At 59.4% G+C, this 56,647-nt stretch carries 56 protein-coding genes and 4 tRNA genes (1 of these 60 only partly in view); 10 read left to right on the forward strand and 50 right to left on the reverse strand.

What is annotated here, in order from left to right; translation table 11 throughout:
- The 26 genes from ACM110_RS16400 to ACM110_RS16525 form a co-directional block, all read right to left on the reverse strand.
- Positions 1-622, reverse strand: partial view of a purine-cytosine permease family protein gene (locus ACM110_RS16400; RefSeq protein ID WP_416128602.1) — the beginning only. The gene continues 845 nt to the left of window position 1, outside the view; 622 of the gene's 1,467 nt are visible here — the first part of the coding sequence; the start codon lies at positions 620-622; the stop codon falls past the left edge of the window.
- A gap of 154 nt (positions 623-776) precedes the next feature.
- On the reverse strand, positions 777-1,775 hold the full coding sequence (locus ACM110_RS16405) for an ADP-ribosylglycohydrolase family protein (RefSeq protein WP_416128603.1): 999 nt from the start codon (positions 1,773-1,775) through the stop codon (positions 777-779).
- Positions 1,772-2,485: a GntR family transcriptional regulator gene (locus tag ACM110_RS16410; protein WP_416128604.1), complete on the reverse strand. Its 714-nt coding sequence runs from the start codon at positions 2,483-2,485 to the stop codon at positions 1,772-1,774. Before ACM110_RS16410 ends, ACM110_RS16405 begins: the two co-directional genes overlap by 4 nt.
- Before the next feature lie 213 nt (positions 2,486-2,698).
- A complete protein-coding gene (araH, locus tag ACM110_RS16415) occupies positions 2,699-3,667 on the reverse strand; it encodes an L-arabinose ABC transporter permease AraH (protein ID WP_175389741.1) in 969 nt (322 codons plus the stop codon).
- Positions 3,668-3,679: 12 nt separating this feature from the next.
- Positions 3,680-5,224 carry an L-arabinose ABC transporter ATP-binding protein AraG gene (gene araG, locus ACM110_RS16420; RefSeq protein ID WP_416128605.1) on the reverse strand — a complete coding sequence of 515 codons (1,545 nt, stop codon included), beginning with the start codon at positions 5,222-5,224 and terminating at the stop codon, positions 3,680-3,682.
- Positions 5,225-5,288: 64 nt separating this feature from the next.
- The gene (locus ACM110_RS16425) at positions 5,289-6,293 is read right to left on the reverse strand and encodes a substrate-binding domain-containing protein (protein WP_338585327.1); all 1,005 of its coding nucleotides are present in this window, start codon (positions 6,291-6,293) and stop codon (positions 5,289-5,291) included.
- Positions 6,294-6,422: 129 nt separating this feature from the next.
- Positions 6,423-7,241, reverse strand: a complete 819-nt coding sequence (locus ACM110_RS16430; protein ID WP_416128606.1) for an SDR family oxidoreductase — start codon at positions 7,239-7,241, stop codon at positions 6,423-6,425.
- 125 nt (positions 7,242-7,366) lie between these two features.
- Complete coding sequence (locus tag ACM110_RS16435) at positions 7,367-8,242, reverse strand: SMP-30/gluconolactonase/LRE family protein (RefSeq protein WP_416128607.1); 876 nt, start codon at positions 8,240-8,242, stop codon at positions 7,367-7,369.
- A gap of 45 nt (positions 8,243-8,287) precedes the next feature.
- Complete coding sequence (locus ACM110_RS16440; protein ID WP_416128608.1) at positions 8,288-9,004, reverse strand: FadR/GntR family transcriptional regulator; 717 nt, start codon at positions 9,002-9,004, stop codon at positions 8,288-8,290.
- A 140-nt stretch (positions 9,005-9,144) separates the two neighbouring features.
- Positions 9,145-9,705: a DUF1285 domain-containing protein gene (locus ACM110_RS16445; protein ID WP_338585323.1), complete on the reverse strand. Its 561-nt coding sequence runs from the start codon at positions 9,703-9,705 to the stop codon at positions 9,145-9,147.
- A 16-nt stretch (positions 9,706-9,721) separates the two neighbouring features.
- Entirely contained in the window at positions 9,722-10,330 is a 609-nt protein-coding gene (locus ACM110_RS16450) for a DUF4823 domain-containing protein (RefSeq protein ID WP_338585322.1), read from the reverse strand.
- A gap of 196 nt (positions 10,331-10,526) precedes the next feature.
- Positions 10,527-11,495: a GTP 3',8-cyclase MoaA gene (locus tag ACM110_RS16455; RefSeq protein WP_338585321.1), complete on the reverse strand. Its 969-nt coding sequence runs from the start codon at positions 11,493-11,495 to the stop codon at positions 10,527-10,529.
- 138 nt (positions 11,496-11,633) lie between these two features.
- Entirely contained in the window at positions 11,634-12,272 is a 639-nt protein-coding gene (locus tag ACM110_RS16460) for a TetR/AcrR family transcriptional regulator (protein WP_034149949.1), read from the reverse strand.
- A gap of 342 nt (positions 12,273-12,614) precedes the next feature.
- Positions 12,615-13,400, reverse strand: a complete 786-nt coding sequence (locus ACM110_RS16465) for a TatD family hydrolase (protein WP_416128609.1) — start codon at positions 13,398-13,400, stop codon at positions 12,615-12,617.
- A gap of 15 nt (positions 13,401-13,415) precedes the next feature.
- Positions 13,416-13,772, reverse strand: coding sequence for a PilZ domain-containing protein (locus tag ACM110_RS16470; protein ID WP_338585319.1), 357 nt, complete (start codon positions 13,770-13,772; stop codon positions 13,416-13,418).
- 42 nt (positions 13,773-13,814) lie between these two features.
- Positions 13,815-14,801 (reverse strand): DNA polymerase III subunit delta', encoded by a 987-nt coding sequence (locus ACM110_RS16475; RefSeq protein ID WP_416128610.1) that lies wholly within the window; start codon positions 14,799-14,801, stop codon positions 13,815-13,817.
- Entirely contained in the window at positions 14,794-15,426 is a 633-nt protein-coding gene (tmk, locus tag ACM110_RS16480; protein WP_416128611.1) for a dTMP kinase, read from the reverse strand. Before tmk ends, ACM110_RS16475 begins: the two co-directional genes overlap by 8 nt.
- A gap of 19 nt (positions 15,427-15,445) precedes the next feature.
- Positions 15,446-16,693, reverse strand: a complete 1,248-nt coding sequence (gene mltG, locus ACM110_RS16485) for an endolytic transglycosylase MltG (protein ID WP_416128612.1) — start codon at positions 16,691-16,693, stop codon at positions 15,446-15,448.
- Positions 16,690-17,511 (reverse strand): aminodeoxychorismate lyase, encoded by an 822-nt coding sequence (pabC, locus tag ACM110_RS16490; protein WP_416128613.1) that lies wholly within the window; start codon positions 17,509-17,511, stop codon positions 16,690-16,692. Before pabC ends, mltG begins: the two co-directional genes overlap by 4 nt.
- Entirely contained in the window at positions 17,511-18,755 is a 1,245-nt protein-coding gene (fabF, locus tag ACM110_RS16495; RefSeq protein ID WP_416128614.1) for a beta-ketoacyl-ACP synthase II, read from the reverse strand. The genes pabC and fabF overlap by 1 nt, the downstream gene beginning before the upstream one ends.
- A gap of 109 nt (positions 18,756-18,864) precedes the next feature.
- Positions 18,865-19,101 carry an acyl carrier protein gene (gene acpP / locus ACM110_RS16500; protein ID WP_003175607.1) on the reverse strand — a complete coding sequence of 79 codons (237 nt, stop codon included), beginning with the start codon at positions 19,099-19,101 and terminating at the stop codon, positions 18,865-18,867.
- A 191-nt stretch (positions 19,102-19,292) separates the two neighbouring features.
- Positions 19,293-20,036 (reverse strand): 3-oxoacyl-ACP reductase FabG, encoded by a 744-nt coding sequence (gene fabG, locus ACM110_RS16505; protein ID WP_007942004.1) that lies wholly within the window; start codon positions 20,034-20,036, stop codon positions 19,293-19,295.
- Positions 20,037-20,052: 16 nt separating this feature from the next.
- A complete protein-coding gene (gene fabD, locus ACM110_RS16510; RefSeq protein WP_416128615.1) occupies positions 20,053-20,991 on the reverse strand; it encodes an ACP S-malonyltransferase in 939 nt (312 codons plus the stop codon).
- 125 nt (positions 20,992-21,116) lie between these two features.
- The gene (gene plsX / locus ACM110_RS16515; protein ID WP_416128616.1) at positions 21,117-22,127 is read right to left on the reverse strand and encodes a phosphate acyltransferase PlsX; all 1,011 of its coding nucleotides are present in this window, start codon (positions 22,125-22,127) and stop codon (positions 21,117-21,119) included.
- A gap of 4 nt (positions 22,128-22,131) precedes the next feature.
- Positions 22,132-22,314 carry a 50S ribosomal protein L32 gene (rpmF, locus tag ACM110_RS16520; protein ID WP_003179396.1) on the reverse strand — a complete coding sequence of 61 codons (183 nt, stop codon included), beginning with the start codon at positions 22,312-22,314 and terminating at the stop codon, positions 22,132-22,134.
- Between the two features lie 13 nt (positions 22,315-22,327).
- Complete coding sequence (locus tag ACM110_RS16525; RefSeq protein WP_007942001.1) at positions 22,328-22,855, reverse strand: YceD family protein; 528 nt, start codon at positions 22,853-22,855, stop codon at positions 22,328-22,330.
- Positions 22,856-22,960: 105 nt separating this feature from the next.
- Here ACM110_RS16525 and ACM110_RS16530 point away from each other — a divergent pair, with 105 nt between their 5' ends.
- Entirely contained in the window at positions 22,961-23,539 is a 579-nt protein-coding gene (locus ACM110_RS16530; RefSeq protein WP_416128617.1) for a Maf family protein, read from the forward strand.
- Between the two features lie 89 nt (positions 23,540-23,628).
- Here the strand turns inward: ACM110_RS16530 and ACM110_RS16535 are convergent, their stop codons facing one another.
- From ACM110_RS16535 to rluC, 3 genes are read right to left on the reverse strand one after another with little or no spacing between them, the layout of a single operon-like run.
- Positions 23,629-24,618 (reverse strand): S49 family peptidase, encoded by a 990-nt coding sequence (locus ACM110_RS16535; protein WP_416128618.1) that lies wholly within the window; start codon positions 24,616-24,618, stop codon positions 23,629-23,631.
- Positions 24,619-24,642: 24 nt separating this feature from the next.
- The gene (locus tag ACM110_RS16540) at positions 24,643-25,305 is read right to left on the reverse strand and encodes an HAD-IA family hydrolase (RefSeq protein WP_416128619.1); all 663 of its coding nucleotides are present in this window, start codon (positions 25,303-25,305) and stop codon (positions 24,643-24,645) included.
- Positions 25,292-26,254 carry a 23S rRNA pseudouridine(955/2504/2580) synthase RluC gene (gene rluC / locus ACM110_RS16545; protein ID WP_416128620.1) on the reverse strand — a complete coding sequence of 321 codons (963 nt, stop codon included), beginning with the start codon at positions 26,252-26,254 and terminating at the stop codon, positions 25,292-25,294. Before rluC ends, ACM110_RS16540 begins: the two co-directional genes overlap by 14 nt.
- 702 nt (positions 26,255-26,956) lie before the next feature.
- On the opposite strand from rluC, the gene rne reads away from it, so the two are divergent.
- Positions 26,957-30,172, forward strand: a complete 3,216-nt coding sequence (rne, locus tag ACM110_RS16550) for a ribonuclease E (RefSeq protein ID WP_416128621.1) — start codon at positions 26,957-26,959, stop codon at positions 30,170-30,172.
- A 148-nt stretch (positions 30,173-30,320) separates the two neighbouring features.
- Here the strand turns inward: rne and ACM110_RS16555 are convergent, their stop codons facing one another.
- The 12 genes from ACM110_RS16555 to ACM110_RS16610 form a co-directional block, all read right to left on the reverse strand.
- Entirely contained in the window at positions 30,321-30,911 is a 591-nt protein-coding gene (locus ACM110_RS16555; protein ID WP_416128622.1) for a nucleotidyltransferase family protein, read from the reverse strand.
- Positions 30,908-31,891, reverse strand: a complete 984-nt coding sequence (locus ACM110_RS16560) for an XdhC family protein (protein ID WP_416128623.1) — start codon at positions 31,889-31,891, stop codon at positions 30,908-30,910. Before ACM110_RS16560 ends, ACM110_RS16555 begins: the two co-directional genes overlap by 4 nt.
- Complete coding sequence (locus ACM110_RS16565; protein ID WP_416128624.1) at positions 31,891-34,209, reverse strand: molybdopterin cofactor-binding domain-containing protein; 2,319 nt, start codon at positions 34,207-34,209, stop codon at positions 31,891-31,893. Before ACM110_RS16565 ends, ACM110_RS16560 begins: the two co-directional genes overlap by 1 nt.
- Positions 34,206-34,676: a (2Fe-2S)-binding protein gene (locus tag ACM110_RS16570; protein ID WP_338585304.1), complete on the reverse strand. Its 471-nt coding sequence runs from the start codon at positions 34,674-34,676 to the stop codon at positions 34,206-34,208. Before ACM110_RS16570 ends, ACM110_RS16565 begins: the two co-directional genes overlap by 4 nt.
- A 239-nt stretch (positions 34,677-34,915) precedes the next feature.
- Complete coding sequence (murB, locus tag ACM110_RS16575) at positions 34,916-35,935, reverse strand: UDP-N-acetylmuramate dehydrogenase (protein WP_416128625.1); 1,020 nt, start codon at positions 35,933-35,935, stop codon at positions 34,916-34,918.
- Positions 35,932-36,396 (reverse strand): low molecular weight protein-tyrosine-phosphatase, encoded by a 465-nt coding sequence (locus ACM110_RS16580; protein ID WP_416128626.1) that lies wholly within the window; start codon positions 36,394-36,396, stop codon positions 35,932-35,934. Before ACM110_RS16580 ends, murB begins: the two co-directional genes overlap by 4 nt.
- Positions 36,396-37,160: a 3-deoxy-manno-octulosonate cytidylyltransferase gene (kdsB, locus tag ACM110_RS16585; RefSeq protein WP_416128627.1), complete on the reverse strand. Its 765-nt coding sequence runs from the start codon at positions 37,158-37,160 to the stop codon at positions 36,396-36,398. Before kdsB ends, ACM110_RS16580 begins: the two co-directional genes overlap by 1 nt.
- Positions 37,157-37,342 (reverse strand): Trm112 family protein, encoded by a 186-nt coding sequence (locus ACM110_RS16590; protein ID WP_007945752.1) that lies wholly within the window; start codon positions 37,340-37,342, stop codon positions 37,157-37,159. The genes kdsB and ACM110_RS16590 overlap by 4 nt, the downstream gene beginning before the upstream one ends.
- Positions 37,343-37,366: 24 nt before the next feature.
- Positions 37,367-38,377, reverse strand: a complete 1,011-nt coding sequence (gene lpxK / locus ACM110_RS16595) for a tetraacyldisaccharide 4'-kinase (RefSeq protein WP_416128628.1) — start codon at positions 38,375-38,377, stop codon at positions 37,367-37,369.
- Positions 38,377-38,805: an ExbD/TolR family protein gene (locus tag ACM110_RS16600; RefSeq protein ID WP_416128629.1), complete on the reverse strand. Its 429-nt coding sequence runs from the start codon at positions 38,803-38,805 to the stop codon at positions 38,377-38,379. The genes lpxK and ACM110_RS16600 overlap by 1 nt, the downstream gene beginning before the upstream one ends.
- Positions 38,802-39,437: a MotA/TolQ/ExbB proton channel family protein gene (locus tag ACM110_RS16605; protein ID WP_338585297.1), complete on the reverse strand. Its 636-nt coding sequence runs from the start codon at positions 39,435-39,437 to the stop codon at positions 38,802-38,804. Before ACM110_RS16605 ends, ACM110_RS16600 begins: the two co-directional genes overlap by 4 nt.
- Positions 39,438-39,541: 104 nt before the next feature.
- Positions 39,542-41,770, reverse strand: a complete 2,229-nt coding sequence (locus ACM110_RS16610; RefSeq protein WP_416128630.1) for a DNA internalization-related competence protein ComEC/Rec2 — start codon at positions 41,768-41,770, stop codon at positions 39,542-39,544.
- A gap of 136 nt (positions 41,771-41,906) precedes the next feature.
- Between ACM110_RS16610 and ACM110_RS16615 the strand changes: the two genes are divergently transcribed.
- Entirely contained in the window at positions 41,907-42,422 is a 516-nt protein-coding gene (locus ACM110_RS16615) for a DUF2062 domain-containing protein (RefSeq protein WP_338585294.1), read from the forward strand.
- A gap of 887 nt (positions 42,423-43,309) precedes the next feature.
- Here the strand turns inward: ACM110_RS16615 and ACM110_RS16620 are convergent.
- The 4 genes from ACM110_RS16620 to ACM110_RS16635 all read right to left on the reverse strand — a co-directional run bounded on the left by ACM110_RS16620 (position 43,310) and on the right by ACM110_RS16635 (position 46,477).
- Positions 43,310-44,089 (reverse strand): ABC transporter permease, encoded by a 780-nt coding sequence (locus ACM110_RS16620; protein WP_416128631.1) that lies wholly within the window; start codon positions 44,087-44,089, stop codon positions 43,310-43,312.
- Positions 44,086-45,018 (reverse strand): ABC transporter ATP-binding protein, encoded by a 933-nt coding sequence (locus ACM110_RS16625; protein WP_416128632.1) that lies wholly within the window; start codon positions 45,016-45,018, stop codon positions 44,086-44,088. Before ACM110_RS16625 ends, ACM110_RS16620 begins: the two co-directional genes overlap by 4 nt.
- 132 nt (positions 45,019-45,150) lie before the next feature.
- Positions 45,151-45,774: a glutathione S-transferase family protein gene (locus tag ACM110_RS16630; RefSeq protein WP_416128633.1), complete on the reverse strand. Its 624-nt coding sequence runs from the start codon at positions 45,772-45,774 to the stop codon at positions 45,151-45,153.
- A gap of 43 nt (positions 45,775-45,817) precedes the next feature.
- Positions 45,818-46,477 (reverse strand): transglutaminase-like domain-containing protein, encoded by a 660-nt coding sequence (locus ACM110_RS16635; protein ID WP_416128634.1) that lies wholly within the window; start codon positions 46,475-46,477, stop codon positions 45,818-45,820.
- Between the two features lie 248 nt (positions 46,478-46,725).
- On the opposite strand from ACM110_RS16635, the gene ACM110_RS16640 reads away from it, so the two are divergent.
- The gene (locus ACM110_RS16640; RefSeq protein ID WP_416128635.1) at positions 46,726-49,173 is read left to right on the forward strand and encodes an acyl-CoA dehydrogenase; all 2,448 of its coding nucleotides are present in this window, start codon (positions 46,726-46,728) and stop codon (positions 49,171-49,173) included.
- A 74-nt stretch (positions 49,174-49,247) separates the two neighbouring features.
- A complete protein-coding gene (locus ACM110_RS16645) occupies positions 49,248-49,655 on the forward strand; it encodes a PA2817 family protein (RefSeq protein WP_416128636.1) in 408 nt (135 codons plus the stop codon).
- A 155-nt stretch (positions 49,656-49,810) separates the two neighbouring features.
- Here ACM110_RS16645 and ACM110_RS16650 read toward each other — a convergent pair whose 3' ends face one another.
- On the reverse strand, positions 49,811-50,809 hold the full coding sequence (locus ACM110_RS16650; RefSeq protein WP_416128637.1) for a LysR family transcriptional regulator: 999 nt from the start codon (positions 50,807-50,809) through the stop codon (positions 49,811-49,813).
- Positions 50,810-50,900: 91 nt separating this feature from the next.
- Here ACM110_RS16650 and ACM110_RS16655 point away from each other — a divergent pair, with 91 nt between their 5' ends.
- The 4 genes from ACM110_RS16655 (at position 50,901) to cqsA (ending at position 54,483) form a co-directional block, all read left to right on the forward strand.
- Positions 50,901-51,527, forward strand: a complete 627-nt coding sequence (locus tag ACM110_RS16655) for an alanyl-tRNA editing protein (RefSeq protein ID WP_416128638.1) — start codon at positions 50,901-50,903, stop codon at positions 51,525-51,527.
- 93 nt (positions 51,528-51,620) lie between these two features.
- A complete protein-coding gene (locus ACM110_RS16660; RefSeq protein WP_416128639.1) occupies positions 51,621-52,391 on the forward strand; it encodes a 2OG-Fe(II) oxygenase in 771 nt (256 codons plus the stop codon).
- A gap of 1 nt (position 52,392) precedes the next feature.
- A complete protein-coding gene (locus ACM110_RS16665) occupies positions 52,393-53,031 on the forward strand; it encodes a LysE family translocator (RefSeq protein WP_416128640.1) in 639 nt (212 codons plus the stop codon).
- Positions 53,032-53,235: 204 nt separating this feature from the next.
- Positions 53,236-54,483 carry an alpha-hydroxyketone-type quorum-sensing autoinducer synthase gene (gene cqsA / locus ACM110_RS16670; protein ID WP_416128641.1) on the forward strand — a complete coding sequence of 416 codons (1,248 nt, stop codon included), beginning with the start codon at positions 53,236-53,238 and terminating at the stop codon, positions 54,481-54,483.
- Between the two features lie 104 nt (positions 54,484-54,587).
- Here the strand turns inward: cqsA and ACM110_RS16675 are convergent.
- The 4 genes from ACM110_RS16675 to ACM110_RS16690 form a co-directional block, all read right to left on the reverse strand.
- Positions 54,588-54,663, reverse strand: a tRNA-Gly gene (locus ACM110_RS16675).
- A 3-nt stretch (positions 54,664-54,666) separates the two neighbouring features.
- Positions 54,667-54,742 (reverse strand) — tRNA-Glu (locus ACM110_RS16680).
- A gap of 104 nt (positions 54,743-54,846) precedes the next feature.
- A tRNA-Gly gene (locus tag ACM110_RS16685) sits at positions 54,847-54,922 on the reverse strand.
- A gap of 2 nt (positions 54,923-54,924) precedes the next feature.
- Positions 54,925-55,000, reverse strand: a tRNA-Glu gene (locus ACM110_RS16690).
- A gap of 386 nt (positions 55,001-55,386) precedes the next feature.
- Between ACM110_RS16690 and ACM110_RS16695 the strand changes: the two genes are divergently transcribed.
- Positions 55,387-56,145, forward strand: coding sequence for a hypothetical protein (locus ACM110_RS16695; protein ID WP_416128642.1), 759 nt, complete (start codon positions 55,387-55,389; stop codon positions 56,143-56,145).
- Positions 56,146-56,647: the final 502 nt, after the last annotated feature.

Consider the following 56,647-nt stretch of genomic DNA (forward strand, 5'->3'; position numbering starts at 1 on the left):
TGAACACCGCGCTCCAGTCGATGGTAGCGCAGAGGAAGCCGCCGACCAGAATGTTCAGCGCGCCGAACACGTAGGTCGCCCACTTCTGGATCACCAGCAATGTGGCGTGACCGAGGCCGGAGACCGACAAGGTCAACAGCACGAAAATCGCGATGAACACCAGGGTCAGCAGTGGCGCGCTTTTCGCTTCCACTGGCGAGCCGAACAGGATCGAGCACAACGACAGCAGCACGAACGCGGCGGTGGTAGTGTTGACGGTTTCCCAACCCAGGCGCGACATCAGCGACACCAGCGTCGGGCCGATATTTCCGCGTACGCCGAAGATGGCTCGTGACAACGTCAGGCTCGGTGCACGGCCCCGACGACCGGCGATGGAGATGATCCCGACCACCGCAAAGGAACCGGCGGCACCGAGGATAGCAACGATGATTGCCTGCCAGATCGCCAACCCGCGAAACGCCACGAGCGTCGCGCCCAGCGGCAGACCGAGGATGGAAATGTTGGCGGCGAACCAGACCCAGAACAGCTGCAACGGATGACCATTGCACTCGGATTCCGGCACCGGCTCGATGCCGCGGGTTTCCAGTTGCCCGGCGTTCTGCCCGGCGTTCGATGAACTCATGAAAAATGCTCCTGTTGCCATTTTTGTGGTTGTGGGCATGGTAGGAGCTGCCGAAGGCTGCGATCTTTTGATCTTGATTTTCAGCGATTACAAGGCCGCCAAAGATCAAAAGATCGCAGCCTTCGGCAGCTCCTACACAGGTTGTTTCCCTGTTTCAGCGCAGGTAGAGAAGTCCTGTCACCAAAGGTTCAAACTCCAGATCATTGACAGCCTTGACCGTGTCGATCATCTCCACCGGCCAACTCTCAAGACCCAGACAGGCCCCGAGCATCGCGCCGAGAATCGCCGCGATGGTGTCAGTGTCGCCGCCGAGACTGGCGGCCATGCACAGTGCGTCGAAGGCATTCATTTCGCCGATGGCCACCTGCTGGGCCAAGGCAAACGACACCACCACCGACTCCTGCGACGCCACCGAGGTGCCGATCACGTCGTACATCAAATCCGCTAGCAAGCCGTTGTCGCAGTCGACGCTGATGCTCCGCGCCCAGCTGATGCGCGAGGCAATGCGTCCACCGGCTACCCAGTGACCATGGCTTTCCGCTTGCTGGGCGATTTGCTGACCGAGGTTCAACGCCTCGCCCAGGTCCATGCCGTTGATCCCGGCAGACACCACCGCCGCCACCGCCGCCGCACTGGAGATTCCCAGTGTGGTGTTGTGGGTGACCTGGCAGGCCTGCACGACAGCTTCAATAAATCGCTGCGGATCAGCGACATTCGCCGCGATCCCGACCGGCGTAATACGCATGGCCGCGCCATTGGTGGTGCCGTAGCGCCCCGCCTCTTCCGGCGAATGGCCGGCGAGGATCATCTCGATTGCACGTTTGGTCGAAGGGCCAAGCAAATCCTGCGAACCCTTGGCCTGCATCACCGCTTCCCATTCGATCAAACGCTGTGCGAGCACCGAGGGTTCGATCTTGCCCTTACCGTCAATCAACAACTGACCGACCAGAATCGCCTGTTCGGTGTCGTCGGTGATCGAGCCCTTGGGCATGTTTGCGGCGATCGGCTGATCGGGGCCGGCATCTTCGAGGGCTGTGATTTCGCCAAAGCGAACCTGGATTTCAGCGCGACTTAAAGACTGGGTCGGCATGCCCAGCGCGTCACCCAAAGCCAAGCCGTAGAACGCGCCCAAGGCACGGTTGAGCGCAGTCATTTCGAAGTACCAAATTGCAGGTGCAGGCGAAAATGCACAGGATCGAGCAGACTTTCCACTTGCTCCATGAAGCGGTTTTGCCGGTCGTAGGTGGTGCGCAAAGCCTTGAGGAATACGGTGCCGACCGGGCGGCCCAGCAGTTCGGCGTCCTGTTCATTCAAAGGTTCGGCGCCGATCCATTGATCGCCGCGCTCACCGATATAGCCGTAGGCGGCCAGGGTGATGGTCAGGGAATTGTCGATCAGGCCAACCCGCGGCAAGCTTTCCAGGCCTCCGATGGCGGGCATCAATGAGCGTTCAAGGGAAACCAGCGTGCCGTCGTTGGAACGGCGTCGACGGTCAAGGGTGATGAACTGGTCGGTGCCGAAACGCGGCAGCAGGTCAGGACGCGTCACCGCCTCCAGCCGCAGCACTTCGGTGTTGACCAGCGCGCCGCTGTCGGCCAGGGCCTGGGCCCAGCCGCTGCGCTGGTCGAGCACCACACCGTCGAACGTGACGATGGAGCCCACCCCGCTTTGCGTCGCGATGTAATTGCGCCGTTTCAATTCGGCCAGGGCTTCACGCAAAGTTCCTCGGCTGACTTTGAATTCTTGAGCCAACTGATGCTCGCCCGGCAACTGAAAGCCGTCCTCCAGGAGGCCGCTTTCGATGCGCCGGATGAGTTCGTCGACCACCCGTTGTTTCTTGTCAAATCGTACCTGTCTAATCATGTACAAATTGATAACCGAAACGGGTCAGAACGGGCAAGGGATTTTTGAGGGAAGCGACGGAAGGGATGGCAAAAAAGCCGTGGCCGCTGCGCGTTCAATCGCTGGCAAGCCAGCTCCCACAGGTTTCCATGTCGAACATAAATTTTGTGTACGACATCAATTACTGTGGGAGCTGGCTTGCCAGCGAAGGCGTCAGTCAGGTCAATGTAAATCCTAGCGTTGTTTCAGTCGGTCAATCACCACCGCCAACAGCAAAATCGATCCACGAATCACATACTGATAGAACGTATCAATGTTCTTCAGGTTCATCGCATTCTCGATGATCGCGAGAATCAGCACCCCGGCAATCACATGCCGGATCATGCCGATCCCGCCGCTCAACGACACACCGCCCAGCACGCAAGCCGAGATCACCGTCAGTTCAAAACCCTGGCCGATCATTGGCTGGCCGGAGGTCATGCGCGAAGCGAGGATCACCCCGGCCAGTGCGCCGATCACGCCGTGCACGGCGAAGATGATGATCTTGGTCCGGTCAACGTTCACCCCGGCCAGCAGCGCCGCTTCCTGGTTGCCGCCGATGGCCATGGTGTTGCGGCCATAGGTGGTGTAATTCAACAACCAACCGAAGAACAGGAAGCAGACAATAGTGATCAGGATCGGCACCGGCACGCCGAACAACTGACCGTTGCCGAAGACGAAGAACGATTCCTGCGACACCCCAACCGCTTTGCCGTTGGCGAAAATGTAAGCCAGACCACGGACGATCTGCATGGTCGCCAGCGTGGTGATCAACGCATTGACCCGCAGCTTGGCGATCACGATGCCGTTGATCAGACCGACGATCAGCCCCATCACCAGCGCCGCGCTGACGCCGAGAAAGACGCTGTCGGTGTCGCGCATCACCACCGCCGCGACCACGCCCGCGCAGGCGATCACCGAACCCACCGACAAGTCGAAATGCCCGGACGCCAGACAATACAACATGGTGCACGCCGCGATCCCGGTGGTGGAAATCGCCAGACCGAGGCCGCGCATGTTCAGCGGCGAAAGGAAGTTGTCGATCAGCAAGGTGCAGAGCACGAAGATCCCGACGGCCGCCAGCAACATCACCCAGTCATCGAGAAAGCGCCGCAGGTCCAGGGGTTTGCGTGCAGTCGGCAGGGTTTCATTTTGGGTTGTCATCATAGTCACCTCTCAGTTCGCCACGCCGTCAGCGCGTTGGCGCGGCAAAGCCAGTTGCAGCAGATTGGATTCATTGGCCTGTTCGCGGCTCAGTTCGCCGCGCAGTGCGCCTTCACACAGCACCAGAATGCGGTCGGAAATGCCCATCACTTCCATCAGGTCGCTGGACACCACGATCACCGAAATGCCACTGGCCGCCAGGTTGTGAATGATCTGGTAAATCTCGGCCTTGGCACCGATGTCGATGCCCCGCGTCGGCTCATCGAGCAGCAAGACCTTCATCGGCATCGACAGCCAGCGACCGAGAATGGCCTTCTGCTGATTGCCGCCGGAGAGAAACTTGATCTGCTGTCCGGCGTGCGGTGTTTTTACCTTGAGCGCCTTGATCTGTTTATCGGCGTTGCCCTTTTCCCAAAGCCCGCGCAACAGACAACCGAAGGTGGAATTCGCACCACGGGCGCTGATATTGATGTTCTCGGCAACGCTCACCAGCGGCAGGATGCCCTCCTTCTTGCGGTCCTCGGGACACAGGAGAATCCCCGCCGCAATCGCATCGCGGGGCGAGCGCAATTTCAATTCATGGCCGCGCAGTTCAAGGCGTCCGGCGCTGTTGCGCTCCAGACCGCTGAGCAGGCGAAACAGTTCGGTTCGACCCGCGCCGACCAGGCCGAACAGTCCGAGAATCTCGCCTTTGTGCGCCTCGAAACTCACCGGTTCGCGCAGGCCGGGCCCGAGCAGGCCATCAACCTTCAACGCCACTGCGCCACGCGGGCGCGAGCGATAGTCATAGATGTCCTGGATGTCGCGACCGACCATGCACGTGACCAATTGATCGTGGGTCAGCTCGCTCATGTCTTCGAAGGTGCGCACGTAACGGCCGTCCTTGAACACCGTCACCGCGTTGCAAATACGGAATACTTCTTCCATGCGATGGGAGACGTACAGCACCACTTTGCCTTCGTCGCGCAGGCGGCCGATGATCGCCATCAAGCGATCGATCTCCCGCGCCGACAGGCTGCTGGTGGGTTCGTCGAACGCGATCACATGGGCGCCACGGGACAAGGCCTTGGCGATTTCCACCAGTTGCCGTTGCCCGAGGGACAGGCGCCCGACTTTCTCCTGCGGATCGATCTCGTCAGCCAGGCCCTTGAGGCAGGCCAGTGCTTGCTGACGCAAAGTGCCGCGATTGATCAGGCCGAAACTGGCCGGCAGATGGCCGAGAAACAGGTTTTCCGCCACGGTCATTTCCGGCACCAGGTGCAGCTCCTGGTGGATCACCGCCACACCACTGCCGATGCTGTCGGCAGTGGATTTGAAGGCCATCGTCTGATCGCCGATCTGCAAATCGCCGCTGCTTGGGTTGTAGGCGCCGCCGAGGATTTTCAGCAAGGTCGATTTGCCGGCGCCGTTCTCGCCCATCAGCGCGTGAACCTGCCCTGGGTGGGCGACGAAGCTGATGCCGTCCAGCGCCTTCACGCCGGGAAAGGTCTTGCCGATCCCGTTGAAGCGCAAGCTGCCGCCGGCATTGTGTTGTTGTACTTGTGTTTGCGCGTGCATAACCACCTCATCACACAGATCAGGCAACCCCGTTGCCGGGGTTGCCGATGAAATCAACCGGCCTTCAGTTCCACAGGCCGATCTTTTCCAGTTCCTGCTTGAAGTTGTCGCGGGTGATCAGCGTCACGTCGTCCATGGCGGTGTACTTCGCCGGTTCTTTGCCGGTGGTAACCCACTCGTACATCATGCTGGCGGTGTTGTAGCCCTCGATGTGTGGGCTTGGCAGCATCGAACCGTAGAAACCGCTGTTGGGCTTTTTCAGTTCGCCGATGGCGTCGGTGCCGTTGATGCCGATGCCGATCACGTTCGCTGCTGCGAAGCCGGCCGCTTCCGTGGCGCGCACACCGCCAAGCACGGTGTTGTCGTTCATGCCGCCGATGATCAGGTTCTTCGCCGCGCCCGGCAGTTTCACCAGCGCCGAGTTGGTGGCGTCCATGCTGCCCGGCACGTCGAGGGTCTTCAGGGCCGAAAACAGGATGTGATCCTTCGGCATGCCGGCCTCTTCCAGCGCCTTCACCGAACCGTCGGTGCGTTTCTTGCCGGTGTCGAGTTCGTTGTAGGTGTTGATCACCGCGTAGGTGTCTTTCCAGTCCCAGCCGCGTTTTTTCGCTTCGGTGGCCATGGCGCTGCCTTGTTTCTGGCCCACTTCGAACGCGGCCATGCCGAGGTACGGCACGTCTTCCATGAACTTGCCGCTGGCGTCGACAAAACGGTCATCGACGGCAATCACTTTCAACCCGTTGAGCTTGGCCTTGGCCATGATCGCCGGGCCGAGGGACACGTCCGGCGGGCAAATCACGAAGCCCTTGGCGCCGTTGGCCGCCAGGCTGTCGATGGCCGACAGGGTTTTCTCGCCATCCGGCACAGCGATCTTGATCAGGGTAAAGCCCTTCTCCTTGCCGGCCTTTTCGGCGAACGCCCATTCGGTCTGGAACCAGGGCTCTTCCGCTTGCTTGACCAGAAAACCGATTTTCACTTCCTCGGCCGCCAGCAGCGTGCTGCTGAGGCTGACCGCCGAAACCGCCAGGGCGGCACAGCACAAGGTACGGATGGCACGACGACGATTCATAAGCTGACTCCTTGTTGTTCTTGTTGAGTGTTCTTTGAAAATCATGGAGCGGTGTAACCATACTGCCAATAGTCATATCGTATGATGATTGGATTTCAGTCGTAGCAAGACGCCTGAAATCCCGGGCACTCAGTCGTGGTACATCACCGAGCGTCCGCCATCGATAGTGATACATGAGGCGTTGATGAACGGCGCTTCATCACTGGCCAGAAATACTGCGGTCATGGCCACTTCGATCGGCTGTCCGATGCGCTTGGGCGGGTGCAGATCGAGGGCGCGCTGACGCTCGGCGTGAGGGTCGGCAAAACCGTTCCAGTAGTCGACGTTCAGTTGTGTTTCGATGTAGCCCGGTGCGATGGCGTTGACGCGAATGCCCTTCGGCGCGTACTCGATACCCAAGGCGCGCGTCAGGCCGAGCAAGCCGTGCTTGGCCACCGGGTACGGAAAGCAGCCCGGAATGATGTGGGAGGAATGGGTGGAGGCGATGTTGATGATGCTGCCGATGCCCTGCTCGATCATCTGCGGCAATACAGCCTTGCAGCCGTACCAGGCACCATCGAGGTCGATGGCGAAGCAACGATGCCAATCATCCTCGGTCATTTCCAGCGGATCGCGGAATACGTTGATGCCGGCGCAGTTGACCAGTACGTCGATCCGCCCGTGACGTTCGACCGCCAATTTAGCCATCGCATGCAAATCCTGCTGACGCGAAACGTCGGCCTTGATCGCTACAACATCGGCGCCTTTATCCCGCCAATGCGCCGCAACCTTTTCGACTTTTTCGGCCTGGATGTCGCTGATGATCAGCTTGGCTTGCTGGCACGCGAAGGCCGCGACAATCGCCTCGCCGATACCTTGGGCGGCGCCGGTCAGCAGCACCACTTTGTCTTTCAGGCGCTCGCCCTTGGGCGGATTGGGCGCCTCTGGCAAAGAAAGGGGTTCAGCCATGGATCGCTGCATCACTTCACCTGTTTTGTTTTTTTAAGTGTGAGTGCGTGTAACTGATGGAGCCGACTATAAACCCGGCCCGCAGAAAATCTCAATATATATATTTACATCCCATATTTAGGGATTTAACCGGAGAATCGAGTACACAGCTTTCCAGGCACATCGACGCGAATCGCCAACACTGCGCCGTCCAGTGGATGCCCAAGCGGGCTCGCAGCACTGGTGATGTAAAGGGTCTTCAGGTCAGCATCGCCGAATACACAACTGGTCGGACGGCTGACAGGCAATTCGATCACCCGATCAACCTTACCATCCGGCGTCAGCCTGAGCAGGCAGCTGCCGTCCCAGCGGGCGTTCCAGATAAACCCCTCGGCATCCATCGCCGAACCATCCGGACCACCGAGCGTGTGAGGGCCAAACCAGGTCTGCGCCGGTTCAAGGTTGCCGTCGGTTCGAATGAAGTGTCGATACAACGTGCCGTCGAGGCTATCGCCGAAATACACGGTGGTGGCGTCGTCGCTCCAGAGCAGCGTATTGGGAATGCCCAGCCCTCGCAGCAGCGGTGTCACCCGCGCATCGCGATCAATGCGGAACAACCCGCCGGAACGCCGTTCGATAGGCAAGTCTTCGCCCTGTTCACCGATGTTGTTTTGCATGGTGCCGAGCCAGAGCCGGCCCTGGGCATCGCAACGGGCTTCGTTGGCGCGATTGCCTGGCTGAGGGTCGGCGACGCAGAACAAAGTCAGTCGCGGTTCCAGGCCCGGTGAATCCAGATCAAGCCGATACACGCCGCTGCTCAACGTCACCAGTGCATCACCGCTGGCGCAGGGGATGAACGCAGACACGTGCTCCGGCATCTGCCAGATCTGCACATTGGCACCGATCAGCCGCAGCGCTTGCTTGCCGGCGATGTCCACCCAATACAGCGCCTGGGTCGGCGCATCCCAGAACGGACCTTCGCCCAGTTGCGCCCGGTGTTCGGTAACAGCGGTCAACGTCATGAAACCTCCTGCATTGTTCTTGTTTTTATCTGTGGTTCTTTGTTGTCAGCCGGCTTTTTTATCGGCCATGACTTGCGGGTAATAGCGCTTGATGGCCAGGTCGGCGTTGTCGATCAGGGTCATGCAGGCCCAGACACCCCGAGCGGCGTCCCGGGCGGCGATGGCGTCGGCCATGTCCTTGTGGATCGGCAGGGTGCGACGCAGTTCGTCAGGGTCGGCAGCGGAGACTTCAAAACACACCGCCAACAGTGCGCCGAGGGCCGGGACCATTTGTTCGATGAATTGATTGTGGCTGGCGGCGAGTATGCATTCGTGGAAAAGCTGGTCGGCGCGGTTGTAGTCGACGCCGCTGTCCACTGCCCGCGCCAGGGCGTTGTAGGCCAGCAGAATCGCCTCTACCTGAGGAACAGTCGCCCGCTCGCAGGCCCAGCGCACCGCCATGGGTTCGATGGTGCGGCGCAGGTCGAGCAAGTCGTCGACGAAGTTTTCCGGCAAACCGCTGCGCGACAACCAACCCACGACTTGCGGATCGAAGAGGTTCCAGCGCCGCACTGGCAACACCCGCGTACCGACCTTCGGCCCGACTTCGAGCATGCCTTTGGCAACCAGAGTCTTGATGGCTTCGCGAATGACGGTGCGACTGACACCCAGTTGCTCGCCGAGATCGGCTTCGACCTTGAGCGTTTCTCCGGGCTTGACTTGCCCGGTGGCGATCCAGCAACCCAGCCAATCGACTGTCGACGCATGAAAGCTGCTGGACATGGACACCTCAAAGCCGTTCGCGATGGAGGCCAACGCTAATCATCATATGATTGGGTGTCAATCGAAAAGATCGCAGCCTGCGGCAGCTCCTACAGAGAATAAAACTTCTCCTGTAGGAGCTGCCGCAGGCTGCGATGTTTTCAAGGCTCCAGGCCGATCCGGAAAAACTCGCCGCCACTCCAGACACCGAGCCAACGCTGCCCATCGATCTCACGGCTCACCGCCAGCTCCACCAACTGATAGAACACATTGCGATGGATCAGCGCTTCGAGATTGGTGCGCACATGCACGTAGGGCGCTGGTTCCTGGGTGTCCGGATCGATCACCACACGAATCGGATGCTCGACGCCAGCTTCAGCGGTCTCATCAACGTTGGTGGTGAAACGCAAGACCTGCGCCTCGCCCTCGCCTTCCACGTCCACGGCAATCGCCACGAACGGTGCGTCGTCGACCTTGATGCCGACCTTCTCGACTGGCGTGATGAGGAAATAATCATCGCCGTCGCGGCGAATGATGGTGGAGAACAGCTTGACCATCGGCTTGCGCCCGATCGGCGTGCCCAGGTAATACCAGGTGCCGTCGCGGGCGATGCGCATGTCGATGTCGCCGCAGAAGTCGGGGTTCCACAAGTGGACCGGTGGCAAGCCTTTGGTCTTGGGGATTTGCCCCAGCAGGTCGTTGGCTTTTTGCGGGCCACTCATGGCGTTCTCCTTGAAATTACTGGTCGCTGAGCCCCAACAGGCTACGAGCATATTGCTCCAGCGGCGGGCCCATCAGGTCTTCTGGCTTTTCATCGTGGAACGTCAGTAATCCGCCACGACTCTTGATACGTGCAGTATCAATCAAATACTGGGTGCTGGTCTCGATCAACATGATCTGAATCACGCCGGTATCGATACCAAGGCGATCCACGGCTTCCTGATCCAGCCATTCATCCGAGTTGCCGATGCGGTCATCAGACTTGGCGAAACGGGTATAGAGCAAGTAATGAGCACCTACGGCACGGGCTTCACTCATGGCCTGATCAAGACCTTCCGGCGTACGGGCGCGGCGAACCATCGGGAAGTACTCGACAAAACCGTCGAAGGCGACTTCGGCGATCACATTGGGACGCGGGTAAACGGCACTGCCGGGCGGCACAAAGGCACCCTGGGCGATGTAGACGAACGAGTCCGGCTGAATGCGCAGGTTGTTCACGCGGCGGCTGTCGCTGTGATCCAGCAAGCCCGCATCGCTCATATGGTAGCGAGTCCCTTCGGCCATATCGCTGACATTCATGCAGCCACCAAGCGCCATAACGGCCAGCAGCAAAACCAGGCTACGCATCCTATCCTCCAGAGGCCGGTGACGGAAAACCGGCGAATGGCCGTTGGATGCAGCTTTTGCGCCAGTTCAAGAATAATGATCGCCTGATCAAACGCCATCGCGGGCAAGCCTTGCTCCTACAGGATTTGAGTCGATCACAAATCAGCGATCACTCGCAAATACCGTAGGAGCAAGGCTTGCCCGCGATGAGGCCGGTTCAGCCGCCGATGATTTTCATGACCGTCGCGCCGCCGGAGAACGCCACTTCCTGCTTGTCGCCCAAGGCTTTCACCAGCAGTCGTTGTAAGGCCGGCAAAGCCTGATGACGCGGTTTGTCGAGTAGATCGCCGACGTAGTGCCGGTTACTCGACGACAGGCAGCCATGCAGCCATCCCGTAGATGAAAGGCGCAGCCGTGAACAGGTCCGACAGAAAGGCACGCTTTCGTTGGCGATCACGCCGAAATGCCCAAGCCCCGGGATCTCGTAGCGCACTGCCGTGGCATCGACCGGCGCATCAGCTTGCAGATACTCGTAGCGCTCGCCGATCAGGCTCAGCAACTGCTGAAGGCTGACGAACTGTTGCAGGAACGCGTTGGAGTCGCTTGCCAGATGGCCCATGCGCATCAACTCGATGAAACGCAGTTCATAGCCGCGCTCCAGGCAGTAGTCGAGCAGCGGCATCACCTGATCGAGGTTCTGACCGCGCAACGGCACCATGTTGACCTTGATCTTCATGCCGGCCGCGCGGGCCTGCTCCATGCCATCGAGCACCGTCGCCAGATCGCCGCCACGGGCGATGCTGCGAAATGCACTGGCGTCGAGGGTATCGAGGGAAACGTTGATGCGCCGAATGCCGGCATCCACCAGTAGCGGCAGCTTTTTCGCCAGCAATTGACCGTTGGTGGTCAGACTGATGTCTTGCAGGCCCATCTGCCCGACGGCGGTCATGAAGGTTTCGAGTTTTGGACTCACCAACGGTTCGCCGCCGGTGATGCGCAGGCGTTCGATGCCTGCGGCTTCGATCAGATAGGCCACGCCGCGCGCCATGGCCTCGGCCGACAACTCATCCTGCGCAGCCACCAGCCGCTTGCCGTTGGGCACGCAGTAGGTACACGCGTAATTGCAGGCTGAGGTCAGGCTGACTCGCAAATTGCGAAAACGCCTGCCTTGACGGTCAACGATCATGATCACTCCGGCGGAAGAATATTCGGACCGCTAAAACTTGACTCACAAATCAAGTTTTAGCAAGTCCCATGCCTGAGTATATTCCTGCGGTACTGCGCCATGTAGCGAAATAATGGCGCAATAAGGCGGCTGAATGGCTCAGCTGCTCGGGGTGTCGGTGTCACGCTTGCGCTTGTTGCCCATGCGCACGCCGATGTCCATCAGGAACTGGAAGAAACCTTCCTGATCTTCCAGCACATTGCTCCAGAACGGCGAGTGATAAAGCGCCACGGCACCGTGCACCAGCGCCCAGGACGCGCAGTAATGGAAGTACGGCGGCACGTCTTCAAGCTTGCCTTCGCTGATCCGGCCCTTGATCAGCAGGGTCAGGCGTTCGAAGTTCGAGGCACGGATCTTGTGCAGCTCCTCGATCATCTCCGGTACCTGGTTGCCCTTGACCACCTTTTCTTCCAGGCGATCGAACAAGCGATAGCGTTGCGGATCGCGCATGCGGAATTCGAAGTAGGCGCGGGACAGGGCTTCCTTGTCCTTGTCGACATCGGCCGAGTGCAACAGCTCGTTCAAATCGCGCTCGTAGTCGAGCATCAGGCGCAGGTAAATCTCGGCCTTGGACTTGAAGTGCTTGTAGATCGTGCCTTTGCCGATACCGACGGCATCAGCAATCATCTCGACGGTGACACTGTCTTCACCTTGTTCGAGGAACAGCTTTAGCGCGGTATCGAGAATTTCTTGCTCGCGGCGACGAAACTCACGGACCTTACGAGGTTCTTTATGCATAAGAAAAGGTCTGTAGGGGTCAAAATTCGAAGCCGCGTATTATGCCTAAATTACGTAAAAATGCACGGATCATCCGACCATATCTGTTGTTTCTGGTCATTTCGCGCACGCAAACAGGTTGATGAGAACTCTTCCGAAGCGCCCGTATTCCAAATTTGTTTAAAAACCGGGGCCGACAAACTGGACTCGGCGAAATACTGATCAATACTTGAACTGTCGGCGAGACATCTCCCCCAAGTGTTGCGCCGATATTGGTACCAACGGACCGCGTACCATTGTTTTACTCCTAATGGTCTTAACCCGGATTCACCCCCCAGAACCCGGGTTTTTTTTGCCTGCGATTTAACCTTTTACATGTGCCATCGGGAACAACCGCTTGAAGTTTTCGGTGGTTTGCCCGGCAAATCGCTCGTAGGACTCACCACGCAACATTGCCAGAAATTCCGCTACTTCACGTACGTACTGCGGCAGGTTCGGCTTGCCTCGGTGCGGGATCGGCGCGAGGTACGGCGAATCGGTTTCCACCAGCAAGCGGTCAGCCGGCACCTTGCTCGCCACATCGCGCAACGCGTCGGCATTGCGGAAAGTGACAATCCCGGACATGGAAATGTAGTACCCCATATCCAGCGCGGCTTTCGCCATGTCCCAGTCTTCGGTAAAGCAATGCAGCACGCCGGCCTGGGGCAGCGCCGCTTCGCGCAGCAGTTTCAGGGTATCGGCGCGGGCGCCACGGGTGTGGATGATCACCGGTTTGCCGGTCTGCTGCGCCGCTTGCAGATGCAATCTGAAGGACTCTTGCTGCAACTCTGCCGCTTCCGGCTCGTAGTGATAATCCAGGCCGGTTTCACCGATGGCCACCACGCGTGGGTGATTGAGTTCATGCAACAGCCAGTCCAGCGCGGGCGCCGCCCCAGGTTGCACATCCAGCGGATGCACGCCGACCGAGCAGTCCACGTCGTCATACTTTTCAGCGAGCGCTTTGACGTCGGCGGCATTGTCGGCGCTGACACCAATACACAGAAAGTGCCCCACTCCACGCTGGCGCGCCGCATCGAGGGCGGCATCCAGCGAGCCGTCATGGGCGGCGAGGTCGAGGCGATCAAGGTGACAATGGGAATCTACGAGCATAAAAATGACTGCAACTTACATCGTATGAGTGGGGCGGTCGGACTTCAGCGCTCCGGCCAGATGGGTTTCGATTCTACTGCGCGCGGTGTTGTCGCCTTCGTTGAACTGTACGCCGACCCCGGCGGCGCGGTTACCTTGGGCGCCTTTGGGGGTGACCCAGGTGACCTTGCCGGCCACCGGGATTTTTTCCGCCTCATCAAACAAGTGCAGCAGCATGAATACCTCATCGCCCAACTTGTAACTCTTGTTGGTCGGGATAAACAGGCCGCCGTTCTTGATGAACGGCATGTAGGCCGCGTAAAGCACGGACTTGTCCTTGATGGTCAGGGACAAAATGCCATTGCGCGGGCCGGGGCTGACGGGTTCATTCATGCTGACCTCCACTGCTGATGCACAGAGTCTAGGCGCAGACGATCACCTCTGGGTAGGCAAGGACGCCCATTGCACCAACAGGGCCTCCAGCAACAACACCCGATTGAAGTTGGCTTTGCTCAACACTTTCTGGCGTTGGGCGAGGATCCAGTCCTGGATATTCAGGACTTTGTCCTGAGCGGTTTTCTGCGCCAGGTATTGAATCACCTTGCGCATGTCCGTCAATCCGAGCCCTTCTTCATCTTGGGTCAACTGATAGCGCAGGATCAGGCTCGACCAGTCGCAGAACCAGTCGAACAACAGTAACAACGGAATCGCATTCCAGCCTTCGGCCAGTTGTGTCGGCGATTGTTGCTGCTTGAGCAGCTTCTTCACGCCTTCGACCACCTGGGCACGCTGTTCGCGGACACCTTGAGTCTGCAAGTTGACGGCGGCCAGCGGCGAACCGGCGGCCAGGGTCAGAAGCTCGACGCGCTCTTCTGGCGAGCAGTCCGGCAGTGCCTGGGCCAGCCACGCCAGGCTCATCGCCTCGCTCGGCAGCGGACACGCCTGTTGCACGCAACGGCTCTTGATGGTCGGCAACAGACGGCTGGTCTGGTGGCTGACCAGCAGCAATACCGTGTCGCCGGACGGCTCTTCAAGACTTTTGAGCAAGGCGTTGGCGGCGTTGATGTTCATCGACTCGACCGGCTCGATCAGCACCACTTTGCGCCCGCCCAGTTGCGCGGTCTGCACCACGAAACTGACCAGATCCCGAACCTGATCGACCTTGATCGCCTTGTCGGCTTCTTCCGGCTCCAGGATGTAGTTATCGGGATGACTGCCAGCCTTGAGCAACAGGCAGGATTTGCATTCGCCACAGGCATCCTGCGCGGTCGGCCGCTGGCACAGCAGGCTGGCCATCAAGCGCTCGGCCAGCGCCCGTTTACCGATCCCGGCCGGGCCATGCAGCAAATAGGCATGTGCATGTTGCTTTCGACCGGCCAGTTGCTGCCAGAGACTGTCCTGCCACGGATAGGCTTCAGCCACGGGTCAACTCCAGCAGGCGTGGCAACAAGGTATCCAGCGATTGCTGAACCTGCGCCAGCGGCTGCGCGGCGTCGACCAACACGTATCGCGCTGGCTCCGCTGCAGCGCGCTTGAGGAAAGCGCTGCGCACGGCATCGAAAAAGGTCCGGCCTTCGAGTTCGAAGCGATCAAGGCGACCCCGTGCGCTGGCGCGGGCGAGGCCGACTTCTACCGGCAGATCGAAAATCAGCGTCAGGTCGGGACGCAGATCGCCCTGCACAAAGGTCTCGAGTGCCGCGATACGCTCCAGCGACAAACCGCGGCCGCCACCCTGATAGGCGTAAGTCGAATCAGTGAAACGATCACACAAGACCACTGCACCACGGGCCAGCGCCGGGCGAATCACCTCAGCCAGATGCTGGGCACGCGCAGCAAACACCAACAGTAACTCGGTATCCGGGTTCATAACCTCATCGACCGGTGCCAGCAGCACTTCACGAATACGCTCGGCCAACGGCGTACCGCCCGGTTCGCGGGTCAGCACCACTTCGATACCGGCGACGCGCAAGCGCTCGGCCAGGTATTCACGATTAGTGCTTTTGCCGGCGCCTTCCGGGCCTTCCAGCGTAATAAACAAGCCAGTCACAGGCAGTCCTTAGTCAGAGTCATTGCGAGTTTTGCGGCGCGGCTGCATCCGGTGCGGGCGCTGGTGCAGGTTCAGGCGCAGGTTCCTGCGGCGGCACCTGCGGCACAGTCTCGGGAGCGGTGTCCGGCGATGCGGCCGGGATCGGCGCTTGATCCTCAGCAGGATCGTGCTCAGTCTGAGATTCGACAGCCTGAGACTCTTCAACCGGAGCCTGCGGCGTTTCCGGCGCAGTAACAGGTGCCGGGCTGGAGCGGTAATCGGCACGACGCTTCAGTTGATACTCTCGCACAGCGTTGTTGTGGGCATCCAGATCATCGGAGAACACATGGCTGCCATCACCGCGAGCCACGAAGTAAAGGCTGCTGCCCTCCACCGGATTCAGCGCCGCGTGAATGGCTTCGCGGCCGACCATGGCAATCGGGGTCGGCGGCAAGCCGGAAATCATGTAAGTGTTGTAAGGGGTCGCTTCCTTGAGATGGGCGCGGGTCAGCTTGCCGTTGTAGCGATCCCCCAAGCCATAGATCACCGTCGGGTCCGTCTGCAACAGCATGCCGATCGCCATGCGCCGCACGAACACGCCGGCAATCTGCCCGCGTTCCTGTGGCACGCCGGTTTCTTTCTCGACCAGCGAGGCCATGATCAGCGCTTGATAAGGTCCGCTGTACGGCAAATCGGTTGCGCGCTGATTCCACTCCTTGGCAAGGACCTCATCGAGACGATCGTAAGCCGTCTTCAACAGCTCGACGTCACTCATGCCCCGCACGAAGCGGTAAGTGTCCGGGAAGAATCGCCCTTCAGGGAAAATCCCGGCATGGCCGAGCTTGTCCATGACCTGGCTGTCGCTCAAACCGTTCAGGGTTTGCTCGATTTTTTCTTCTTTGGCCAAGGCTGCACGGACTTGATGGAAATTCCAGCCTTCGACCAGGGTCAGGCTGTATTGCACCATTTCCCCGCGCTTCCACAGATCGATCAGACCTTCGACGGTCATGCCGGGTGTCATGCGGTATTCGCCGCTGTGCAGTGGCTGTTTAGGCAGGTTGAAACGCCAATAGACGCGCAGCCAGAACGCGTCCTTGATGACGCCATCGGCTTCCATTCGCAAAAGGGTGCGGTTCGGAGTGGTGCCCTTCGGCACCTCCAGCAGTTCTTCCTGCGTGATATTCAGCGGTTGTACCAGTGCCGAATGAATTTTCCAGGCAGAAGCACCCAACATCAGCCCTGCCAGAACCAGTCCGGTTTCCAGCAGCAGCAAGAGTTTACGTCTCACGTATCAAGATCCAGTAGCGCGCGGGCAATGGTTTGGAGTTTACGGGTGAGCGGCCCAACCGGCCAGCTCAGAGCGGCATACGCATGCACCGGCCAAACGCCATACACGCTGTTGCAGACAAAGACTTCATCGGCCCATTGCAGCTGTTCCAGAGGGATGTCGGTGATTTGCACGGGAATGCCAAGTGACTCGGCTTGAAACAATAATTCGGCACGCATCACGCCTGCCACACCACAGCGCTTCAGATCCGCCGTCACCAACACGCCATCGCGCACCAGGAACAGATTGCTGAACACGCCCTCAATGACCCGACCGGCATGATCGAGCATCAAGCCCTCGGCATGGTCGGCGTCTTGCCATTCGGAACGAGCGATGACCTGTTCCAGACGATTGAGGTGCTTGAGGCCGGCGAGTAGCGGTTGGCTGGAGAGCCGTGTTGCGCAAGGGAACAGCCGAACGCCGCGCTCACCATGTACGGCAGGATAAGCTGCGGGAGGATTGCCTTGCAGAATACGTCGAGCCTGGGCCGCAGGATCAGGTGCATAGCCGCGAAGGCCGTCGCCGCGGGTGAGGATTAGCTTTAGTACCCCGTCACCCAATGCAGCGGCATAGGCCAACACTTCATTTCGAATCAGCTCGTGATCGGTGGCGATCCGCAATCGCGAACAACCACCTGCCAGACGCGAAAGATGCCGGTCCAGCAGCACCGGAAAGCCATCACGCACAGCGATGGTCTCGAACAGACCATCGCCGTAAGCCAGGCCGCGATCCTTCAGCGACAGCGTGTCAGCCGGTTGACCGTCGACCCAGCTGTCCATCAGCCTGCGAACCGGCGGAACACCAGCGAGCCGTTGGTGCCGCCAAAACCGAAGGAGTTGGACAGGACCACATCGATATCCATGTTGCGCGCAGTGTGCGGCACGAAATCGAGATCGCAGCCTTCGTCCGGCTCATCGAGGTTGATGGTCGGTGGCGCCACCTGGCTGTTGATCGCCAGCACGCTGAAGATCGCTTCAACGGCGCCGGCCGCGCCGAGCAGGTGACCGGTCATGGACTTGGTCGAACTGACGGCCACCTTGTAGGCATGCTCGCCAAACACCGATTTGATCGCGTTGACTTCAGCGAGGTCACCTGCAGGCGTCGACGTGCCGTGGGCGTTGATGTACTGCACTTGGTCGCCATTGATCTTGGCATCGCGCAGGGCATTGGTGATGCAGCGGGCAGCACCGGCGCCATCGGCGGGCGGCGACGTCATGTGGTAAGCGTCACCACTGGTGCCAAAGCCGATCAGTTCGGCATAGATGGTCGCGCCACGGGCCTTGGCGTGCTCCAGTTCTTCAAGAACCAGCGCACCGGCACCGTTGGACAGTACGAAGCCATCACGGCCCTTGTCCCATGGGCGGCTGGCGCGGGTCGGCTCGTCATTGCGGGTCGACAAGGCGCGGGAGGCACCGAAGCCGCCCATACCCAGGCCGCAGGCAGCCATTTCGGCGCCGCCGGCGATCATCACGTCGGCTTCGTCGTACATGATGTTGCGGGCAGCCATACCGATGCAGTGCGTACCGGTAGTACAGGCCGTGGCGATGGCATAGTTAGGCCCCTGTGCACCCAGGTGGATGGACAGGAAACCGGAAATCATATTGATGATCGAGCCAGGCACGAAAAACGGAGAAATCCGTCGCGGGCCGGTCTCGTGCAGCGTGCGGCTGGTTTCTTCGATATTGGTCAGTCCGCCAATACCCGAACCCATGGCCACGCCGATGCGCTCACGGTTGGCGTCGGTGACTTCCAGACCGGCATTGCGCACTGCCTGAAAACCTGCGGCCAGACCGTACTGAATGAACAGGTCGAGCTTGCGAGCTTCCTTGACCGACAGGTATTCCTCGACATTGAAGCCCTTTACCGAGCCGCCAAAACGGGTGGAATAGGCAGAAAGGTCGGTGTGTTCGATCAGACCAATGCCACTGCGGCCAGCCAGAATGCCCTGCCAGCTGCTCGGCACATCCGTGCCCAGTGGCGACAACATACCCATACCGGTGACTACGACGCGTCTACGCGACACAGCACTCTCCTTTTTTCAAATGACGACTTTGCATCAGGCCTAAAGAAAAAACCGCACGCCATGATGGCAGTGCGGTTTTTCCATGACAGCGAGCAACGATTACAAACTATTACGCCTGGTGGCTAGTAACGTAGTCGATTGCAGCTTGTACAGTAGTGATCTTCTCAGCTTCTTCGTCAGGGATTTCGGTCTCGAATTCCTCTTCCAGAGCCATCACCAGCTCAACGGTGTCAAGGGAGTCAGCACCCAGGTCTTCAACGAAGGAAGCAGTGTTGACCACTTCTTCTTCTTTAACGCCCAGTTGCTCGGCAACGATTTTCTTGACGCGCTCTTCGATGGTGCTCATACCTTGTTTTCACTCCTAATGGACAAATTCAGGCAGCTGGCCAGTGGGTAAGTGTATAGAAAGACTTTTCAGCTTTTCAACTGAAAGCTTCACTCCTCAAACCCGGTGACCCTCTGCCTATAAATAGATTGCAGCTTTATAACGGATTTTAGACAGCTCGTATGACATTTTTTTGAAGCAATCCGTCACATTTAACTCATGTACATCCCGCCGTTCACCGGGATTGTAGCCCCAGTAACGTAAGCCGCACCGTCAGAGGCAAGAAAAGCGACCACAGACGCGATCTCTTGAGCTTGTCCCAGACGACCCAGCGGAATCTGCGTCTGCAAGGCTTCACGCTGTGCCTCGGGCAATTCACGGGTCATATCGGTGTCGATGAACCCTGGGGCCACCGAGTTTACCGTAATCGAACGCGAACCGACTTCACGCGCCAGTGCACGACTGAAACCTTCCAGACCGGCCTTGGCGGCAGCGTAGTTTACTTGGCCTGCGTTGCCCATGGCACCCACAACCGAGCCAATACTGATAATTCGTCCCCAACGGGCTTTGGTCATACCGCGCAAAACGCCTTTGGACAGGCGGAACAGACTGTTCAGGTTGGTATCGACAACGTCATGCCATTCGTCGTCTTTCATGCGCATCATCAGGTTATCGCGGGTGATGCCGGCATTGTTGACCAGGATCGCCGGCGCACCGAACTGCTCCTGGATGCTCGCCAGGACTGCCGCTACAGACTCATCGCTGGTGACATTGAGTTCCAGGCCAGTGCCCTGAATACCGTTTTCCTTCAGGGTGGCGGCAATGCGCTCAGCGCCCGAAGCGGAAGTCGCGGTGCCAACGACGATGGCGCCCTGACGACCCAGTTCCAGGGCGATAGCCTGGCCGATGCCACGGCTTGCACCGGTGACCAGTGCAACTTTACCTTGCAGACTCATGCAAGTTTCTCCTGATTCAGGCCTGCGCTGCACGGGCGGCAGCGAAGGCGTCTGGGGTATTGAGGTTGGAAGTCGATACGCCTTCGGCGCAGCGTTTGTTCAGACCGGCGAGCACTTTGCCCGGGCCACACTCGACCAGATTGGTCGCGCCTTTGGCTGCCAGCGCCTGGACGGATTCAACCCAGCGCACTGGCTTGTAGAGCTGCTCAAGCAGATCGCGCTTAAGGGTTTCCAGATCGGCAGGCACGGCAGCACTGACGTTCTGCACCACAGGAATCTGCGGCGCCTGCCAGTCGATCGCGGCGATCGATTCGGCGAAACGCTCGGCTGCCGGACGCATCAGCTCGCAGTGCGAAGGCACGCTGACCGGCAACGGCATGGCACGCTTGGCGCCACGGGCCTTGCAGCCTTCGATGGCACGCTCGACCGCGGCCTTGGCACCGGCAATAACCACTTGGCCCGGCGAGTTGAAGTTGACCGCACTGACCACTTCGCCTTGCGCCACTTCGGCACAGGCTGCCAGCACATCAGCATCGTCAAGACCGAGGATGGCAGCCATGCCGCCCTGCCCGGCCGGAACGGCTTCCTGCATCAACTGGCCACGACGCTCGACCAGTTTCACTGCGTCGCCGAGGCTCAGGCTGCCAGCGGCAACCAGTGCGCTGTATTCACCCAGGCTGTGGCCGGCAACATACGCCGGACGCGCGCCGCCTTCCGCCAGCCACAGACGCCACAGGGCGATCGAAGCGGTCAGAATGGCCGGTTGGGTTTTATCGGTTTGATTGAGCAACTCTTCCGGCCCTTGCTGGGTCAGTGCCCACAGGTCGTAACCCAGAGCATCGGAGGCTTCTTTGAATGTTTCGAGGACAACCGGATGTTGCGCGCCCAACTCGGCCAGCATGCCGAGGGACTGCGAACCCTGTCCTGGAAAGACGAATGCGAGGGAAGCAGACATGTAACAAGCCCCTAATGATCTTGTCGTCGAAGAATTAGTGTCCCGTTTTGGGGACGCAAGAAACTGACAGTTGGATGGCCAATTGAACTGAGCGGTCACATTTAAGCATTGTCCGACGAAAACGCCTAAAGCAACAAATCCTCCAGACGACCGTGAATGCGCTCCGGCAGATTTTCCTGAATCTCGATCAAGGCCCGGGAAATTGCACTCTGGAACCCTTGAACACCGGCAGAACCGTGACTTTTCACCACAATGCCCTGCAACCCGAGGAAACTCGCCCCGTTATGCCGCGCCGGCGCCAGATCGGCTTGCAAGCGCTTCATCAGCGGCAAGGCCAATGCACCGACCATGCGTGACGGCAGGCTTTTCTTGAACAATGCCTCGATACGCCCGGCAATCATGGTCGCCAGGCCTTCGCTGGATTTGAGCAGGATATTGCCGACAAACCCGTCACACACCACCACATCCGCTTCGCCACGGTACAAACCATCACCTTCGACAAAGCCGATGTAGTTGATACCACGAGCTCGTTGCAGCAAGGTTGCAGCCAGTTTGACCTGCTGATTGCCCTTGATGTCTTCGGTGCCGATGTTCAGCAAGGCCACACGCGGGCGCACGATACCCAGAGTTTCCGCTGCAACCGAGCCCATCACGGCAAACTGCAACAGATGCTCGGCACTGCAATCGACATTGGCGCCCAGATCGAGCAACTGGCAATAGCCTCTCTGCGTCGGAATCGCCGCGACCATGGCTGGCCGGTCGATGCCCGGCAAGGTCTTGAGCACGAAACGCGACAACGCCATCAGCGCCCCGGTATTACCGGCACTGACACACGCCTGGACCTTGCCGTCACGCAACAACTCAAGCGCCACGCGCATCGACGAATCAGGCTTTCCGCGCAGGGCCTGGGCAGGTTTTTCGTCCATGGTGATGACTTCGGACGCCGGAGCAATCGACAGGCGCGCGCGATCCACAGCCGGTTGGCCAGCGATCAATTCTTCAAGGAGGGAGGGGTGACCGACGAGGGTCAGGTGCAGCGAGGGTGTAGCAGACAGGCAAGCAAGGCTGGCCTGAACAATGCTGCGGGGACCGAAGTCCCCGCCCATTGCGTCAATCGCGATGACTTGAGCGGACAAGTGATTACTCGTCAGCGCCCTTGTCGATCACTTTACGGCCACGGTATACGCCTTCTGGCGATACGTGGTGACGCAGGTGAACTTCACCAGTGGTTTTTTCTACAGACAGGGTGCTAGCCTCGAGAGCGTCGTGCGAACGGCGCATGTCACGGGCAGAGCGGGATTTTTTGTTCTGCTGAACAGCCATAATTGATTAACTCCTAAACGTTTGGGTCACGCTTTAACTGCGCCAATACACTGAACGGGTTGGACCGCGTTACCTCGTCCTCGCTCGGTTCGGGCTCATCTGCTCCCGCCGGCTGCTGGCATTCTTCCGGATGATGAGCAGGCACAATGGGCAAGGCGAGCAGAAGCTCCTCCTCGATCAGTGACTGCAGATCCAATGGATCTTCGCCCAGTTCCAGCACGTCATAACCTTTCGGCAACGACTGGGTATTCGCACCCTCCTTCACCACAGCATAACTGCATTCGCTATGGATCGGCAGGGTGACCAGCTCAAGACAACGCTGGCAAACCATTTTGACTTCAGTGTCGATAAAGCTGTGAATTACCACAGATTTACGTTCATCTCGTTCAAAAACGAATTTAGCCTGCACCGTACCGACATTGTCGGAAAGCGGGTCGCAAAGTCTCTCCAAATCGGCCAGCAGCATTTCACCTTGAAGGGTGGTGCCACGATCAGCCAATTTGCGCGGGTCAACGTGAGGTGGAATCGGGTCATTCAACATAGGCGCAGCATTATAGGGACGCACCCGCCCATGTCAAAGGAAATTCAGCCCTGTCCGTCACTTGGAAGCCTCGCTAGAATTCGTGCCTGTCATTTGGAGTTGCGCATGCTGCCTTTATTACTCGCTTCCAGCTCGGTTTATCGCCGGGAATTACTGGCCCGCCTGCGGCTGCCATTCACTTGCAGCTCACCGGATATCGACGAAAGCCATCGACCGGGCGAGTCTGCCATTGATCTGGTAAAACGCCTCGCCGAGGAAAAAGCACGGGCGCTGGCCGGCACTCACCCAGCCCATTTGATCATCGGCTCCGACCAGGTCGCCGTGCTCGGCGACAGGATCATCGGCAAACCCCACACGTTCGAAAAGGCCCGCGAACAACTACTGGCCTCCAGCGGCGCCAGCGTAACCTTCCTGACTGGCCTGGCAGTGCTCAACAGCGAGTATGGCCACTGCCAGGTCGACTGCGTGCCTTTCACCGTCCACATGCGCACACTGGACGCTGCACGCATCGAGCGCTACCTGCGCGCCGAACAGCCCTATGACTGCGCTGGCAGCTTCAAGGCCGAAGGCTTGGGGGTAAGCCTGTTTAAAAGCACGGAAGGCCCTGACGCCACCAGCCTCGTCGGCCTGCCGCTGATTCGCCTGATCGACATGTTGCTCGCAGAAAACGTGCAGATACCCTGAAAAGCAAAAGATCGCAGCCTTCGGCAGCTCCTACAGCGATTGTGTAAGAGCGGCCGAAGGCTGCGATCTTTTGATCCATCCAACAGAATTTAGCGCAGCGACGGACCGTTAAACCCCATCCACATCGCCAGATGCTCAGCCACGCTGGCACCCAGTTTTTTTGAGAAGCGATCGAACGGCGATTCCTGAACAGTGAAATCCACCAGTTCTTTTTCGCCGATCACATCTCTTGCAACCGAACTGGCATTACCCAAGCCATCGATCAACCCCAGCGGCAATGCCTGCTCACCATTCCAGACCAGCCCGGAGAACAGCTCCGGATGCTCCTTGTCCTTCAAGCGATCGCCACGACCCTGCTTGACGCTGTTGATGAACTGCTTGTGCGTGGTATCCAGCACGCCCTGCCAGAACGCAGTTTCTTCAGGCTTCTGCGGCTGGAACGGATCGAGGAACGATTTGTGCTCGCCTGAGGTGTAGGTGCGACGCTCCACACCCAGCTTTTCCATGGTGCCGACAAAACCATAACCGGCCGCCGTCACACCAATGGAGCCCACCAGGCTCGCCTTGTCGGCATAGATCTGATCAGCCGCGCTGGCGATGTAATAGGCACCAGAAGCGCCCAGATCAGAAATTACCGCGTAGAGCTTGATGTCCGGATTCAGGCCACGCAGACGGCGAATCTCGTCATAGACATAACCCGACTGCACCGGACTGCCGCCCGGGCTGTTGATGCGCAGGATGACGCCCTTGACCTTTTTATCTTCGAAAGCGGCGCGCAGGCTGCCGACGATATTGTCGGCGCTGGCCGGCTCCTTGTCGGCGATCATGCCGGTGACGTCGATCAGCGCGGTGTAATTGCCACTGCGGGTCGCGGCTTTTTCCATGTCCATCAGCGGCGAGAACAGCAGCAACGCGCCAAACAGGTACACAAATGTCAGCAGCTTGAAGAAAATCCCCCAGCGCCGGGAGCGACGCTGCTCTTGCACACCGGCCAGCAGGGTCTTTTCCAATAGCTTCCAGCTTTTTTCGTCACCGCTCTCTGCGCTCGCCTTGGCGGGCGCCTTCCATTCGTCGGCCATGCCTTCTACTCCAGCAAAAACGTATTAAGCCCGCTGACTCAGCCAGGCATGTAATTCAGAAAAGCGATCAATGGCCAATCGCGGCTCGAACAGATTCAGTGCGTCGATAGACTGAGCCCCGTAGCTGACAGCCACCGAATCCATACCGGCATTACGTGCCATCTGCAAATCGAAGGATGAATCGCCGACCATCAACGCCTGCTCCGGACGAACCTCGCAATGAGCAAGGATCTGCTCAAGCATCAGCGGATGCGGCTTGCTGGCGGTTTCATCGGCGGCACGGGTGATATCGAAATACTCCGCCCAACCGTGCGCCTTCAGTACCCGATCCAATCCGCGCCGGGCCTTGCCCGTTGCGACCGCCAGGTGATAACCCTCGGCACGAAACGCCTCCATCGACTCGACCACACCTTCGAACAACGGCGAAGGCACAGCCTCCGAGGCGATGTAGTGATCGGCGTAGTGCTCACGAAAGGCGATCAGCTCGGCATCGCTGATTTCCGGGTACAGCGTGCGGATGGCTTCCGGCAAACCCAGCCCAATGATGCCCTTGACGGCAAAATCATCGCGCAGTTGAAAACCGGATCGCTCGGAGGCCACATGCATCGCCTCGACAATCCGACCAATGGAATCGGCCAGGGTGCCATCCCAATCGAAAATCAGCAGCTTGTAATCAGATGGGTGCACTCAAGCGCTCCACGGTTTTGGCCCACATCTCATCGACCGGCGCCTGAAGCTTCAGTTCGCCGCCATCGGGCAGTGGCACGGTCAGCATGTAGGCGTGCAGGAACAGGCGCTTGCCGCCCAGATCGCGGATTTCCTTACTGAAATCGTCATCGCCGTATTTGGTGTCGCCGGCAATGCAGTGCCCGGCGTGCAAGGTGTGGACACGAATCTGGTGAGTGCGGCCGGTGATCGGCTTGGCTTCGATCAGGGTGGCAAAGTCGCCAAAACGACGCAGGACCTTGAACACGGTCACCGACTCCTTGCCCTCCTCCTCGTCGACCTCGACCATACGCTCGCCAGAGCGCAGATTGCTCTTGCCGAGCGACGCTCGAACTTGCTTGATCGAGGACGCCCAGTTACCGCGAACCAGCGCCATATAGCGCTTGTCGACGCCATCGCCGCGCAAGGCTGTGTGCAAGTGACGCAGCATGCTGCGCTTCTTGGCGATCATCAGCAGGCCGGAGGTGTCACGGTCGAGACGGTGAACCAGTTCCAGCTCCTTGCAATCGGGACGCAACTGACGAAAGGCTTCGATGACGCCGTAATTCAAGCCGCTGCCGCCGTGAACAGCGATACCGCAAGGCTTGTTGATCACGATCAGCGCTTTGTCTTCGAAGACAATCGAGGCTTCCAGGCGCTGCAGCAGGCCTTGGGCCAATGGCACCGGCTCGTCCCGTTCAGGCACGCGAACCGGCGGGACGCGCACGATATCGCCCGCCTGCAGCTTGTATTCGGGCTTGATCCGGCCTTTGTTCACCCGCACTTCGCCTTTGCGCAAAATGCGATAAATCAAGGTCTTGGGCACGCCTTTGAGCCGAGCGAGAAGGAAATTATCAATACGTTGGCCGGCATATTCCGGCGAGACCTCAAGCAGTTGTACGCTTGGGGTCGAAGGGGCAGTAGTCGTCATGGCGCGGATGATAACAATTTTTTATGGAATTGAAGCACTTAATCATTGCTGCTATAGTCGCGAACGCCGCCAAAAGCGGCTGGGCAGCGGACCAACGGTCAAAAACCGGCCCTGACCAACGCAATTCACCAGGACGCGAGGCCGTCCTACGGGGCTTTCGCTACGTAACGGTGGAGTTTGCAGGTGTAACGAGCGCAGGTGACATGAGGCCTGAATCATGCCGCAAAGCAGAGTTTTTCACTCGCTTTACGAGCAAATATTCACGGCCAGTTCACAAAGTGCAGTCAGCTGCGAATGACCCCGAGCGAACGCTTCGGAAACAACGCCTAAATTAGCCATGATGCGTGACCTCCCCCTTTCGGAGCTCACGGTAAATGCCAACCCGCTGCGGATTCTGCGCGCGGCAGCACCCGAATTATCAGGGATACGTGTAGGGTGGAGATGCACAACCGCTGGACTGTGTAGCAATAGGCTTTATCAAGACGCTTCATCTCGTCCACAGCCGCCGGTTGATTCCTCCTCCTGACTGAGTGCTCAAGAGCCACAGCAAGCAGGACGCGTACGTCGCGATGAAGGCCCACATTGGCCGGACTTCGCTGGACACGGGAAATGGCCAACCACTCCCGACGCACCTGACACCGACCGTGAGAAGTCGTGTGTGCCGAACGCCGTTTCCGGCAGCCCGGAAACCGACGGTACTACATGAAAAGAATGCTGATTAACGCAACTCAACCCGAAGAGTTGCGTGTTGCACTGGTAGATGGCCAGCGCCTCTACGACCTGGACATCGAATCCGGTGCACGCGAGCAGAAGAAGGCCAACATTTATAAAGGCCGGATTACTCGCATCGAACCAAGCCTTGAGGCTGCCTTTGTCGATTTCGGCTCCGAGCGCCACGGCTTCCTGCCCCTCAAAGAAATCTCCCGCGAATACTTCAAGAAAGCCCCCGAAGGCCGCGTCAACATCAAGGACGTCCTGAGCGAAGGCCAGGAAGTCATCGTGCAGGTCGAGAAAGAAGAACGTGGCAACAAGGGCGCCGCCCTGACCACCTTCATCAGCCTGGCCGGTCGTTATCTGGTTCTGATGCCGAACAACCCGCGTGCCGGCGGTATTTCCCGTCGCATCGAAGGTGAAGAGCGCAACGAACTGCGTGAAGCCCTGAACGGTCTGGTTGCCCCGGCCGACATGGGTCTGATCGTGCGCACTGCCGGCCTGGGCCGTAGCAGCGAAGAAATGCAGTGGGACCTCGATTACCTGCTGCAACTCTGGACCGCCATCAAAGAAGCCTCGCTGGATCGCGCCGCGCCTTTTCTGATCTACCAGGAAAGCAACGTGATCATCCGCGCCATCCGCGATTACCTGCGCCAGGACATCGGCGAAGTGCTGATCGACAGCGTTGAAGCCCAGGACGAAGCCCTGACCTTCATTCGCCAGGTGATGCCGCAGTACGCCAGCAAGATCAAGCTGTACGAAGACAGCGTTCCGCTGTTCAACCGTTTCCAGATCGAAAGCCAGATCGAAACCGCTTTCCAGCGTGTGGTCGAACTGCCTTCCGGCGGTTCCATCGTTATCGATCCGACCGAAGCCCTGGTGTCCATCGACATCAACTCGGCGCGCGCCACCAAAGGCAGCGACATCGAAGAAACCGCTCTGCAAACCAACCTTGAAGCCGCCGAAGAAATCGCCCGTCAGTTGCGCCTGCGCGACATCGGCGGCCTGATCGTCATCGACTTCATCGACATGACCCCTGCCAAGAACCAGCGCGCCGTGGAAGAAAAAGTCCGCGAATGCCTGGAAGCCGACCGCGCTCGCGTGCAAGTCGGTCGCATCTCGCGCTTCGGCCTGCTGGAAATGTCCCGTCAGCGCCTGCGTCCATCCCTGGGCGAAAGCAGCGGCATCGTTTGCCCGCGTTGCAGCGGCACCGGGATCATCCGCGATGTTGAATCGCTGTCCCTGGCGATCCTGCGCCTGATCGAAGAAGAAGCCCTGAAAGACCGCACCGCCGAAGTTCGCGCACAAGTGCCGATCCCGGTCGCCGCGTTCCTGCTCAACGAAAAACGCAACTCGATCACCAAGATCGAACTGCGCACCCGTGCCCGCATCGTCATCCTGCCGAACGATCACCTCGAAACGCCGCACTTCGAAGTTCAGCGTCTGCGTGATGACAGCCCGGAAGCCGCCACCAACCAGTCCAGCTACGAAATCGCCGCTGCCGCTGCCGATGTGGAAGAAGTTCAGCCAGCCGCCGCGACCCGCACCCTGGTTCGCCAGGAAGCCGCGGTCAAGACTGCTCCAGCCCGCGCCAATGCTCCGGTTCCGACCGAAGTTGCTGCGCCAGCCCCTGCCCCGGTTGCCGCGCCAGAGCCAAGCCTGTTCAAAGGCCTGGTGAAGTCGCTGGTCAGCCTGTTCGCTACCAAGGAAGAGCCTGCCGCTCCGGTCGTGGTTGAAAAACCGGCTACCGAGCGTCCGGCCCGCAACGAAGAGCGTCGCAACGGTCGTCAGCAGAGCCGCAACCGTAACGGTCGCCGCGATGAAGAGCGCAAGCCGCGTGAAGAACGTGCACCGCGTGAAGAGCGCGCACCACGTGAGCCACGCGAAGAGCGTCAGCCACGCGAAGCCCGCGAAGAAACCCCAGCCGTAGCTCGCGAAGAACGCGCACCACGCGCACCGCGTGAAGAACGTGCACCGCGTGCTCCGCGCGAAGACCGCAAGCCACGTGGCGAGCGCGAAGAGCGCGTACGTGAACTGCGTGAGCCGCTGGATGCCGCTCCGGCCGCCGCAGCCGCTGCCGCTGTTGCCACCACAGAAGAACGTCCGGCCCGCCAGCCACGTGAAGAACGCGCTCCACGCCCACCGCGTGAAGAACGTCAACCACGTGCCGAGCAAGCCGCTGCCGCCGTTGCCGAAGAAGAGCTGACAACCAACGAAGAGCAACTGCAGGAAGATGGTCAGGACGGCGCCGAAGGCGATCGCCCACGCCGCCGCTCCCGTGGCCAGCGTCGTCGCAGCAACCGTCGTGAGCGTCAGCGTGACGCCAACGGCAACGTGATCGAAGGTTCGGACGAGTCCGAAGCCGGCGAAAACGCTGAAGAGCCAAGCACTGCCGATCTGGCCGCCGGCCTGGCTGTTACCGCAGCCGTTGCCAGCTCCGTGATCAGCGCTCCGGCTGAAGCACAAGCCAACGAGCAAGCCGAACGCGCCACTGCCGCCACCCTGGAAACTGCTCCGGTTGAAGCGCCAGTCGTTGAAGCGACCACGCCGGTAGAAGTGACCACCTCGCCTGAAATCGAAGTGGCCCAAGCACCAGAAGCTCAGCCAGTGGTTGAAGCGGCTGCTGAAGCTGTTGTTACCGAAGCGCCTGCCGAGGTTGCAGAACCGGTTGTTGAAACCGTGACTGAAGTTGTTCGTGAAGTTCGCGAAGAACAAACCGCGTTCAACTGGATTGCCGAACCAGCCGTTGCTGAAACTCCAGCGCCAGTCGTTGAAGCGGAAGTCGCTGAAGCAATGGTTTCCGAGCCGGTTGTTGCCGCTGCCGAGCCTGCTCCAGTGGTTGAAGCACCGGTTGTCGCCGAAGTGGCGGCTCCAGTGGTCGAAGCCGCTCAGGTTAGCGCATTGACGCCAAGTGGCCGCGCGCCGAACGATCCACGTGAAGTGCGTCGTCGCAAGCGTGAAGAAGAGCGCCTGCAGAAGGAAGCCGAACTGGCTGCCGCTGCTGCTCCGGTTGCTGAAGCCGTTGTCGCTGAAGAAGCAGCACCGGTTGTTGCTGAAGTCGTCGAGGCAGCACCTGCCCCGGTTGCCGAAGTTGCTGCCGAGCCAGCTGAATCGTTGATCCACGAAGCGCCACGCTCCGTGCAGGAAGCGGTAGAGAAACACGAACAAGCCGAAGAAAAAGAGCACGAGCCTAAACCACTCGTCTGATTCCCTCGGTCAATAAAAAGCCCCGCCTGGTGATCCCAGGCGGGGCTTTTTTATGCATAAAAATCAAAAGATCGCAGCCTTCGGCAGCTCCGACATTTGGATCCCGGACATCCTGTAGGAGCTGCCGAAGGCTGCGATCTCTTTGCTATCACCCAAAGATCAACTTCTCCGGCACATCCACATCCCACAAAACCCCGGGATCATCCACTGCCACTTCAACCACTCGCCCCTGCGCAAACAACGGCTTGGCCCCGCGATCACCCGACAACGCCATCAACCCCGATTCAAAGCTGCGGCCAAACCCCACCGGATGCCCATATTCCCCGTCCTGCACCGGAACACTGATGCAATCATCAGCCACCTGCGCCAGAACCTGCTCAATAGTCGAAGGCAGGATAAACGGCATATCTCCCAACACCATCAACCAGCCACCGAGGTGTGCAGACGCGGCGACTCCAGCGGCAATGCTATCGCCCATTCCGGTGGATTCGATCAGCACGATTTCACAGCCATAGGCCTTGGCCATGCGAATCACCTGTGGACGATCAGCGGTGGTCACCAGCACACGCTTTTCCAGCGTGGCCGGCAGATTCACCAGCACGTGCTCGATCACCGAACGAACCGCACCATCACGCCCCGTACAGTCCGTCAGTAACTTGTCCTTATCCTCACCCGCGACTTGCCGGAACCGACTGCCCTGTCCCGCCGCCAGAATGATTGCTCCGATGGATTCGCTCATACGCGCTCCCGTACTGGCTTTTTCTGTTTCAATTCGACGCCATTCTTGATCGCGACAATTTCCGCCATCAGCGACAAGGCGATTTCCGCCGGACTGTGGCTGCCGATGTGCAAGCCGATCGGGCCGTGCAGCCGCTCGATTGCCTGTTGCGACAAGCCCAGTTGCGCCAGGTTTTCCCGACGTTTCTGGCTGTTGACCCGAGAGCCCAGCGCTCCGACATAAAAAGCCCTGGAGTCGAGGGCGGTGAGCAGCGCCATGTCGTCCAGACGCGGGTCGTGGGTCAGGGCGACAATGGCCGTGCGTTCGTCAGTCTGGATATTGAGCACCGCATCGTCGGGCATGCCAGAGACAAATCGTCCGTGCTGTTCTTCCCAGCCGTAGACAAACTCGGTGCGTGGATCGCAGATCAGCACCTCGAAATCCAGCAGCCGGGCCATTTCGGCGACATAACGAGACAACTGCCCCGCACCGATCAGCAGCAGGCGCCAGCGCGGGCCATAAATGGCCCGCAGCGTCTTGCCATCAAAGGACAGCACATCCGATTTGTCGGCCGGCTGTAGGACCACTTCACCGGTCGCGATATCCAGCGAACGCGCGACGATTTGATGATCCTCGCAGCGCGCCAGCAACTCGGCGACCCAATCCGCGTCGCCGACCCGCTCCTCGGTCAAACGCAAGGTGCCACCGCAGGGCAGGCCGAAACGCGCTGCCTCTTCACGAGTGACGCCATAGGTAATCAACTGCACCGGCGGGCCATCGACCGGAATGCGACCGTCATGCAACCGCGCAATCAGGTCATCTTCGACACAACCGCCCGACACCGAACCAATCACCACGCCATCTTCACGCAACGCCAACATCGCGCCAGGCGCCCGGGGCGCGGTGCCCCAGGTCTGGACCACGCTGTACAACACCACCCGCTGACCGGCGCGGCGCCATTCCAGCACGCTGCGCAGGACATTCAGATCGACGCTGTCCATCAGGCCTGCGCCTTCTGCCAGCCCTGGAGCTGATAGCGAATCGGCAGGTCGCGGATGCGTTTGCCGGTGGCGGCGAAGATCGCGTTGCACAACGCCGGGGCAATCGGCGGCACGCCCGGCTCGCCGACGCCGCCCAACGGGACGGTGCCCGGTGGCGTAACCAGATGCACGGCGACTTCCTTCGGCGCCAGCGACATGCGCGCCACTTCGTACATGTGGAAGTTGTCCTGCTGGACCTTGCCGTCCTTGAAGCTGATCTCACCCAGCACAGCGTTGCCCAGGCCCATGACGCAGGCGCCTTCGAACTGTGCGCGAATCCGTTCGGGGTTGATCTGCGGCCCGCAATCCACGGCGATGTCCGCCTTGTGCACGATCAACGTGCCGTCGTCTTTGACTTCAACCTCGATCACCGCCGCCACGTAGGTGACGAAACTGTAATGCACCGCCAGGCCCAGGCCTCGGCCCTTCGGCAACTCACGGCCCCAACCGGCGGCTTTGGCGGCGGTTTCCAGCACGGTGCGCAAGCGCCCGGTATCAATCGGATAACGCTCGGGCGATTCGCCGTAGTTCCATTCTTCACTCAAGGTACGCGGATCGATCTGCCGATCCGGGCCGAGCAATTTGATCTGGTACTTGAGCGGGTCCTGCCCGGCCTTGTGCGCCAGTTCATCGATGAAGCTCTGGATCGCGAAGCCGTGGGGAATGTTCGACACCGAGCGATACCAGCCAACGCGGGTGTGCACCGTCGCTTCAGGGTTTTCCAGGCGGATGTTGGGGATCGCGTAGGCCATGTTGGTGAAGCCCATGCCCAACTCGAAAGCCGCCTCGTGATTCATGCCCGGCGCGAACAACGCAGTGATGCTCGGTGCCACCGTGCGGTGCAACCAACCGGACGGCAGGCCATCCTTGTTCAGGCTGGCCTTGAGGTATTCCGCCGACACGGTGTGGAAGTAGGAACAATGGATATCGTCTTCACGGGTCCATTGCACGCGTACGGCTTTGCCAGGAAATTCCTTGGCGAGGATGGCCGCCTCGATGATGAAGTCAGGCTTGGACTTGCGACCGAAACCGCCACCCAGCAGCGTCACGTTGAACGTGACGTTATCGAACGGCAGACCGAGGCGCTCACCGATTCTTGTGCGGGTGACCTGCGGCGCCTGGCTCGGCCCCCAGGCTTCGCACACGCCATCCTTGTAGCGGGCGATGGCGACCATTGGCTCCATCGGCGACTGCGACAGATGCGGTAGGTAGTAAGAGGCTTCCAGCGTGCTGTCGGCGCTGCCCATGGCTTCGTCGATGTTGCCAGTGTTGCGCACGACTTTGCCGGGCTTGAGGGACGCAGCCTCCAGTTCCTTGCGGTAGGCGATCGAGTCATAACTGGCATTGGCGCCGTCATCCCACTCGATTTTCAATGCCTCACGGCCCTTGATCGCCGCCCAGGTGTTGTTCGCCACCACGGCAATGCCGCCCAGCGGTTGAAACTCCGAAGGCAAAGGACGACTTTCGATCTGCACCACCTTGACCACGCCCGGGACCTTCATCGCCGCACTGGCATCGAAGCTTTTGACCTTGCCGCCGTAGACCGCAGGCCGGGCAATGGTGGCGAACAGCATGCCGTCGAAATGCACATCGGCACCGTACACCGCGCGCCCGTTGACGATGTCGTCACCGTCGATGGCCTTGGTGCCTTCCTTGCCGATGTAGCGGAATTCCGACGGTTGCTTGAGTTTCAGGCTGTCACGCGCCGGAACGGCCAAGGCACCGGCAGCTGCGGCCAGCGCACCATACTCCAGTTCACGACCGGTGGGTTTGTGGATGACTTTGTGCAATTGCGCATGGCATTCGCTGACCGGGACTTTCCACTGATTGGCAGCGGCCTGCTCCAGCATGGTCCGCGCAGCGGCACCGCAGCGGCGCATCGGCTCGTACCAGTGGCGCATGCTGCGCGAGCCGTCGGTGTCCTGGTTGCCGAAGCGCACTTCGTCACCCGGTGCCTGCTGCACCTTGACCCGCGCCCAGTCCGCTTCCAGCTCGTCGGCCACCACCATCGTCAGGCTGGTACGAACGCCCTGGCCCATTTCCGAACGGTTGCACATCACGGTCACCGTGCCGTCGGCCGCAATGCTGACGTACACCTTGGGATCATCGACCCAACCATGGGGCATACCGTCGGCGCCGAACTTCTTCTCTTCTTCGGCAAACGCGTCCTGCCAGCCCCAGCTCGCGGCAACCACCAGGGCACCGGCAGCGCCCACACCTTTAAGGAAACCACGGCGACTGAGGTTGCTCAGGGCGAAATAATTCGGTAACTGGCTCATGCCTTGGCCTCCTTCAGGTGGGTGGATGCCTGGCGGATGGCAGTCTTGATGCGGTTGTAAGTGCCGCAACGACAGATGTTGCCGACCATCGCCTCTTCGATCTGCTCATCGCTCGGGTTCGGATTGGTTTTGAGCAGCGCAGTGGCGGACATGATTTGCCCGCCCTGGCAGAAACCGCATTGCGCCACGGCGGTATCGAGCCAGGCTTGCTGCACGACTTTACCGACCGGGTCGGCATGGACGTTTTCGATGGTGGTGACGTTCTGCCCGACTACCGAGCCGATCGGCGTGATGCAGCTACGTGCCGGAGCGCCTTCGATATGAATGGTGCACGCACCGCACAGGCCCATGCCGCAGCCAAACTTGGTGCCGTTATAGCCGGCCACATCGCGGATCGCCCAGAGCAGCGGCATGTCCTCGGTGACGTCGAGTTGATGGTCTTGACCGTTGAGTTTCAGGGTAATCATGGGCACGCCCGCATAGTTCTTGAGTTATGGGGTCGAGCAATCTGCCATTGGATCTTGGTTCGGTACGCAGATCGACTCAGGCTATTGGGCTCTCTTGTGCTGACGGGAGCGTCTGCACCGGGCCTTTAATGGAGAAAATGCTTTGCATCGTTAGCTCGCTAAGTTAACGCAGCATTAACAAAAAAGCCCTGCACTTTTCATCAGTGCAGGGCTTTGGATTGAACCATTAAAGCGTAGTCTCAATAACGGTTCGGCTCCATCTCCAGCTCGACATGGAAACGTTCTGAAATGTCTTTCTGGATACGCTGCGCCAAGTCGAGCAATTGCAGGCCGGTGGCGCTGCCGTAGTTGACCAGCACCAGCGCCTGCAACTTGTGCACGCCCGCGTCGGCATCACGGAAACCTTTCCACCCTGCCCGCTCGATCAGCCATCCGGCGGCGATTTTCATCTGCCCGTCGGGTTGCGCGTAGGCCACCAGATCGGGGTATTCGCCCTTGAGCTGCGCGACCAACGCCGCTGGCACCAACGGGTTCTTGAAGAAGCTGCCGGCATTGCCGAGCACCGCCGGGTCCGGGAGCTTTTCGTTGCGGATGCTGCAAATCGCCTGGCTGACATCGGTGGCGGTCGGATGCTCGATGCCTTGCTCGGTCAGGCGCTGGCGAACAGGGCCGTATTCCAGGTGCAGATGCGCAGCACGGTCGAGTGCGAAGCGTACGCGCAGGATCAACCAGCGCCCCGGTTCCTGTTTGAACAGGCTGTCGCGGTAGGCAAAGTTGCACTCATCCAGGTTGAAGTCGCGCAGTTCGCCGCTGTGGCGATCAAGCGCCGTCAGACCGGCGAACACGTCTTTGATCTCAACCCCGTAAGCGCCGATGTTTTGCATCGGTGCCGCACCGACGGTGCCGGGAATCAGGCTGAGGTTTTCCAGACCCGACAAACCCTGCGCCAACGTGTGCTGCACGAATGGATGCCAAGGTTCGCCGGCCTCGGCCTCGATCACCACTTTGCTGCCGTCATCGCTCACCACGCGAATCCCGCGTGTGGCCATGCGCAACACCAGCGACTCGATATCCGCCGTCAGCAGCAAATTGCTGCCGCCGCCGATCACCAGCACCGGAACATGATGCTCAAGCCCATAGGCCAAGGCTTCTCGCACATCGGCGTCGCTATGGGCTTCGGCGAACAGGCGAGCCTGAACATCCACGCCAAAGCTGTTGAACGGCTTGAGTGAAACCTGCGACCGAACCTGCAAACTCATAACCGTCCCTTCAATTCCACAACCAGCAGATCACTGGCGCGCTCGATCAAATCCAGCACCTGCTCGAAGCCCTGGTCGCCGTCGTAATACGGATCCGGGACTTCGTCGATTTCCGACTCATAACGACGCAGGAACAAATCCAGCTCGGCCTTGCCCTTGGCCGGTTGCAGGGCCTTGAGGTTGCGCAGGTTGCTGTTGTCCATCGCCAGGATCAGGTCGTAGGTGGCGAAATCGGCGCGGGTCACTTGCTGGGCACGTTGCATGGACAAGTCATAGCCACGCAGCTTTGCCGCCGCCTGACTGCGCTTGTCCGGCGCTTTGCCAACATGCCAATCGCCGGTGCCGGCGGAGGCGACTTCGACCAGATCGGCCAGCCCCGCCTCACGCAGTTTGTGGCGCAAAACACCTTCAGCCGTGGGTGAACGGCAGATGTTGCCCAGGCAGACAAACAGAACCCGCATCAGGCCTCCAGCAGGCGACGAACGCGCTCAAGGTCTTCAACGGTATCGACACCGGGCGGCGGCGCGATCAGCGCGTCGGCGACGTGAATTCGCACGCCGTGCCACAGGGCACGCAACTGTTCCAGGCACTCGGTGTTTTCCAGCCAGCACGGGCCCCAGCTGACGAAGTCGTGCAGGAAACCAGCGCGATAGGCGTAGATACCGATGTGGCGGCGATAGGGCACGCCTTCCGGCAATTGCTCGCGGTTCACCGCGAACGCATCCCGAGCCCAAGGCAAGGTCGAGCGACTGAAGGTCAGCGCCAGGCCATTGAGGTCGCTGACTACCTTGACCACGTTGGGATTGAACAGGGTTTCCGCGTCTTCGATCGGCTCGGCCAAGGTGGCCATGCGCGCTTCCGTGTGGACGGCCAGGTTGGCAGCGACCTGATCGATCACGCTCGCCGGGATCAAAGGTTCGTCACCCTGGACATTGACCACGATGGCATCGGGCGCCAGGCCCAGTTTCGTCGCGACTTCCGCCAAGCGATCGGTGCCGGAATTGTGATCCTCGCGGGTGAGCACCACTTCGGCGCCAAACCCTTTGCAAGCTTCGACGATGCGCGCATCGTCAGTGGCGACCACGACACGCTGGGCGCTGCTTTTGCTCGCCTGTTCCCAGACGTGCTGGATCATCGGCTTGCCGGCGATCAACAGCAGCGGCTTGCCCGGCAAACGGGTGGAGGCGTAACGCGACGGAATGACAACGGTAAAGGCTGTGGTCATTTATCCAGACGCTCGTCGGTGGTCAGGGTGCGGGCTTCGGTTTCGAGCATCACCGGGATGCCATCGCGAATCGGGTACGCCAGACCTGCGCCCTTGCTGATCAGCTCGGTTTTGTCGGCACTGAGCTTGAGCGGGCCTTTGCAGACCGGGCAAGCGAGGATATCGAGCAATTTGGTGTCCATGAGCACTCCCTGGATAAAAACGGTTTAAGGCAACAGACGAGCCGGCAACAGGCGCATCAACTGTGTGTCGAACCAGGCCACGAAGGCCGGCGACGGCACAGCATCGACCGCCAGGTACCACCAGTCGGCGGCGGCGAAGGCACGGCACTTCACCGCGTCCTTTTCGGTCATCACCAACGGCAATGACGGGGTGAAATTCAAGGCCTGCACGCTGTATTCGGCGTGATCGGCGAACGCGTGCGGGACTGGCTGCCAGTGTAGCGTTTCGAGGGTCTTGAAGAAACGCTGCGGGTTGCCGATCCCGGCCACGGCGTGCAGCGCCTGACCTGCTGAAAAATGATCGAGGGGACGTCGTTCGCCGCTTTTCAGGTTGACCAGCGCAGTGGGTTGCAACTGGAAGGCGAAACCATCATCGCGATCAGCCGTGGCGCCGTTGTAGAGCACCGCGTCGACACTTTGCAGACGCTCGACCGGCTCGCGCAACGGCCCGGCCGGCAGGCAACGCCGATTGCCGAGGCCTCGGGCGGCGTCGATCAGCACCAGTTCCAGATCCCGGGCCAGTCGGTAATGCTGCATGCCGTCATCGGAGAGGATCAGGTCCAGCGGTTCGCTGGCCAGCAAGGCTTTGACGGCGCTGCTGCGATCAGGGTCGATCATCAGCGGCACGCCGGTGCGTTGAACGATCAGCAAAGGTTCATCGCCGGCAATTTCCGCGCTTTGATCCGCCTCGACTCGCCATGGCAACTGCGGCGGTTTGGCACCGTAACCACGGCTGACCACGCCAACCCGCAAGCCGCTACGCTGGCAATGCTGGATCATCCACAGGATCAGCGGCGTCTTGCCGGTGCCGCCAACCGTGATGTTACCGACGACGATCAACGGCACCGGTGGCTGGTAGATTTCACCCTCGCCCGCGAGAAAGCGTTTGCGCTTGTTGTTGACCACGCGCCGGTAGAGCCACTCCAGCGGCTGCAACAGCTTCAGGGCCGGATGACCGGCGTACCACGCGGCGAGCAGACGATCGGACATGGCCATCAGGGCGCGGTCGGCGCCGCCTCGACTGTGGTCATGCGCAATTGGCTGAAGCCAAGCTTGCCGGCGGCGTCCATCGCAGTGATGACCGACTGATGCTGGGATTTACCGTCGGCGCTGATGGACAGCGGCAGACTGGTATCGCCATTGGATTCTTTCTGCAGCGCTTCAATCAATGTGGCCAGGTCGCTTTTCGGCAAAACATGGTTGTTCACGGAGAACACGCCGTCGGCGCTGATGGCGATATCGAGCTGCCGGGTCTGGTCATCGGCCGAAGCGCCGCTGACCGCTTCCGGCAGCTCGACACGCAACTGGGTTTCACGGGTGAAGGTCGTGGTCACGACGAAAAACAGCAGCAGGATAAACACCACGTCGATCAGCGACGCGAGGTTGATGTCCACCGTTTCCCGTGGTTTGCGGCGGAATTTCACGCTTTGCCCTCGGTCAGGTCCACGTCGCGGTCGCCCTGCACTACCTCGACGAGTTTGATCGCTTCCTGCTCCATCCCGACCACCAGCTCATCGATCCGGCGTTGCAGGAATCGATGGAAGAATACCGCCGGGATACCGACCATCAAACCGGCAGCCGTGGTGATCAGGGCCTTGGAAATACCACCGGCCAGCACCGAAGCGTTGGTGGTCATGCCACTGCCGGTGAATGCGCTGAAAATATCGATCATGCCCAGCACGGTACCGAGCAAGCCCAGCAACGGCGCCATGGCCGCAATGGTGCCGAGGGCGTTGATGTAACGCTCCAGATCGTGGATGACCCGCGCCGCAGCCTCTTCGATGCACTCTTTCATGATCTCGCGACCATGCTTGGAGTTGGCCAGGCCGGCGGCGAGGATTTCACCCAGAGGCGAGTTGGCGCGCAGTTCCTTGAGCCTGTCTTTGTTGAGCTTCTTGTCTTTGATCCAGACCCAGACCTGCCCGAGCAGGTGCTCCGGGGTCACGCGACTGGCTCGCAGGGTCCACAGACGCTCGGCAACGATCGCCATGGCCGCGATGGAACTCAGAATGATCGGCAGCATCATCCAGCCGCCGGATTTGACCAATTCCCACACAGTGTCAGTCCCCTCGAAAAAGTGCGCCACTCTAACATAGGGGGTGGGCGCACCGAAGACCGCGATGTCGCATCCGGTCGGGCTTTGATTACACTCGGTTATCGCTACAAGGGTGGCGGATCGCGCCAGAACCGCTGTTCCTGACGCATCGAACGCGGTGATTGGAAACGTCCGAGTTGCAGATGAATGGCACCCTGTTCCGCACTGTCATAGATCGCCATTGCGCGTTTCCGATAGCGCGCCATGACCGTCGGATGAGGATGACCGAACGAATTACCCTGACCACGGGAGATCAGCACCGCTTTAGGCTGCAAGCCGTTGAGCAGCGCCATCGAAGATGAACTGCGACTGCCGTGGTGCGGCGCCTGCAACCAGTCGGTCGGCACGGCCAATGGGCTTTCGAGCAGTGCGCGCTCGGCGTTGGTGTCGATGTCGCCGGTCAACAACAATTGCTCACCGTTGGCTTCAATCTGCAAAACACAGGACTTCTGATTACTGTCGCTGGCTGACGACCATTGCCAGAGCCGGAACTGAACACCGTCCCAGGTCCATTGCCGGTCGGTTTCACAGGCTTGGGCTTGCAACTCGACCGGCAGCGCCGCAGGATCGCCACTGATTACACGCTTGACCGGCAGCCCGTTGGCAACCGCGCGGGCGCCACCGGCATGGTCGGCGTCGGCGTGGCTGATCAGCATCAGATCGAGTTCTTTCACGCCCAGTTTGCGTAATGACGGCAATACGACTCGCTCTCCCAGGTCGAAATCGCCGAAACGCGGGCCCGTGTCGTACAGCAGTGTGTGATGCCGGGTGCGCACCAAAATCGCCAGTCCCTGTCCGACATCCAGTTGCCAGACATCGGCGATGCCTTCCGGTAACTCGGGGCGCGGCGGAAAAATCAGCAACAGCAGCATGGGCCACCCCAACGCACGCATTGGCACGCCTCGGGGTAGAAGCAACAGAAAAGATCCCAACGCGCCAACGCACCAGACCCAAAACGGAATCGCCATGGGTACCCACGCAGAAATCTGACCCGCGACCAACGCCAGTCCCTTGAACAATCCATCGATCAAACCACCCGCCAGCCACAGCAAGCCTTCGCCCACGTAAGGCACCGGCAACAACAAGGTGCCGAGCAATGCGGGAGGCAGCACCACCAGACTGATCCAGGGCACCGCCAGCAAGTTGACCAACGGCCCACTCACGCTTATCGGCAATCCCAGCACCAGCAATAACGGGCCCAATCCCAACGCGATCAACCATTGCGCGCGGGTCCAGGTTTGCCACCAATGCCAAGGGCCCAACCGGCCGCCGAAGGTGAAAATCAGCACCGCCACCGCCGCGAAGGACAACCAGAACCCCGGCTGAAGACTCGCCAGCGGATCGAGCAGCAAAACGCCATTGAGCGCCAGCAACAGCGGCCACCAGGCGCCAAGATGACGAAACCGCAGGCGCCACAACAGCACCAGCCCGATCATCAAACAGGCCCGACGCACCGGCACCTCAAAACCGGCCAGCAATCCGTAACCGAGAGCGGCCGCAAATGCCAGGCCACAGGCCCAGGGCAGCCATGGCAGACGGCTGGGCCACAGGCCATAACGGGCAAGACCGGCGATCAACAGATACACCACGCCTGCGAGCAAACCGATGTGCTGTCCGGAAATCACCAACAGGTGCACGGTGCCGGTGTCCTGCAACACCTGCCAGTCCTCACGGCTCAGCCCGGCGCCATCGCCCAGCACCAAAGCCGCCAGCGCACCGGCTCGTCCCTGGGCGTCTACCGCTTGAAGCCTCTGGCGGATACCGTCGCGCCAGGCCCATCGCGCTTGCGCCAGTCGCTCGCCGTCCTTGACCGTTCCGGTCGCACCGATGCGTTGCGCCAGCAGCCAGGCGTCGTAATCGAAAGCATGCGGATTGAGCAAACCCGCAGGACGCTTCAACTTGACCGCCAGTCGCCAGCGCTCGCCACTGTTCACCGGCGGGCCGTCATACCAGGCCACGCGCATGAGTTGCGGCACTTTTGCATGTCGCGAGCGGGCATCTGCCAATTCGAAACGTACGACGCCTTCGCTGTTCTGGGGCAACCCCACCACCCGCCCTTCGACCCAGCGGGTTTCGCCATCGAGGCTCCGCGACAGTCGATCGTCCAGCGCCCAATGCGCCTGCGCGCAAGCCCAACTCAAACCGAACAGGAAGAACGCCACGGGGTACGTCCTGAACGGCAGCAACATCAAACCGACCACCGGCATCAACAACCACAAACCGACCGGCGGCAATGCCGGTAAAAAACGCAGGGCCAGCAATCCCAGTGCCAGCGCCATCATCCCTGTGCGCATATGCCCGTCCTTGAGAGTCCCGACCTAAGGCATAGCTGTCCGGCCGCACGGTCGTGGTTATCAATTGTCACAAAGTCTGAATGGGCGCTTCATAGAATCCAGACATACTTGCCGCCTTGACCGACCGAGAAGCCTTATGCCCCGGCGATTATTCAAACGTTACATGCCAGACCCGACCAGCATCAGGGAACACAAATCCTTACGCTTTCTCGGCACGCTGCTGCATGACCCGAACCTTTGGCACCTCAACCGCCATTCCGTCGCCCGGGCCATGGCGGTCGGTTTGTTCGCGGCGTTCCTGCCGATTCCGTTGCAGATGCTGCTGGCTGCCATCCTCGCCATCGTGGTGCGCGGGAACATGCCGATTGCGGTGAGCCTGGTCTGGCTGACCAATCCGATCACCATGCCTGCAGTGTTCTTTTGCACCTATCAGACTGGGGCCTGGCTGATGGACGTGCCTGCGCGGCATCTGCCCGATGAGTTGACCTGGGAGTGGATCAGCGGAGAGCTCTCGACCTTGTGGCAGCCATTTTTGCTGGGGTCGGTGGTGACGGGGTTGGTGTTGGGGGCTTTGGCTTATTGTTTGGTGATGGTGTATTGGCGGTGGTGGGTGGCGCGGCAGTGGCGGCGGCGTAAGCAGAGTCGGATGTGATTGGGCGGTCTTTGGGTTGTGTTTGATCGTGTACATTTCCGTTTTTTTGGTAACGGCTGCTGACGGTTCCGCTCTTACAGCGGGTCACTTTCGAAGAGCCGGAATGCCGGCCCAGACGAAAGTAACCAAAGCGCTTTGCCCCTGACGTTCGGTGCCTCGCCTAGGCTCGGCATGCCCTCGCTCCGGTCCTGCTCCGTGGGCCCGCCGCCATCGGCCATCCATGGCCGGGGGCGGCTAACCCGGCATCCTTGCCGGGTTGCCCACTGCGCAGAACCTCCACTCGGCCTCTCGATGGGGCGAATACCGCAACAGCACCGCGAGGCGGCCTACCGGCCGGCCTGACTCTTGATGCGTGCGCACTTCTCTGTAGGAGCTGTCGAGAGCAACGAGGCTGCGATCTTTTGATTTGTTGTTTAGAAGCAAGATCAAAAGATCGCAGCCTTCGGCGGCTCCTACATTGGGCGTGATACAGCACAAAATCGGGTCGGCTGTCAGGCCGCCATCGCCAGCAGGCTGGCTCCCACAGTGGATCGGGATGCATTCACGCTTCTCACCACTCAACAGGCCGAGCGTTAGCTCGCCTGCCGCTTTTGATCCACCCGCCCCATCGGGAGGCTGAGTGGAGGCGTTTATCCGGGGGGAGGCGCGTAGCGCCGTGCGGCGAAGCCGCACACATCGAGAGGAGGTTGAAGCGAAGCCAACCGGAGGCGATGCCCCCGGATGAATGCCGGAGCGAAGGTACACCGAGCTCTAGCGAGGTGCCGTACGTAAGGGGCGAGACCTTTGCTTCCTTTGGGGCGTTTGCCAAAGGGAGTCGCCGTAAGGGCGAAACCATAAGCCGCCGTTACCGCAGGAATGGATATGTACCCGCCCCTAAAAAATACCGATTAGGTACGCATCCCCCGCCCACTCACCAACAACCGCGCACACCCCAAATACAAAACCACCGTCGCCACCACCATAAAGGCAATCGCCACACTGATCCGGATATCCGAAACCCCAAGAATGCCGTAACGGAAGGCGTTAACCATATGCAACACAGGGTTGGCCAGCGACACGGTCTGCCAGAACGGCGGCAGCAAAGTGATCGAATAAAAAACCCCGCCCAGATACGTCAACGGCGTCAGCACAAACGTCGGAATGATCGAAATGTCATCGAAGTTGCGCGCAAACACAGCGTTGATGAAACCCAGCAGCGAGAAGATCGTCGCCGTCAGCACCACCACCAGAATGGTCACGCCCAGGTGATGCACCTGCAAATCGGTGAAGAACAGCGACAGCAGCGTCACGATGACCCCGACCATCAACCCGCGCAGCACGCCGCCGAGGGTGTAACCGATCAGGATGGTGTGCGGCGAAACCGGCGACACCATCAGTTCTTCGATTGAACGCTGGAACTTGCTGCCAAAGAAACTCGACACCACGTTGCCGTAAGAGTTGGTGATCACCGACATCATGATCAGCCCCGGCACGATGTACTCCATGTAGGTGAAGCCACCCATGTCGCCGATCTGCCGGCCGATCAGGTTACCGAAGATCACGAAGTAAAGAACCATGGTGATGGCCGGCGGCAGCAGGGTCTGCGGCCAGATCCGGGTAAAGCGCCGGACTTCACGGTAAACGATGGTATTGAGGGCAACGAGATTGGGTTGCAGCTCGGAACTCATAACGCCACCTTCGCCAGATTTTTCTCCACCAGGGACACGAACAGCTCCTCAAGGCGATTGGTTTTATTACGCAAGCTCAGCACTTCAATGTTCTGCTGGGCCAATTGGGTGAACAGCGCGGTAATACCCATGGACTTGTCGACCTGGACTTCCAGGGTGTGACCATCAAGCATCCGGGATGGATAGCCGATCAACTGCGGCGGCGCACTCAGGCTGTTCTTCAAATCCAGCAGGAAGGTCTCGACATGCAACTGGCCAAGCAACTGTTTCATGCTGGTGTTTTCGACGATGGTGCCGTGGTCGATGATGCCGATGTTGCGGCACAACTGCTCAGCCTCTTCCAGATAGTGCGTGGTGAGGATGATGGTGATGCCTTTCTTGTTCAGCTCGGTGAGGAAGGTCCACATCGAGCGACGCAATTCGATGTCCACACCCGCCGTCGGTTCGTCGAGGATCAACAGGCGCGGTTCGTGAACCAGCGCACGGGCGATCATCAATCGACGCTTCATGCCGCCGGACAGTGAACGCGATGGCGTGTCACGCTTGTCCCACAAGCCGAGCTGGGTCAGGTATTGCTCGGCGCGTTCCTTGGCGACTTTCGGCGGGATTCCGTAATAACCGGCCTGGGTCACGACGATGTCAAAGGTCTTTTCGAACTGGTTGAAGTTGAATTCCTGCGGCACCACGCCGATGGAGCGCTTGAGCTGCGCAGGATTCTTGTCCAGGTCGTGACCGAAAATATTCACCGTGCCACTGGTCTTGTTCACCAGGGTCGAGAGAATGCCGATGGTGGTGGATTTGCCGGCGCCGTTGGGGCCGAGCAAGGCGAAGAAGTCACCTTCGGCGACGTCCAGATCGATACCACTCAAGGCCTGGAAACCGTTGCCGTAGGTTTTGGTTAGCTGCCGGATGGACAGAGCGGAACTCATATCGGATTACGCACCAAGAAGGGAAGAAAGAAAGAAATAAGGGCGGGCGGCGAGCAATGCAACCGCGGCGCATGAACGCAATGGTGCTTGCCGCCGCCGCACAAGTACAGTCAAGTGTGTCGATAGTAGGTATTAAGTCAACGCGGTCATAACAGCCTTGCGATACGCCGGACGCTGTTGCAACCGTGCGTACCAGGCTTGCAGGTGAGGCAGCGGCGCACGCTCGATCGGCATCTCGAACCAGGCATAAATGAAACTGCCGAGCGCAATGTCGCCCATGCCGATCTCGTCACCGGACAGGTAGGGTTTGGTCGCCAACGCCTGATCGGCCATTGCCAGCAAGCCGTCGCACTCCTTGATCGCAGCCTTGATGGCGGACCAGTCCTGCTGATCTGCCGGAGTGCGCAAAACGCCCCAGAATACGGTGCGGAACGGACCGGCGAAACTGGAAGTGGTCCAGTCCATCCACTTGTCAGCGGTAGCGCGCGCTTGCACACCCGCCGGATACCACGCGCTATCCGGCGCATGTTTGGCCAGCAGGTAACGGACGATGGCGTTGGATTCCCACAGCACGAATCCGTCGTCTTCGATCACCGGCACGCGGCCATTGGGGTTCATGGCGCGGTACTCAGGCGTATCGACAACACCGAAGGCACCACCCGCGTCGATGGCTTCATAAGCCAGCCCCAACTCCTCGGCGGCCCACAACGGCTTTCGCACATTCGATGAATTTTTCCGACCCCAGATCTTCAGCATGACCGCCTCTCGATTGATGAATGCGCAGGCAGCATACGCCGGATCAGGCGCGACTCAAATCGCTCTGCATGTCCCCCAGCAGTGGCGACAGTTGTTCGCCGAACAGATGCGGGTAGCACTTTTCCAGGTGCTCGAAAAAGAACGCTTCAGGCACATCGGCAAACTGGCCGTGATCGACGAGGTACTCCATCAGTTTCTCTCCATCGCGGTTGAACGGGTGGAAAACGCTGTCGTTGATGCCATCGAATTCCAGCGGCGCCACATTGAACAGTTCGCAGAGTTTCTGGTTGAACGCGGGGGTCGCCTTGACCCAGCGATCCTGCAGGTAGAACTCGGTGTAACCGTGCATGGCGAACATGTCGCTCTTGAGCAGTTCGAGCAGGCGCGGCGTCGACAAATGATTGCGCACGTCAGCCAGGCCGATCCGCGCCGGGATGCCGCAATGCCGCGCAGCACCGGCGAGCAACGTGGCTTTGGGTACGCAGTAACTCTCCCCCGTGGCCAGCGCGTAACTGCCGCACAAGGTCTGCGGATCGCGACTGAAGGTGTACGGGTTGTAGCGCACCACTTCGCGTACGGCGTAATAAAGACTGATCGCCTGCTCGATCGGGTCGCGACTGCTGCCACGGTGTTTTTCGGCGAACTCCACCACCGAGGGGTGGTCACTATCGATGAAGCGGCCGGGGCTTAGGTACTCGTGCATGCGGGCGATCTCCTGGGGGAACCCCGAGTCTAGCGAGAGGTTCAGCACAGAGATAACGACGTTTCGGCCAAATATGGACGCTTTGCCGCCCGTTCAATGAACGATTTCCCAGGCCCATTGCCAACCGGGCCTACAAAAATCATCCGGGGTTTCCCACGATTTCAATCACCTCGCTCTGACCACCCCGATTAACGGATGCCGTCTAAGCTCTGTGGGTTGGTTCGCCCTGGTTTCACGGAGGATTAAATATGCTGCTGTTGTGGATACTGGTTCTGCTTGTCGGGATAGCTTATTTAGCCCACCGTCGCATCGCGCCACTGCCTGCCCTGGGCATCGTGGCTGTCTACCTGCTGGCAATGGGCATCTTCAGTCATGCACCGGGCTGGCTGTTGCTGATTTTCTGGGTACTGACCGCCGCCGTGGCGGCACCGCTGCTATTGCCTGATCTGCGTCGCAAGCTTTTCAGCGCGCCGATGTTCAACTGGTTCCAGAAAACCCTGCCGCCCATGTCGCAGACCGAACGCGATGCTATCGAAGCGGGCACTGTCTGGTGGGATGGCGAACTGTTCAGCGGGCGCCCGGACTGGAACAAACTGCTGTCCTACCCCAAAGCACAACTGAATGAAGAAGAGCAGGCCTTCATTGATGGCCCGACCGAAACCCTCTGCGGCATGGTCAGCGACTGGCAACTCGGTCAAACCATGGACTTGCCGGAGGAGGCCTGGACGTATATCAAGGATCAGGGTTTCTTCGCCTTGATCATTCCGAAGGAATTTGGCGGCAAGGGCTTCTCGGCCTACGCCCACTCGCAAGTGGCGATGAAACTGGCGAGCCACAGCGGCGACCTCGCCTCCACCGTGATGGTCCCCAACTCCCTCGGCCCCGCCGAACTGCTGCTGCATTACGGCACCGATGAACAACGCAACCATTACCTGCCACGTCTGGCGCGCGGCGACGATATTCCGTGTTTCGCCCTCACCGGCCCCTTGGCCGGCTCCGACGCTGGCGGCATGCCCGACACCGGCGTGATCTGCAAAGGTGAATGGGAAGGCCAGGAAACCCTCGGCCTGCGCCTGAACTGGGAAAAACGGTACATCACCCTTGGCCCGGTAGCCACCCTCCTCGGCCTCGCGTTCAAGGCCTACGACCCGGACCATCTGCTGGGTGATAAAGAAGATCTGGGCATCAGCCTCGCGCTGATTCCCACCGATCTTCCCGGCGTGGAAATCGGCCGTCGCCACCTGCCGCTGGGCGCGGCTTTCATGAACGGCCCGAACTCTGGCAAAGACGTTTTCGTCCCGCTGGAATTCCTCATCGGCGGCCAGGAAATGCTCGGCAAGGGTTGGATGATGCTGATGAATTGCCTGTCGGTCGGGCGTTCGATTTCCCTGCCGGCAGTGGGCACCGGCATGGCCAAGTTCACCAGCCTGGTGACCGGCCAGTACGCGCAGATTCGCGAACAGTTCAACGTGCCGATTGCCGCGTTCGAAGGTATTCAGGAAGCGATGGCGCGCATCGGCGGCAATGCCTGGATGATGGATGCCGCGCGGATGCTGACCGCCAACGCGGTGGACCTCGGCGAAAAGCCGTCGGTGCTGTCGGCGATTCTCAAGTACCACCTCACCGAACGTGGCCGCGAGTGCATCAGCCATGCGATGGACGTGCACGGTGGCAAGGCGATCATCGAGGGACCGAACAACTACCTCGCACGCAAATGGAGCGGTGCGCCGATTTTCATCACCGTGGAAGGTGCGAACATTCTCTCGCGCAACCTGATGATCTTCGGCCAGGGTGCGATTCGCTGCCATCCTTTCGTGCTCAAGGAAATGGCCCTTGCCACCCGCGAGGACAAGGATCAGGCGCTGGTCGAGTTCGACGGCCTGCTGCTCAGGCACATCGGGTTTGCCGTGGGTAACGCGGCCAGCACGCTGGTGCTGAATCTCGGTTTCGGTCATCTGGAACATACGCCGGGCGACAAGCTCAGCCAGGGTTATTTCCGCGCCCTCAACCGTCAGGCGGCTGCGTTTGCCTTGCTTGCCGACCTCAGCATGATGTTGCTGGGCGGCGAACTGAAACGCCGTGAACGCCTGTCGGCGCGCTTGGGTGATGTGCTGAGCAACATGTATCTGGCCAGTGCCGCGCTCAAGCGTTACAACGACCTCGACGCGCCGGAATACATGGAACCGCTGTTTACCTGGGCCATGGAAGAAAGCCTCGGCCAGGCCGAACGGGCCATGGATGAATTGCTGAACAACTTCCCGAACAAAGTGCTGGCGTGTCTGTTGCGGGTGATCGTGTTCCCGTTCGGTCGTCGCCACAAAGGACCTTCCGACAAGCTGGGTGCACAAGTCGCTGCGGTCATCGGTCGAGCCGAGGGCGATCCTGCGCTGGAGGAAGTTCTGCTCGGTTGCTATCGCCCGCAATCCGAGGAGGACCCGGTTGGCGCCCTGCAACATGCCTGCAACCTGTTGAGCGCCGCACAACCGCTACAGAAAAAACTGCATGTGGCGCTCAAGAGCGGTCAGGTCAAACCGGTCGCTGGCGAGCCTGTCATCGATGCCGCGCTGGAGGCTGGGGTGTTGCAACCCGTGGAAGCTCAAACCCTGCGCGAAGCCGAGGCGGCGCGGCGCAAGGTGATCGATGTCGATGACTTCGACAAAGATGAGCTTGCAATAGCACAAGGGAAGGTCCGCTGATCTACCCAAGCATGTAAAAACGGGCGCAGGAGCTTTATACTCCCGCGCCCGTTTTGCTCTTGAGGACTTATCTCGTGTCCAACATCGTTGCCGATCATCTCGTATTGCTCGACCACCTGCGCAGCATCCTGGTCGCCGTAGGTGAGGCCGAACAGGTTCCCGACGAAAGCCATGCCTTGTTCCTGGAGCGCTTCGACGAACTGCTTGGATTGCTGCCGGTCGACCCGATCGAAAGCCAGTACTTGGGCCAGGAAATTCTGTGCCAGGTGATCACCCGCTACCCGCAAATCGCCCACCTGGTCCCGCGCGACCTGCTGTGGTACTTCGCCGGTGACTGCCTGCACTACATGCCCGATGATGAAATCGACCTGTATCAGGCGCTGGAAGAACGTCGCTTCGAAGCCGAACAGAACGACGAACCGTTTGACTGGAATCAGGAAAAACAGCTGCTGGCGTTGTCGAACCAGGACAGCAAGCACTGATCTGAAAGATGTAATGAAAAAGGCCCGCATGGTGAACATGCGGGCCTTTTTTGTATTTCCGGGCAGATCAAAAGATCGCAGCCTTCGGCAGCTCCTACATTGGAATGCGTACCTTCTGTAGGAGCTGCCGAAGGCTGCGATCTTTTGATCTTTATTCAGAACAATCCGTCACTCTCGGGCAACTCATATTCCGATACGGCCGTCATCAGATTGCCCGACTTGCCTGGCTTGCCCAAAGTCGGCTCCTTGGCCAGGCACTCCACCAGGTAATCGATCATTACCCGTATTTTGGGAGGCAGGTATCGGGTTGGCGAATGCAGCAACCAGGCGCCTCCGTGGTACGACGCCAAAAAGGTCCAGTCCGGCAAAACCTGCACCATCAACCCTTTTTCCAGGGCACGGCGCGCTGTGAAATACGGCAGGCTGCCAATGCCGATGTGCTGCAATACCGCGCCAAAACGGACACCCGTGTGATTGGCGGCATATCGCCCGCGTACGCCGACGGTGACCGATTTGCTGCCTTTCTTGAATTTCCAGCGCGCATCGCTCGGGGTTTCACCCAGATAAATGCAGCTATGGTTGAGCAAGTCATGGGGGTGAGTCGGCGTTCCGTGTTCAGCCAGATACTCCGGAGTCGCGCATAGCAAATGGTCGATCGTCAGCAACTGCCGCCCCACCAGCCCCGCAGGCGGCCGATCGGTGATGCGAATCGCCAGGTCGACGTGATCGTCGATCAAATCCACCTGACGATCCTCAAGCAACAGCTCCACATCCACTTTGGGATACCGGCGCAAAAACTCCGGCATATGCGGGTGAATCACGATTCGGCCCACCGCTTTCGGCACGCTGATACGCACCACGCCCTCCGGTTCATCAGTGAACTGGCCGCTGATTTCCATGACTGAGCGAGCGGCGTTGACCATCTCCTGACAACGTTTGAATACCTCCTCGCCACCATCGCTCAAACGCAACTTACGCGTGGTTCGCTGCAGCAGGCGTGTGGCGAGGGCTTTCTCCAGCCGCGAAATACTGCGGCTGACCGCCGAGGGTGAAGAGCCTAACTGGCGAGCTGCCTCGGAAAAGCTCCCGGTCTCGACAACCTTGACGAAAATCGCCATCTCACCCAGCAGCGGCAGTGGAAGATTTATGCTCACAACGCAACAGTCCTTTGATGTTTGAACGGATTATCACGCTATTCGACGCTTCATATAATAAAAAATAGAAATTTGATTACGAGCATGGAACATGACGCTTCGCCTCTTTTTCCATAGTGATGACCTCAAGGCCAACGTGGAAGTCCTGGAATGTACGCCCCACGAGAACGAATTCGCCGTGGTGTTGCGCGCAACATTGTTCCACCCCCAAGGCGGCGGACAGCCCTGTGACACTGGCTGGATCGGCGAAAGCCAAGTGTTGCGAGTCGTCCAGGACCCGGACCGGATCATTCATTTTGTCGACCGCCCGGTAAAAACCGGCATGACCCGGATCTGCGTCGACGAACAACGTCGCCAGCTCAACACGCGCCTGCATTCCGCCGGCCATCTGATCGGGCACTTCGTCCAGGCCATGGGCTGGATGCCGATCAAGGGCCATCACTGGCCTGGCGAAGGACGCGTGCAGTTCAAGCCTTCCGAATCGGCGCAGGAAGTTGAAGTCCAGACCCTGCAACACGGCATTCAACAGTGGATCGCCCACGACCTGCCGCGCCTGACGTCGCTGCGCGAAGGCGCGCGGGAAATCGGCTTTGGTGAACTCCCCGCCTACGGTTGCGGTGGCACCCATGTACGTAGCCTGAAGGATCTGGGCACGGTCACGATCGAATCCCTTTCGCAAAAGAAAGGGACGCTGTCCGTCCACTACCACGTGGATTGAGCCTTTGGACAATGGCGTCAATGCCATTGCCCGACGCCGGGGGGAGCCTGCATTCGCAGGCTTCGTCGACTCTCTGATAGATGGACCTAAGACATGATGCTAGACGTCGAATGTCTCGATGAGACGTGCATAAAAAAGCTGGCCAACGAAGAAGTCCTCGCCATCCGCATCAAAGGCTGGTTGCCCTCGCCATTGCCGATCCAGATCGGCGACAAAATCCTCGCGCCGGGCTTTGAAGGCTATATCAACGCGCCGAGCATCGGCCGTATCGGCATGGCGTTTTACGAGGCGGAAAACCAGCCACTGCTGATCGAGGATTACTTCGAACGCGCCACCCGCAACATCGCGGAACTGCGCAACCGTTGCGCGCCCTACGCGTCTCCGGTCGATACCCTGCGCTGCATGCTCGACGAGTCCTGGCCGGCCGGTGCGCAACTGGAAAACCTCTACGGCCGCAAGATGTATGTCGGCCTCTCCCGCGTCGTGAAACCCGGCGTGTGTTTTCTCGCCCATCACGACATTTTCGCCAAGGACGCCCCGGACAGCTTTCAAGCCAGAAGCCTGGAAGCGCAGTTCGCCTGCAATGTTTACCTGAACATGCCCGCCGAGGGCGGCGCACTGCAGATATGGGATGACGACATTTCCCCGGAACAGTTCGATGAAATGCGCGGCGACAGTTACGGCATCGACCCGACGCTGCTGGGAACTCCGACGCTGGAAATTCTTCCCGCGCCCGGGGATTTCATCATGTTCAATTCACGCCGCATGCACTCGGTAACTCCGGGTGTGGCCGATCCACGCTTGAGCCTTTCTTTCTTCGTCGGCTATCGCGGCACTGCTTCCCCCCTGACCTTCTGGAGTTGAGATGCTTTCGAATTACCTGGGCGAGTTCCTGGCGCTGGCGACCATCCATTTCCTGGCCGTGGTCGCTCCCGGACCGGACTTCGCCGTAACAATCCGCCAGAGCGTGCGTTTCGGCCGTTGGGTGGGAATCTGCACGGCGCTGGGCATCGGCGCCGGTATTTCCGTGCATGTGCTGTACACCTTGCTGGGCGTCGGCGCATTGATGCACACCACCCCTTGGCTACTGACGGTGGCCAAGGTCGTGGGCGGTGCCTACATTCTTTACTTGGGCGTGAGCCTGTTGCGCAGCCAGCCAAAAACCGTTCTGGAAGGCGAAAAAGACTCGAATGAACCGGTCGTTGAACAAACACTGCTGAAGGCGTTTACCACTGGTTTCCTGACCAACGCCACCAACCCCAAGGCGACCCTGTTTTTCCTGGCGATTTTCACCACCCTAATCAGTGCTACGACACCGCTGCAGATTCAGGCGCTGTACGGCGTGTGGATGTGCTTTGTGAATGCTTTGTGGTTTGTGATTGTGGCGCTGTTTTTTTCCAATCCCCGGATCAGATTGCTGTTCATGCGCATGGGGCATTGGTTTGAACGGACCATGGGTGTGATTCTGATTTTGCTTGCGGGGCGGTTGATGTTGTCGATGTAAAAACTGCCGACACGAAAAAGGCCCGCACAGTCAGACTGGCGGGCCTTTTTAATGCCTCAAATATGGATACAGCGTGATCATCCGTCGGTTACGTGGAAAAACTGTCAACTCTGACAGTAGTCATGCAGCGGATCCAAGCGTGTAGTGAGAACTCGAAACCTTTGGCGTTCAGGGCAAGCCGCCCCGGCAGAAGGGAGCTCAGCTATGCCTGTATTACACCAACCGCCTCAAGGCCCACAACGAACTCACTACGCTCACCTCCCTGATTTTGTTCAGGCACGCATCGAAAGCCACTCCGTGGGGCGCGTACAGCAGAGATGGGCAGGCCAACATTTGCTGCGCGGCGCCATTCCCGGCCCGGATGCTCTGCATTTGTCGAGCAATGACTATCTGTGTCTGGCAACGGAGAAGCAATTGATCGAAGCCCAGGCACAAGCGGTACTTCAGACACGACACCAACTCTTGATGTCCGCTGTTTTTCTACACGGGGATACTCCGATGACCAGGCTTGAGCACAGACTGGCTCGGTTCATGGGGGCACAGGACAGCATTCTTTGCCAATCAGGATGGGCGGCGAATGTGGGGCTGCTGCAGGCCATCGCCGGCAGGGACATTCCGGTGTATCTGGATATCCATGCACATATGTCGCTCTGGCAAGGTGCGCATGCCGCCCATGCACATGCAATCGTGTTTGCGCACAACGATGCCGATCATGCGGAGCGGCAGATAAAGAAGCACGGTCCAGGCGTCATTGCTGTCGATGCGATCTACAGCACTAACGGCAGTCTTTGCCCTTTGGAAGACTTCGCTGATGTTGCGCATCGCCTTGGCTGCGTCTTGGTCGTCGATGAATCCCATTCACTTGGAACCCACGGCCCACACGGCGCGGGATTGGTCGCGCAGCATTACTTGTTCGACAAGGTCCATTTCCAGACTGTCAGCCTGGCAAAGGCCTTCGCCGGGCGAGCAGGCCTGATTACTTGTCCCGGCAGTTTCAAGGACTACTTTGCCATGGAGTCCTATCCCGCCATTTTCAGCTCAAGTCTGCTTGATCACGAATTGATCTGGTTCGAACAGGCTGCTGATTTTCTACAGCATGCTGACGAGCGCCGTAACAGGCTGCATGCAATTACCCGTCGAACAAGGTCTGCACTCATGCAGTTGGGGTATGACATGAGCACAGGATCCGAACAGATCGTTGCGCTGGAGCCTGGGCTGGAGTTATTGACCCTTCGTCTCAGGGACGCGTTACAAGCACGAGGTATATTCGGCTCAGTCTTCTGCTCTCCGGCAACCGGGCTCAATCGTTCGTTAGTAAGATTCTCGATGAATTCCGGCCTCAGCGATGAGGATGTTGATCGCTTCATACAAGCCTGTAGTGATATTCGGGATGAAGTCGGATTAAAAGGGTGGAGGCGCTCTTCATCAACCAATAAGCTGATAACGCGTTGAACGCAAAAAGCCCGCACAGTCAGACTGGCGGGCCTTTTAATGCTGCATATACAAATCGCGCACAAACAAAAACGCCGCTCAATGAGCGGCGTTTTTGTTAAATATGGAGCGGGAAACGAGACTCGAACTCGCGACCCCGACCTTGGCAAGGTCGTGCTCTACCAACTGAGCTATTCCCGCAAATGGCGTCCCCTAGGGGACTCGAACCCCTGTTACCGCCGTGAAAGGGCGGTGTCCTAGGCCACTAGACGAAGGGGACACGCTGCCCGGAACACATGGTGTGTGTTTCGGTGCCCAGATCCGCATCCGAAGACTTGGTTCTGGTTTCACTCAGCCTTGCCCGAAAGCAACGCTGTTTAAAAATGGAGCGGGAAACGAGACTCGAACTCGCGACCCCGACCTTGGCAAGGTCGTGCTCTACCAACTGAGCTATTCCCGCAATGGCGTCCCCTAGGGGACTCGAACCCCTGTTACCGCCGTGAAAGGGCGGTGTCCTAGGCCACTAGACGAAGGGGACACACTACAACATTCACTCCCTGCTTCGTTTCGCTGTGTGCTTTACGCTGCAAGTGGCGCGCATTCTATGGATGGATTGAGAGGTCGTCAACCCCCTGATATAAATTTATTTAAATCAATGACTTCGCCCTGCTTTCAGGCACCAATCCGGATTTTCCGCCGCCCGGTGTTTGGCGCCTATATTCTGACACTCGCCAAGGCGTTATAGTCGGCGCCATCAATGATGGCAATATGCTTCTTGGATGCCAGCATTTATATAAGCAGACAGCTGCCGATACAGATTGAGCCACATCGATCCAACTCGTCGAGCGGCCCTAGGCGCTTATATAGCAAGCCACTACACTCGCACGCGAACCCTAAAAAGAGGTCTTACCGGTGACACCACTCATGATCACCCTGCTCGTCGTAGCCGGGATCGCATTATTGATCGCCATTGGCTACATCAACCATGTGGTGGAAAACAATAAGCTGGAAAGGGCCCGTACCAAGGTTGAACTCAACGATCGTCTGCGTCGTTGCGGTGAGATCACCGAGACCTTCCCCGGCCAATTGATGACACCGGCGCTCAAGCTGCTGCTGACGCGTCTGGAACTGAATGTTTGCCAACGCCTGCTGAACCTGGAAAAGACCAGTTCCAACCTCAAGGCACGGATTACCGAACTGGAAGCTCTGGTGGGCCAAGGCGAATCGATCCCGGTCAACAACCCGCCGGCGCCGATTCAGACCGAAGCCAAGGCCAAGGACGTGCGCTTCCTCCTTGAAGCCTTGCACGGCCAGATCACCCGCGCCGCACAGGACGGCTTCCTGCCGCCCAACGAAGCCAAGCGCTGGATCCGCGAGGTCCGCCATATTCTGGTGCTGCTGCACATCGAGTTCTTCAACAACCTTGGCCAGCACTCCCTGCAGCAGAACCAGCCCGGCCAGGCGCGCCTGGCGTTCGAGCGTGGTGCGCAATACCTGCGCAAACAGCAGGAACCACAGATGTACGCCGAGCAGCTGGAATACCTGGAAAAACTCCTGGCCCGCGCCAACGCCCAAGTCATGGACCGCATTGCTCCGGTAGAAGGCGAAGTGAACCAACTGACCGAAGGCCTCAAGGACGTCGAGGCGGATGCGGACTGGAAGAAGAAAGTGATCTACGACTGACCAGCGACAAAAGAGAAAGCCACCGGGAGGTGGCTTTTTTTGGGTTGGATTTAGAGGATGTAGACATCCAAGTGAAATACGTTGGCATTCAGGTCGTCATCGCCAGCAGGCTGGCTCCTAAAGTTTGAATGAGGGGCATCAGGAAGGGATTGGTCGGCTGTAAGGCCGCCATCGCTGGCAAGCCAGCTCCCACAGTGGTTTGGGGTGCACTTATGCTCTTCACCACTCAACAGGCCGAGCGTTAGCTCGCCTGCCGCTTTTGATCCACCCGCCCCATCGGCAGGCTGAGTGGAGGCGTTTATCCGGGGGTGGGCGCGTAGCGCCGTGCGGCGAAGCCGCACACATCGAGAGGAGGTCGTCGCGAAGCAGACCGGAGGCGATGCCCCCGGATGAATGCCGGAGCGAAGGAACACCGAGCCCTGGCGAGGGGCCGTACGTAAGGGGCGAGCGTTTTTTGCTTCCTTTTTTAGGCGCTTGTAAAAAAGGGAGTCGCCGTAAGGGC

The organism is Pseudomonas sp. NFX98 (assembly GCF_047784845.1).
In the GTDB taxonomy this organism is placed as follows: Bacteria; Pseudomonadota; Gammaproteobacteria; order Pseudomonadales; family Pseudomonadaceae; genus Aquipseudomonas.

What these genes read in the sequence shown, in the direction of transcription:
- ACM110_RS16405 (WP_416128603.1), bottom strand. Translation starts at nt 1,775, where the DNA reads ATGACTGCGCTCAACCGTGCCTTGGGCGCGTTCTACGGCTTGGCTTTG.
- ACM110_RS16410 (WP_416128604.1), bottom strand. Translation starts at nt 2,485, where the DNA reads ATGATTAGACAGGTACGATTTGACAAGAAACAACGGGTGGTCGACGAA.
- araH (WP_175389741.1), bottom strand. Translation starts at nt 3,667, where the DNA reads ATGACAACCCAAAATGAAACCCTGCCGACTGCACGCAAACCCCTGGAC.
- araG (WP_416128605.1), bottom strand. Translation starts at nt 5,224, where the DNA reads ATGCACGCGCAAACACAAGTACAACAACACAATGCCGGCGGCAGCTTG.
- ACM110_RS16425 (WP_338585327.1), bottom strand. Translation starts at nt 6,293, where the DNA reads ATGAATCGTCGTCGTGCCATCCGTACCTTGTGCTGTGCCGCCCTGGCG.
- ACM110_RS16430 (WP_416128606.1), bottom strand. Translation starts at nt 7,241, where the DNA reads ATGGCTGAACCCCTTTCTTTGCCAGAGGCGCCCAATCCGCCCAAGGGC.
- ACM110_RS16435 (WP_416128607.1), bottom strand. Translation starts at nt 8,242, where the DNA reads ATGACGTTGACCGCTGTTACCGAACACCGGGCGCAACTGGGCGAAGGT.
- ACM110_RS16440 (WP_416128608.1), bottom strand. Translation starts at nt 9,004, where the DNA reads ATGTCCAGCAGCTTTCATGCGTCGACAGTCGATTGGCTGGGTTGCTGG.
- ACM110_RS16445 (WP_338585323.1), bottom strand. Translation starts at nt 9,705, where the DNA reads ATGAGTGGCCCGCAAAAAGCCAACGACCTGCTGGGGCAAATCCCCAAG.
- ACM110_RS16450 (WP_338585322.1), bottom strand. Translation starts at nt 10,330, where the DNA reads ATGCGTAGCCTGGTTTTGCTGCTGGCCGTTATGGCGCTTGGTGGCTGC.
- ACM110_RS16455 (WP_338585321.1), bottom strand. Translation starts at nt 11,495, where the DNA reads ATGATCGTTGACCGTCAAGGCAGGCGTTTTCGCAATTTGCGAGTCAGC.
- ACM110_RS16460 (WP_034149949.1), bottom strand. Translation starts at nt 12,272, where the DNA reads ATGCATAAAGAACCTCGTAAGGTCCGTGAGTTTCGTCGCCGCGAGCAA.
- ACM110_RS16465 (WP_416128609.1), bottom strand. Translation starts at nt 13,400, where the DNA reads ATGCTCGTAGATTCCCATTGTCACCTTGATCGCCTCGACCTCGCCGCC.
- ACM110_RS16470 (WP_338585319.1), bottom strand. Translation starts at nt 13,772, where the DNA reads ATGAATGAACCCGTCAGCCCCGGCCCGCGCAATGGCATTTTGTCCCTG.
- pabC (WP_416128613.1), bottom strand. Translation starts at nt 17,511, where the DNA reads ATGGACAGCTGGGTCGACGGTCAACCGGCTGACACGCTGTCGCTGAAG.
- acpP (WP_003175607.1), bottom strand. Translation starts at nt 19,101, where the DNA reads ATGAGCACCATCGAAGAGCGCGTCAAGAAAATCGTTGCCGAGCAACTG.
- fabG (WP_007942004.1), bottom strand. Translation starts at nt 20,036, where the DNA reads ATGAGTCTGCAAGGTAAAGTTGCACTGGTCACCGGTGCAAGCCGTGGC.
- fabD (WP_416128615.1), bottom strand. Translation starts at nt 20,991, where the DNA reads ATGTCTGCTTCCCTCGCATTCGTCTTTCCAGGACAGGGTTCGCAGTCC.
- rpmF (WP_003179396.1), bottom strand. Translation starts at nt 22,314, where the DNA reads ATGGCTGTTCAGCAGAACAAAAAATCCCGCTCTGCCCGTGACATGCGC.
- ACM110_RS16525 (WP_007942001.1), bottom strand. Translation starts at nt 22,855, where the DNA reads ATGTTGAATGACCCGATTCCACCTCACGTTGACCCGCGCAAATTGGCT.
- ACM110_RS16530 (WP_416128617.1), top strand. Translation starts at nt 22,961, where the DNA reads ATGCTGCCTTTATTACTCGCTTCCAGCTCGGTTTATCGCCGGGAATTA.
- ACM110_RS16535 (WP_416128618.1), bottom strand. Translation starts at nt 24,618, where the DNA reads ATGGCCGACGAATGGAAGGCGCCCGCCAAGGCGAGCGCAGAGAGCGGT.
- rluC (WP_416128620.1), bottom strand. Translation starts at nt 26,254, where the DNA reads ATGACGACTACTGCCCCTTCGACCCCAAGCGTACAACTGCTTGAGGTC.
- rne (WP_416128621.1), top strand. Translation starts at nt 26,957, where the DNA reads ATGAAAAGAATGCTGATTAACGCAACTCAACCCGAAGAGTTGCGTGTT.
- ACM110_RS16555 (WP_416128622.1), bottom strand. Translation starts at nt 30,911, where the DNA reads ATGAGCGAATCCATCGGAGCAATCATTCTGGCGGCGGGACAGGGCAGT.
- ACM110_RS16560 (WP_416128623.1), bottom strand. Translation starts at nt 31,891, where the DNA reads ATGGACAGCGTCGATCTGAATGTCCTGCGCAGCGTGCTGGAATGGCGC.
- ACM110_RS16565 (WP_416128624.1), bottom strand. Translation starts at nt 34,209, where the DNA reads ATGAGCCAGTTACCGAATTATTTCGCCCTGAGCAACCTCAGTCGCCGT.
- ACM110_RS16570 (WP_338585304.1), bottom strand. Translation starts at nt 34,676, where the DNA reads ATGATTACCCTGAAACTCAACGGTCAAGACCATCAACTCGACGTCACC.
- murB (WP_416128625.1), bottom strand. Translation starts at nt 35,935, where the DNA reads ATGAGTTTGCAGGTTCGGTCGCAGGTTTCACTCAAGCCGTTCAACAGC.
- ACM110_RS16580 (WP_416128626.1), bottom strand. Translation starts at nt 36,396, where the DNA reads ATGCGGGTTCTGTTTGTCTGCCTGGGCAACATCTGCCGTTCACCCACG.
- kdsB (WP_416128627.1), bottom strand. Translation starts at nt 37,160, where the DNA reads ATGACCACAGCCTTTACCGTTGTCATTCCGTCGCGTTACGCCTCCACC.
- ACM110_RS16590 (WP_007945752.1), bottom strand. Translation starts at nt 37,342, where the DNA reads ATGGACACCAAATTGCTCGATATCCTCGCTTGCCCGGTCTGCAAAGGC.
- lpxK (WP_416128628.1), bottom strand. Translation starts at nt 38,377, where the DNA reads ATGGCCATGTCCGATCGTCTGCTCGCCGCGTGGTACGCCGGTCATCCG.
- ACM110_RS16610 (WP_416128630.1), bottom strand. Translation starts at nt 41,770, where the DNA reads ATGCGCACAGGGATGATGGCGCTGGCACTGGGATTGCTGGCCCTGCGT.
- ACM110_RS16615 (WP_338585294.1), top strand. Translation starts at nt 41,907, where the DNA reads ATGCCCCGGCGATTATTCAAACGTTACATGCCAGACCCGACCAGCATC.
- ACM110_RS16620 (WP_416128631.1), bottom strand. Translation starts at nt 44,089, where the DNA reads ATGAGTTCCGAGCTGCAACCCAATCTCGTTGCCCTCAATACCATCGTT.
- ACM110_RS16625 (WP_416128632.1), bottom strand. Translation starts at nt 45,018, where the DNA reads ATGAGTTCCGCTCTGTCCATCCGGCAGCTAACCAAAACCTACGGCAAC.
- ACM110_RS16630 (WP_416128633.1), bottom strand. Translation starts at nt 45,774, where the DNA reads ATGCTGAAGATCTGGGGTCGGAAAAATTCATCGAATGTGCGAAAGCCG.
- ACM110_RS16635 (WP_416128634.1), bottom strand. Translation starts at nt 46,477, where the DNA reads ATGCACGAGTACCTAAGCCCCGGCCGCTTCATCGATAGTGACCACCCC.
- ACM110_RS16640 (WP_416128635.1), top strand. Translation starts at nt 46,726, where the DNA reads ATGCTGCTGTTGTGGATACTGGTTCTGCTTGTCGGGATAGCTTATTTA.
- ACM110_RS16655 (WP_416128638.1), top strand. Translation starts at nt 50,901, where the DNA reads ATGACGCTTCGCCTCTTTTTCCATAGTGATGACCTCAAGGCCAACGTG.
- ACM110_RS16660 (WP_416128639.1), top strand. Translation starts at nt 51,621, where the DNA reads ATGATGCTAGACGTCGAATGTCTCGATGAGACGTGCATAAAAAAGCTG.
- ACM110_RS16665 (WP_416128640.1), top strand. Translation starts at nt 52,393, where the DNA reads ATGCTTTCGAATTACCTGGGCGAGTTCCTGGCGCTGGCGACCATCCAT.
- cqsA (WP_416128641.1), top strand. Translation starts at nt 53,236, where the DNA reads ATGCCTGTATTACACCAACCGCCTCAAGGCCCACAACGAACTCACTAC.
- ACM110_RS16695 (WP_416128642.1), top strand. Translation starts at nt 55,387, where the DNA reads ATGATCACCCTGCTCGTCGTAGCCGGGATCGCATTATTGATCGCCATT.